Source organism: Pantoea sp. (genome assembly GCF_028283705.1).
GTDB lineage: Bacteria > Pseudomonadota > Gammaproteobacteria > Enterobacterales > Enterobacteriaceae > Pantoea.
Window position 1 is genome coordinate 1 of the sequence record NZ_JAPWKD010000014.1, and the last position, 57671, is coordinate 57671.

Consider the following 57671-nt stretch of genomic DNA (forward strand, 5'->3'; position numbering starts at 1 on the left):
TGGCAGCACATTCCGCCAGACTTGCATGCGGAAGATTTGCAGCGACGACATTCCGGCGGCCCGGGCGAGTTTCACGTAGTCTGTCGACAGAATGTCAATGACGGCGGTTCGGATCAGCCGGGCGACAATGGCGATGGCGAGAACCGATGCTGCAAGCGAGGGCAGCACCAGATGGGTAGGAAGGTCTGTATAAGAGCCCCGCAATCGCATATTTCGCATGCCGGAAGACGGTAGCCAATTAAGCTCCTTTGCAAAAATCCATATGAGGATGATGCCCATCCAGAACACAGGAGTTGCGGCAAGGACCTCTGTCACGAACATGGCTGCCTTGTCGTACAGACTGCCGGCTCGGAATCCTGCAATGGTCCCGATCGTTACTCCCACCACGAGCGTTACCAACAAACTTGATAGCGCCAGCCAGAGGGTGTTTTGGTAGGCAGGCAGCAAAATATTGATGGCCGGGACCTGCGTGGCGATCGAGAGGCCGAAGTCCCCATGTATCAAACGCAGTAGCCAGCCGCCATATTGCTGCAAAAACGGGAGATCCAGTCCCATCTTGGTACGAAGGGCTGCAATTTGCTCGGCGGTGGAATTTTGGCCAAGCAGTGTCCGGACAGGATCAGCGGGCGAGGCATAGACGATTATGAATACTACCAGGCTGACAGCCGCCAAAATTATTGAGGCGGCTATCACCCGGCGCAGGAGGAAAGCAAGCATCCTGGCAAACCCCTTGGCCTACTTGTTGGAAAGCCAGACCTTCTTGAGATCATACCAAGCCTGGGCGGGCGAAACGAAGTCCTTTACGTTCTTCCCAACGGCATAGTGGGTTCGCTCAAGGAACAGCGGCAGCTTCCCTACGTCGCTCACAATAATGTCGTTTGCCTCGCGCCAATGGGCCTTTTCATCGGCCGGGTCCGTGGCTGCAATGGCTTTCGAGACTTCGGCATCGAATTTCTCGCTGCTGTATCCGCCGGTATTGGCGCCACTATGGCTTTCGCCAACGATCGACAACCAGTATGGCGTCAGGAAGCCCCATTCCATTGAACTCAAGGCGACATCCGCATCCGGTGTGCGTTCGCGCGCGAGAAAGCTGTTCCAATCATAGGATCTTACCTTGAGATTGATGCCAACCTTTGCAGCGTCGCGCTGAACCCATTCGGCAACTGGCTCACCACCTGCATAGATGTCGATCGTCCCACTGACGCCGCCTTCCAGGCCGGCATCTTTCAAGAGTTGCCTGGACTTTTCCGGGTCATAGGAAAATTTGTTGAATTCCGGGTCGAAGGCGTCGCTTCCGGGCACAAGTATGCTGTAGCCTGGGTTGGCAGTGCCTTTGAGCAGTTCCTTTGCCAGTGCTTCTCGATTTATTGAGTAGGCGAGAGCCTGGCGAACGCGAATGTCCTTGAACGCAGCGTTGGCGAAATTGATGTTGTAATAGTAGATTGAGGGAATGCTGACGTTGGGTACATCGAAGCCCTCCGACTTCAATCGATCGACCGAGTCCCGTGGCGGCCAGGAGATCAGGTCTACTTCGCCCGTTTCCAGCGCCGCGACGCGGGCATTGTTGTCCGGGATCGGCCGGAAAATAACCCGGTCGAGATAGGGTGCCTCGCCCCAGTAGCCATCATAGCGTTCGATCTCGACCGACTGGCCGCGAATTCTTTCAACAAACTTGAAAGGGCCGGTTCCTGTGGGGTGATCAGCGACGCCATCATTGCCGTATTTGCGGATCGACTCAGGGCTTGCGATCAAGCCCGTGCCTCCTGATCCTTGCGCCAGCAGGCGCAGGAGAGGGCTGAACGGCTGCTTGAAAGAAAGGACCACGGTAAAGTCGTCCGGAGTGTCGATCTTGTCCAGATAACGGTAGGTGTTTTTCAGGTTTCCAGCCGTGATCTGATCGTAGTATTGGAATGATGGATCCCAAGCCCGCCGAATATTGAACTCCACGGCCTTCGCGTTGAAATCTGTACCGTCCTGAAATTTCACGCCGTGCCGCAACTTGAACGTATAGACTTTCCCGTCCGGGGAAATGCTCCAGGTTTCAGCCAGATCTGGAATGATCGGCGGAGACGGCACGTCATTTCCAGACTTCGAAAGATCTTCGGTAACGAGCGCGTCGAAGATATGGCGTGTTATTCGAAAAGTTTCCCAGCCACCCTCGCGACCAGGATCCAGCTGCGTGATCTCGGCGTTCTGCCCTATTACAAGAGTTCCGCCGGTTTTTTCGGAATTGGCAGCCGACGCAATGTGCGGCACCAATAGTAAGCTGCTCAGTGCCAAAGCCGATTTGATGCTACGCAGAAGTTGCATATTTTCCTCGTTCTGTGAAGAATGTCTTGTGCTGTCAGATTTTCGTTTGCGCGCACTCTTAAAGACCGGACATATTTGCTCCAGCCATAAATTTATAAAATCGATAGCTATTGTAGATAATTATTTTGAAATATCGGCTGGTGTCTTCTCGGGGCTAAGCTCCTTTGCCAACTGAACAGATTGTCTGCTCGGTCGGCATTCCGAATGTTGGGCGCTCCAGATATGCGGCTATTTTGCCAAAAGCGCTTCGTTTCCTCAATCGTGCCTGACACATCAGATTTGTTCCAAGACGACCGCCGAAAATAGAAGACTAATTGCATAGACAATATTGCATAAAGGCTGCATCGCCGTACCCTTTAGACATTGAAACTGAGGGTTTGAAATGCGTCGTGCAGCACTGCTTAAATCCATTGGAATTTCCGCAACCCTATTGACGACACTCATTGCATCAGCGGCGTTTTCGGAGGATGGCAAGCCGCTGACCGGCGGCACGCTGGTCTATCTGGAGCAGCAGGCACATACCAATCTTTATCCGCCGGCTGGCGGCTTTTATCCGAACGGCGGCGTGCTGAACCAGATTACCGACAAGCTGACCTACCAGAATCCGAAGACACTCGAGATCGAGCCGTGGATCGCCGAATCCTGGACGGTGAATGCCGATGCCACGGAATATACGTTCAAGATCCGAAAGGGCGCGACCTTCTCGGACGGGTCCCCGCTCGATGCCAACGCGATTGCCAGGAACTACGACACGTTCGGCCTGGGCAACAAGGAGCTCAAGCAGCCCGCCTCCGAGGTGCTGAACAACTACGAGCGTAGCGAAGTCGTCGATCCGCAGACCGTCAAGTTTCATTTCAAGAAATCATCGCCAGGTTTCCTGCAAGGTACGTCTGTCATCGGCTCCGGCCTGGTGTCGCTGAAGACGCTGGCGCTTCCTTTTGACCAGCTGGGCGATGCGACGAAGATCGTCGGCTCGGGTCCTTTCGTGGTCGACAGCGAGACAACGGGCAAGGAGCTCACGCTGAAGGCTCGCCCGGATTACAACTGGGGGCCGGCCAAATCCGCCCATCAGGGTCGCGCCTATCTTGACGGCATCAAATATATCATCACGGGCGAGGACAGCGTGCGCATTGGCGCGCTGCTCGCCGGCCAGGCCGATTTTATTCGCCAGCTGCAGGCCTATGACGAGAAGCAGGTGTCGGACCAGAGTTTCGCGATCTACGCGGCCCCGACGCGCGGGGTGAATGACAGCATTGCCTTCCGTCCGGACAATCCGCTTGTGGCGGATGTCAAGGTTCGCCAGGCGCTGCTGCATGCCACCAACAACAAGGAGATCGTCGAGGCGCTTTTCTCACCGAACTACCCTGTTGCAAAGACAGTGATCTCATCTGCGGCTTCGGCGTACGACGACCTTTCCGCCAAGCTTTCCTTCGATCCGGCGCTCGCCGCCCAGCTTCTTGACGAGGCCGGCTGGAAGGCTGGTGCGGGCGGTGTACGCGAGAAGGATGGAAAGCCCCTGTCACTGGCGGTCTATGAATCACTGCCACAACCGCAGAACAAGGCCGTCCTTCAGCTTGTGGCCCAGCAGTGGGCAAAGGTCGGCGTGAAGCTCCAGGTTCTGGCTGGAACCTCGGGAAATGCGGTCACCGACAATCTCGATCCTGCCAAGACGCCGTTGGTCGTTGCCGAGGTGGGCCGTGCCGATCCCGATGTCATCAAGAGCCAGTTCTATCCCAAAAACCGTGATGCATTGCTGCAGAAGGGTGGATTGAATGCCAAGGCGACTTTCACCGATGCCAAGCTGAACGGCATCCTGGAAGATGTCGCCTCGCAAACGAATAGCGCAAGCCGTCTACAGGCGGCGAAGGCCGCGCAGGAATACCTCCTCGACCAGGCTTATGTCATTCCAATCTTCGAGGAGCCGCAGGTCTTCGCGGGCGCGCCTTATGTAAAGGGCGTCGGCTTCGAGGCGGTCGGGCGGCCGTCCTTTTACGATACATGGCTTGCCGAACATTGATGAGCGAGCCCGCCCGGCACCTGGCCGGACGGGCGCTTTCAGAAAGCACGGTTGAAATGAAGACATATCTCGCATCGAGACTGGCACAGGCGCTCTTCGTCCTCTGGGCGGCCTTCACGGCGTCCTTCGTTCTCCTGCAGGCCATGCCGGGCGATGCGGTGCTGATCAAGTTTCAGAACCCCGATTATGGTCTCAGCCCCGAGCAGATTGCCGAAATCCGCTCTGCCTATGGCGCGGACGGGTCGATCCTCCAACAGTATTTCGACACCGCCGGCCGCTTCCTGACGGGGGACTTCGGCTATTCGCTTCAGGCCGGCGTCAGTGTCGCCAGCCAGCTGTCGGCCAATATTCCACCGACGCTGCTTCTGACCGCGCTCGGCTTTCTGGCAGCCACCATACTGGCCTTCGGCATAGCGGTGCTGGCCAACGTTCCGGGTTTGAGACGCATCCGGGGTGTTTTTGTCTCCGCGCCGTCGATGCTGATTTCCGTCCCCACTTTCTGGTTGGGTATCATGCTGATCCAGATCTTTTCGTTTCGGTTCCGCCTGGTGCCAGTTATCAATCCAGGTCCTTGGCAGGGCCTCATCCTGCCTATCCTGACAGTAGCGGTACCGATTTCGGCGCCCCTGGCGCAGATCCTGCTAAAGAACATCGACGAGGTAGTGACGCGGCCTTTCGTGGCTGTAGTGCGGTCCAAAGGCGCTTCGCAGGCCAGGGTTCTCTGGCGGCATGTCATCCGCAATGCCTCGTTGCCGGCACTGACGGTGGCCGGGCTGCTTTTCGGCGAACTGCTGACCAATGCCGTCATCACCGAGACTGTCTTTGGCCTGAATGGCGTCGGTCGACTGACCAAGCTGGCGGTCGACAATGAAGATGTGGCCGTCCTGCAGGCGATCGTGGTGCTGTCGGCTGCTGCATTTGTCATCATCAACCTTTTCGTCGACCTGCTTTACCCTGTTCTTGATCCCCGCCTGAGGGCAACACCGGGAGCCGGTCGATGAGCATTCTTGAAATCGCCGCGCAAGACCGGCAGGGGGAAGACACCGGAGCCGTGTCACAGCAGCCGGCCAAGGATATCGTGAAGGTATCCGCCAGCAGGCGTTGGACCTCGCGCTATCCGCCCGGCCTTATCCTGGCATCCATCATCCTGTTGATCGTGGTGTCGTGGGCGCTCGTTCCTTCCGTCTTCACCGCCTACGATCCGTTGCAGGGAACCCCAAGCGAGCACCTTCGTGCGCCAAGTCTTTCCCATCTGCTGGGAACGGATTCGCTTGGGCGCGACCTCTATGCCCGCATGGTCTACGGCGCGGTGCATTCGCTCTCCGGCGCGCTGGCTGCGGTCGCGATCGGCCTTGTCGTCGGCAGCGTCATCGGCATCCTGGCGGGCTCGATCGGCCGGTGGGTAGATGCCGCGCTGATGCGCTTCATCGATGTGCTGCTGTCCATCCCGGTGCTGCTGCTTTCGCTGAGTGTCATCATCCTGCTTGGCTTCGGAACGGTCCATGCGGCCATTGCCGTCGGCGTTACTTCCATCGCCAATTTCGCGCGTCTCGTGCGCTCCGAAGTGCTGAGCGTGCGCCGAAGCGAATATGTCGAGGCGGCTTTCGGCAGCGGCGGCACGTTTCGCAGCGTCGTCTGGCGCCATGTCCTGCCGAATTCCATGACGACGGTCATTCCCTTTGCCGCGCTCCAGACCGGATGGGCTATCCTGCAGCTTTCCACCCTTGGCTTCCTGGGCTACGGCGCACCGCCGCCCACGCCGGAATGGGGCCTGCTGATCGCCGAAGGCCGCAACTACATTGCCACCGCTTGGTGGCTGACAACGGCGCCAGGTATCCTGGTCGTGCTTGTGGTCGTGTCGATCAACCGGCTCAGCCAGTCGATGAGGAGGGTTCAGAGATGATACAGTCCATAGAAAGGCCACGTCCGGAGGCGCCGCTATCGGCAACCGTGCTCGATGTGAAGGGACTGCGGGTTGCCTATCTTGCGGCAAGCAGTTTCCGGATAGCTGTCGAGGGTGCGGATTTCCGGATCGGCACCGGCGAGGTGGTGGCGATCGTCGGTGAATCCGGCTCGGGAAAGAGCACCATCGCGCAGGCCATCATGGGACTTCTACCGACCAGTGGCATCGTCGAGGCCGGCAGCATCTTGGTCAATGGCCAGGACATCGTCCGTTGGCCGGACAGGCGTTTGCAGGCCATGCGCGGCGCGGTCGTCAGCCTCGTGCCGCAGGATCCCGGCAATTCGCTCAATCCGGTGAAGACGATCGGCAAGCAGGTGGCCGAGATACTGGCCATCCATCAGGGCGCGACGGGCCCCGTTGCCTACGCGCAAGCCATCTCCCTGCTGGAGCGCGTCGGCCTCGACCAGCCGAGGCTGAGGGCCCAGCAATATCCGCACGAACTATCGGGCGGCATGAAGCAACGCGCGCTGATTGCGATCGCCATAGCGCTTCGCCCGGCGCTGATCATTGCCGACGAGCCGACGAGTGCGCTCGATGTGACTGTCCAGCGGCATATTCTCGATCTTATCGATGACCTGCGCCGGGAGTTCGGTACTTCGGTCCTGCTGATCACCCATGATCTTGGCATTGCCGCGGATCGGGCAGACCGGATCATCGTCATGCGCCGCGGCGTCATAGAGGAACAGGGCAGGGCTGCCGATATACTGAAACACCCGGCCAATCCCTACACTAAGCAGTTGTTTGCCGATGCACCGTCGCTAGGGAGCCCGACGGCGCGCGCCCTGCCGTCTCCTGCCTTCGCGCCGGCGCGCGCCACCGACGCCATAATCCGAGTGGAAGGCCTTACCCAGAATTTTCGACTTGCTGGAAAGAATGCCGATTTCCGCGCTGTCGATGACGTCTCCTTCGATGTCGCTCGTGGAACGACCCACGCGCTCGTCGGTGAATCCGGCTCTGGCAAGACGACGACGATCCGCATCATCACCGGCTTTCAGAAGCCGACGGCAGGCAGGGTGGTGATCGATGCGCAGGACATATCGGAATTGCACGGCGAGGCTTTGCGGCAGTTCAGGAGGAAGATCCAGCTCGTCTATCAGAATCCGTTCGCATCGCTCGATCCGCGCCAGAGCGTGTTCGATATCATCGAAGAGCCGCTGCTGAATTTTGAGGCGGTACGGAAAGAGCAGCGGGCAGCGAAAGTTGCGGGCTTGATCCAACAGGTGGGGCTGCCAGCGGATGTTGCCCAACGGCGGCCGCATGCGCTTTCCGGTGGTCAGCGCCAGCGGGTGGCCATTGCCAGGGCACTAGTGCTCGATCCGGAAATCCTCGTCCTCGACGAAGCCGTTTCCGCATTGGACGTCACGATCCAGGCACAGATACTGTCGCTGCTCGACGTGCTGCAGCGCGATCTCGGCCTCACCTACCTTTTCGTGTCTCATGATCTTTCTGTCGTGCGGCAGATCGCGGACACGGTGTCGGTGCTCCATGGTGGAAAGCTCGTGGAGAGCGGGCCGGTTGAACAGGTCTTCGGCAGGCCGGCAAGTGCCTACACCCGCGAATTGATCGCCGCCATTCCAGGCAGGCGTCATCAGTTACCTGGCGTGCCGGGCGCAAACAGCGGAGCAGGATAAGAGCATGGGAAAGACATCTCCAACAAAACGGCTTGGGTTCTTCAGCCGGATACTCGACCAGACCGATGCGGCCAGCCGCTATCGCCTCGTCAGCCAGCAGATCATCCATGCGGAGGCCTTCGGTTTCGACAGCGCCTGGGTTGCCCAACATCATTTCGACGGCGACGAGGGCGGCCTGCCCGCGCCCCTGGTTTTCCTGGCGAGCCTTGCGTCGCAGACCTCGACCATCCGACTGGGCACCGGCGTTATAACCCTGCCGATGGAAAATCCGGTGCGGGTGGCGGAAGACACCGCAGTGCTCGATCTTCTCCTGAACGGCCGGCTGGAAATCGGCTTCGGCACCGGCGGCACGCCGAAGGCGTTCCTGCCGTTCGGTATCGAAAGCGGCGAGCGCGGTGAAATCTACGGCAGGCATCTGCAGACAGTGCGGGATGCCTGGGCCGGGCTGGAGCTGAAAGGCGACAACCGCATCTATCCGACGGCCCCCTATCTGCTGGATCGGGTCTGGCAGTCCACTTTTTCCGTCGCAGGTGGCGAGCGAGCCGGAAAGGCGGGTGACGGTTTGCTATTATCTCGCACCCAGCCGCGCCCGCCCGAAGCACCACATGCACGCCTGTGGGACCTGCAAAATCCGATCATCGACGCCTATTTCGCAGCGCTGCCGGCCGGCAGGACGCCGAGGATTCTCGGCTCCCGCACGCTCTTTGTAGCCGATGACCGCAAGGAGGCCCTGCGTTTTGCAGATCTTGGGCTGCGCCGGATCGCTGAACGTTTTGCGGCCAACGGATTCAAATTGGAAGGCAACAGCCTGGACGATCTGATAAGGGCCTTCGACGTCCATGTCGGCACGCCCGCGGATGTGATTGAAACACTGACCGCAGACACGTCGCTTGCCCGCGTGACGGATCTCGCGTTTCAGGTTCACTCGGTCGATCCGCCGCACGACCACATACTTCGCTCGCTTGAACTCACTGCCAAACTCGTGGCACCGGCGCTGGGCTGGGTGTCGCCAACTGCCATTCGCGATCAGCAGCGCGTGGCCGCTTCTATCTGACAGAATACAAGGAAGATCCCATGGCATCGACAACACCTGACATCATCGACCTGCTGGTCGGCGTGGCACCCGGCTCGCCCATCGATCTCATTCGGGCGGAGAGGCCCGAAACAAAGCTGAATGCCCAGAAAAGCTATCTTGCACTTTTCGAGCCGGCACATATCGGCGATATCGATTTGCAGGAGCGCCACGCCATTGCAGCCTTCGTCACCCTGCTTCACGCCTGCGAAAGAGCTGCGGATTTCTATCGCGAGAGGCTTTCCTCGAATGGCGCCAGCCCGTCGTTTCTAGCCGCTATCCGGGCGGAAAGTGAAAGAGGCCTGACCCGCGGGCCATACGGGAAATTTCCGCCCGGGCCGCTATCGGTCGAGAATACCGAGGGACCGATATTTGAGACCTCAGCCTTCAGCAGTTCCGTCCTCGGCCCCAAACTTGCAGCGGCGCTCAACCACACGCATCTTCTCGTTTTCCGGCCGCGTGATGCAAGCGCGGCGGCACTGCAAAAGCTGCTTGATGCCGGCTGGTCCAACGGAGCGATCGTAACACTGTCCCAGATCGTTGCCTTCCTGTCGTTCCAGATCCGCGTCGTCATCGGCTTGACGGCACTGGCGCAATCCGCTGGGCTTGAGAAGGGCGTGACCGCGCAAAAGGAGATTGTCGCATGAGCACCAAAGTAATCGAAGTCAGCGAAGATGATCGTCCCAATGTCTTCACGCAAAAGGAAATCGGCTGGACGCCTTGGTTGGAGCCTCTTGTCGAAAGCGAGTTGACCGAGCGTCACTGGGCAGGCCTTGTCGACGCCTCGCGATCGAAATCCACCTACTTCATGCTGCTTGCCCGAGATCCTGAAATTCTGGAAGCGCGTACCAAGACCGACAAGGATATTTTCTACAACACCGGCGGCGGCCTGCCGCGTGCCGAGCGCGAGTTGTCTGCGACAGCGGCCTCCCGGTACAATGGCTGCATCTTCTGCGCATCGGTCCACGCGCGCTTCGCTTCGCACCATTCGAAGCGCACGTCGGATTTGCAGACGCTGCTCGACGAGGGCGTGGAAGCCGATCTGGGGCACCGCTGGAATGCGGTTGTTGCCGCCTCTGTCGCCATCACGGCTACGCCGTCGGAGTTCGGTGGGGAGCAGATCGGGCGTCTGCGAGCGCAGGGCCTAGCCGATCTCGAAATTGCCGACCTCATTCATGGGGCAGCATTCTTCAACTGGGCCAATCGCCTGATGCTATCGCTGGGCGAGCCTACGCCGGCTGTCCAGTCTTGAGCAGCTAGAACGAAAGACGACTGTCATGTCCAACGAGGCACTTATCATCATCGACTTGCAGAACGACTATTTCCCGGGCGGCAAGCTGCCGCTGGTCGGGATCGAGGCGGCCACCGCCAATGCCGCGAAAGTAATTGCCGCTGCGCGGGCCTCTCGAATACCCGTTATTCATGTGCAGCACCACGCCGTGAAACCGGATGCGCCGTTCTTCGTGCCTGGGACACCGGGCGTGCAAATCCACGCCTCAGTCAAACCTGAGGAGGGCGAGTCAGTCGTGACCAAGAACTACACGAATTCGTTTCGCGCCACATCGCTCGGAAATCTGCTGGGTGACAAGGGGATCAGGGAGGTCACCATTGCGGGTGCGATGAGCCACATGTGCATCGACGCCGCAACAAGGGCGGCGGCGGATCTGGGCTTTTCGGTAACGGTTCTTCACGACGCCTGCGCAACTCGGGATCTGCATTTTGAAGACCGGGTCGTTGCCGCAGCCGACGTACACGCCGCCTATATGGCAGCACTCGCTGCTTCCTATGCGTCAGTGGTTTCGACGGACAGCTGGCTGGCGCGATAAACGCCCAAACCTGGAAATCGCGCAGGTGGGAAACTCACCCGAGACAGAACAAGAGGCCAAGCGTCAGCCCTGTCACGAGTTGGCGCGAATTATATCGGCACTCGGGCAAGAGATTGGAGATTTTTCAGCAGAGCCGTTTAAATCATATATTCGGGCTCGTTGATCGTCTGTTCCATGCTGATCCCGGGCAGGTCGGAGTTGGGCTTGCCGACGATCCGGGCCGGCACCCCTGCAACCGAGGTATGCGCCGCAACCTCCGACACCACGACGCTGCCGGCACCGACCTTGGCGCCTATTCCGACCTCAATATTGCCAAGGATTTTCGCCCCAGCACCGATCAGGGCGCCTCGGCGGATTTTAGGATGGCGATCGCCGATCTCCTTGCCGGTGCCACCCAGGGTCACATCCTGGAGAATGGAAACCTCATCTTCCACTACCGCCGTTTCGCCGATGACCAGGCCGCTTCCATGATCCAGCATTATACCTTTGCCCATCCGGGCTGCCGGATGGATGTCTATGCCCAGCACTTCGGAAATTCTGCTCTGGATGTGGCGTGCCATGTGAACCTTGTCATGGTTCCACAGCCAATGGCCGATCCGGTGTCCCTGTAAAGCCAGGAAGCCCTTGAAATAAAGAAACGGCGTCAAGATCTCGGCGTTGCTCGGATCCCGGTCTCTGATGGCCTGAAGGTCCAGCTTGGCCGAAAGCAGGATGTCCGGGTCGTTCCCGAATATGTCGCCGATGAGCGAGATGAGTTCCTCCTGGCCGATGTCGGAGTTGGCGAGCTTTTCCGCGATGCGGTGCCCAAGTGCCTCGGCAAAGCTGCGATGGTAGAGGATGGCAAGATTCATCGCGCGGGTGAGGCGGGAATCGTTCTCCACGGCAGCACGCGCTTCGCTGCAAAGCTTTTCCCACATCAGATCCGCGGTGGATCCTGCCCTATCCGCGCTGTATTCCGCGTCTTCCATGTTTCTCGGTTGAACCATTTCCATTGTCCCGGCAAGTCGCGCGTTTCAAACACCAAAGACATAGGGCGGAACGGAAAAATGGGAGAGAAATTATTCCAATTTCATGCCTCGCAGGACAAAATCCGTTCGGCAGCCAATTGACATCTGTCAGTTGGTCCGCACGGCGAAGGACACTGCCGATCTCAAGTGTGGCCGCGAACGGGCGGCTCGCGCCGCCCGTTGATCAGTGCCGGAGATCACCTCGGGTCCGGGACCGCAACGTATACCACAGTGTGACCGTCATAACGGGGAGCGAACCACCGTCCACTGCAGTCCTTGTAGGAAATTCCGCTAACGACATAATTCGTGCATTCCGGCGGGATGGTGGCGACTACGGTGCCGATCGCGATCGCCGTCGCCGTCGCAGCACCCCACGCAGCGGCCGGTCCCCAGTATCCTGGGTAATATGGTCCCGGAGGCGGTGGGGGACCCCAGCCATGCGGGCCTGGTGGCGGTCCGGGCGGACGGGGACCCGGACCCGGAGGATGCGGTCCCGGCCCCGGGGGATGTGGCCCAGGTCCAGGGCCAGGCGGATGCGGGTGACCGCCGCCATTTGGTGGGTGGTGACCGGAGGGATGCGGGGCCGGGCCGTGAGGCGGATGCATTCCGCCGCCAGCCGGATGATACTGAGGCTGGAAATGGGCAGGGCCGTTGAAACCCCCGCGATGGAAGCCGCCGCCACCGAAATTCATGCGAGGCACTCGGCCACCGAAGCCGCCACGGGCCTCGGCGATCTGCGGGACGACAAGCGCGATCCCCAGGAAAGCGCCGATGAAGATGCCGGGCTTTCTCATTTTTTTCTCTCCTCTCCTACAAATCCGATCTTCGCCGATCCTTCCGCCGGCTTATATTCGAACGTGTCCGCAGGAATATCGGCGTTCTCGGTCCAGTGCAGGACCGTGGTGATGCGAGGGCGCGTGTTTTCCTGTCGGTCCACGAGCGATATCTTCAGAGGCAGTGGGCTGCCCTCGGTCGCGATCCAGATTTCCGCGTCCTGATCGGGACCGCGAAATGCCCAATGGGCGGTCTGCTTGCCGTCTACCGCGGCATGGCCCACCAGAAAGCCTTCGCGGATGATGTTGATAGGGGCGTCCCTGGTCCCCCAGGCAAAAAGGTCGGCCAAGGGGAACTGAAGGTTATAGCGTTGCGCCGCCTTTTCGAGGGTTTCCTTGATTGTCGGTGGTGCGGGCACCTGTGCGTATGTCTTCTGGTCGGGAGAGGCGTAGATCAGTGTCTTGCCATCATATACGAGTTGACCGTGCACGACGTCGGTAATGAGATCGATACGCAGATGATCGGGCCGCTTGACCTCGTACGTAGCCTCGCCACCGATTTCAAGCTTCTGCTCGTCGTCGAGAACGACCTCACTCGTGGTATCTGCCTTGATTGTGAAGTTCTGAAGCGTCTGCAGATGGTCTCCCATCTTCTTGAGAGCCTCGATCGATGCAGGCTCAATGCGCGGTTCCTTCGGGGGTCTGTCCTTCGCCATAACGCCTCCCGTGACGAGCAGCATGACCGCTGTCGGGATTGCGAGGCGCGAGCCAAAACTTGCCTTCATCGGTTCCCTTCCTTTCATCCGCTTCGGTGCGGGACTATTTCAGCAAGGCAAGGAATGGGGTCTTACGGAAGTACGTTACGGTAAATTGGTACGTAAATTCGGCATTCCAAAGCGTGTTTCCGGGCAAACTGAGGGCCGTTTTGTACAGCATCCCCGCCATTTCATTGCGTCGGTCTGTGGATTGGGAACTGGAAGTTCACGCCAGCGAAGACCTGCCACCGCGGCGCTCCCGGACCGTCGTTCCAGACTGTATACTGGGGCTCTATGAAGGCGTTCATCGTTACGCCCTTGTCCAGCTGAAAGACCTTGCCTACGCCGAAGCCAACCGGGATATAGGACGCGCCGTTCTCCAGATTGAAGTTCCATGTCGCCGTGGAACGCAGATACCAGCCGTCCTTGAGATTGAGGTTGACGATCGGCTCGAAGGTCAGAAGGCGGACATCCTCACGGTCATGCTGTCCGGCGAAAGATGCCTGGTACGTGCCCAGTCCCGCAAGCAACCCCCAGTCCTGCGGCGCGACAACGATCCCTGCGCCACCCACCTGCCATTTCCCGTTGCCCAGAGTTTCGTCTGTCGCGGTCGGTGCGACGATCAGTGGCCCCGCCCCGAAGGTGACGTCGCCGTGTTTGGGAAGGACGAAGATGTCCATGATCGTCAGGTCGCCAAGTCCCGTAACATAACCGTGTGGTACCTCCGGCGAAGTAGCGACCGGAAGCGTAAACCGGAAGAGCTGGGGCAAGCCGGACATGTCCGAGGGTACGAGGCCACGAAGCAGAAACTGGTTGGCGTGCGGGCGACCGGGCACGTCGATGAAGCTCGGGACGTAGTAGTCCTGAAGATTGATGGTGATCTTCGGCGTCAGCGGGTTGTTGGCATCGTTGACGTCCTGATGTTCCTGCGCAGCGGCGGTCGCCGCCGATCCGAGCACTGCGGCCCCGAAAGCTAAAATCTTCCATCCGTTCATGCGGCGTCCCCCGGTTTTCCCGATGGCGACGTCAGGACTGTCTGGTCCTTCGACAGGATAGCCGTCGCCGTTCGATGCGTTCAGTTCTGGAACGCATAGACCTTCTTCCAGTCGGCTTTCATATCGACGACCAGCCAGTTACGGCGCTCGGCCTCGTCGAGAGCTTTATCCAGCTTGCCGAAAGCCGATTGACGATCATAGGCATATTCCCTGTCGGCATCGGTGTGATGTACCAGCATTGCAAAGCCCGGTCCCTTGGTGGCCGTCACCCAACGAAGCATTTCGTAGTCGCCGTCGGAGTTCCCCGCGACGAAGATCGGTTTGCGGCCAATGAACTTGTTGATGCCCGACGGCTTGCCGGGGCCGTCGTCAATGAAATCGATCTTCGGCAGGCGCTTCAGCACCGGCACGTCGCCGACGATGGAATATTCGGTAGCAATCGTACTGCCGATCACCTGTTCAGGCGGAATGCCATAGGCTTTCTCGGTTATCGGCCGCATGAACTCGACGCCGCCGCCCGAGACGATGTACGTCTTGAAGCCGTTGGCGCGTAGGTAGTCGAGCAGCTCGCGCATTGGCAGGAAGGTCATCTCGTCATAGGGCCTGCCTGTCTTTGGATGTCTGGCAGTCGTAAACCAGTCGGCAACAATCTTTGCAAACTGGTCGGTGGTCATCCCGGCGTGTGTTGCCATGCCAAGGTCGATGATACCCTTTTCTCCGCTCTTGGCGACGCCTTTCATGTCTCCGGCTAGTATCGACTTGAAAGGCTCCTTCTCCTTCCATTCCGGATGCTGGGGCGCGAGCGTTTTTACCCGGTCAAGCATGAAGCCAAGCTGGAAGTAATAGGGCTGCTCCGACCAGAGTGTGCCGTCATTGTCGAAGACGGCAATGCGCGCTTCCGGGGCGACGTAGCCTTCGCCGCCTTCCGTGGTCGTCGATTTGACGAAATCCATGATCCGGCTCTTTGCAGCGGTGTCGTTCCACGATGGCAGAACTTCCTGGGCAATACCCCCGGCCCGTCCGGTGGCTTCGGCTATAACGTGACCAGCTTCGATCCCTATATGTTTGAGCGTATCGAAGTATTACACGGTCCCGCGTCCGTCCTTTATGGGCAGGGATCGCCGGGCGGCGTGGTGAATATGGTCAGCAAGTTACCGCAGAAAAATCAGCTGAATGAGGCAGGCGTACAAACGGGCAGTTATGGTCGTGCTCAGGGCTTTGTTGATGTTGGTGGCGCGCTGAATAATGACCAGACTGTGCTCTACCGCATCGCAGCAGACGGCTTTAATACCAGCAGTCAGACTGATTTTGTTAAGGAACGCCGCTTTTCCATCGCGCCCAGCCTCGCCTGGCAAATAAACAACGACACGCATTTAACGCTGTACGGTAATTATCAGACCGACCCGGATGCCGGATATTACAATTCTGTCCCCATTAATGGGGACATCAAGGTGCCACGCAGCCTGAACCCTGGCGATCCCAGCTTCGACAGCTTCCGCAAGACGCAAGGCGCGATTGGTGAAGAGTTAACTCACCGATTTAATGATGTCTGGTCAGTGAAACAAAGCTATCGCTTCCTGCGTAACAGCCAGAAATTACAGTATGTCGGGAATGACGGATTTAATGCTGATGGGAAAACCCTGAATCGCACCGCCTATCTCAACTATGGCGATGTTGACGCGCATACGCTCGATAATCAGGCACTGGCAACATTCGCCACCGGTGCGGTGTCTCACAAGGCAACGTTTGGCGTAGATTATCAGCACATCCGCTTCAGCCACTGGTTTTACAGCGCAGCCGCACCGTCGCTGAGCATCAGTAACCCGCAATATGGGCAGACGATCCCTACCCCCAATTTCATGTACGCCACCTCCACAGAGACGACGCTGGAGCAGCTCGGTGCTTACGGACAGGACCAGATTGATGTCGGTAACTGGTCGTTTTTATTAGGCATGAGGGAAGACTGGACCAACAACAGTACGCATTCCTTTAAAACGCAGGAGACACAATATCAGTCGGCCCGTGCGTTCACCTGGCGTACCGGTGCGGTTTATCAGTTTGCTAACGGAATCGCCCCCTACCTCAGCTACTCACAGTCCTTCCAGCCGCAGGTGGGAACGGATTATGAAGGTAAGGCGTTTACACCATCGAAAGGCGAACAATATGAGGCTGGCGTCAAGTTCCAGCCGAAGCACAGCAACAGCTTCATTACGCTTTCTTTGTTCCAGATAAATAAAACCGATGTCCAGACCAGCGATCCCGAACACTCAGGTTTTAGCGTATTGACCGGTGAAGTCAGATCCCGGGGAGTAGAAGCCGAGGCACACGCCAGCCTGACAGACCACTTACAGTTAATCGGTAGCTATACCTACACCGACATCACCAATACAAACAGCAACACCGCACAAGGTAAAGCCCCGGTGGGGATTCCACATAATACCGGCTCGCTGTGGGCGGATTACACCCAGTATTCCGGAGCACTGGCGGGCTGGCAGTTCGGGGCGGGTGTACGTTATATCGGTGGTTCTTACGGTGATACTAACAACACCTTCAAAACCTCCTCTGCAACCTTAGTGGACACCGCACTACGTTATGATTTGGGCCAGCTCAGTTCTTCGCTGGAAGGGTGGATGGCGTCACTGAACGCCAGCAATCTGTTTGACCGACACTATATTGCCAGCTGTACCGGTCAGTCTTATTGCTACTGGGGTGCGGGCCGCATGGTCCTGGCGGGTATCAAATACCAATGGTAAGTTCCGAATGCGCATTAGTCAGCCGACGTAATTTTCTGCGGCTGTCTGCCTTGCTCGGGCTGCAATTCACGCTGGCACAGGGAAGTGCTGCTGAGGTGCCGCCCTGCGGGAAGCGAATTGTCGTTCTCGACTGGATGCTGACAGAATCCCTGTTGCTGCTAGGGATCACCCCTGTTGCGGTAGCCAATCCCGATGGATTCCGACAGACTTTTCACGCCGTGACATTACCTGCGGCGGTGGCAGACGTTGGGTTGATTTATCAACCCAATCTGGAGCTGCTGACATTGTTACGCCCGGAACTGATCATTATCACACCTGCTCATGGCGTCATCGCTCCGCTGTTGCAGCGCATCGCGCCCATTCTTAACGTGGGTGAAGCCGATTCCTATGGACGATACTCCTTTGATCAAGCCAGTGCGGCATTGATGACTCTGGGTCATTTTTTCAACCGGGTGGCCATTGCACAGGCGGTGATTTTCAGGGCGCAGCACCTGTTCGAAACCGCCCGCAAACGCCTTGCGATGCTGCCGGGGGCGGCACAGCGAAAAGTGTTCATTGTACAGTTTATTGATGAAGCCTTCGTCCGCCTGGCGGGTGCCGGAAGTCTGTACGGTGATTTGCTTGCCAGGCTTGGGGTGACTAACGCCTGCCATGCCCCCACCGCCGTCTCTGGTTTCGCCACCACCGGCTATGGTGCGCTTTACGCTGAACCTGAAGCTTTGTTGATCGCCTTTTCGCCGATGCCCATCACCGTCAGGCTGATGTTGCAAAATAACCCGGTATGGCAGGCGCTGCCTTTTCGCCAGCCCGGCCACCATCTTTTTATTCCACCCGCACCGGCCAATGGCGGCGTGATGTCGGCAATAGCGTTCACTGACGCACTGGCCAGCGCCATTACCTCAGCGGCCAGCAGCCATGCCGGACCACCATGATCCTGGGTAAATTCATGAAGCGCCCTGTCGCTGTTTTCATCATCTTTATGATCTGCGCGCTGGCCGCTGCGCTTTTCTGGCTCAGAGTGTCCCACTATCTGCCGTTATCGTTATGGTACGCCGCCCTTGTAACCCCCAGGCCCGATAGCATCGGGGGGCTTATTTTTCTTTATAACGATCTGCCACGCCTGGCAATGGCCGGTATCTGCGGGGCCGGGCTGGCTTTTTCCGGCGTGGTCAGCCAGCAGATGTTGCGTAATCCGCTCGCGGAACCCATGACGCTGGGTATCGCCTCAGGGTCTTATCTGGTTCTATCGTTGGTGACGGTATTCTTCCCGGTCCTCTTCATCGCCGGAAGAGAATGGGTTGCTTTTGCCGGGGGCGGGCTGGCGCTGTGTTTTGTCATGCTGATTGCTTTGCGTCAGCGCACCTCGGGGGTCTCCCTGATTCTGGCGGGAATGATACTGAACCTGTGTTGCAGCGCGGTCGGGGTCATACTGGCGATTCTGTACTTCCGGCAATTAAGTTTTATGGCGCTATGGGGTGGTGGCTCTCTGGCACAGTATGACTGGCGCAGTACCACGCAACTCTTCCTGCACCTGCTGCCTTGTATTGGGTTTTGTCTGCTGTTTGCCCGGCCAATGGGCATCTATGGAACCGGAGACGTTCAGGCAAAGAACCTGGGCATTTCTGTGCCATGGCTGCTGGCGGCGACGATGGGTTCGGTGTTGCTGATCACTGCGCTGATTGTCAGCGCTGTGGGCATCATCGGTTTTGTCGGTCTCGGCGCACCGCATCTTGCGCGTCTTGCCGGTGCCCGTCGATTACGGGATCGCCTGTTGTGGGCATCAGTGCTTGGCATGGTCCTTCTGTGGCTGGCCGATGAGCTGGCACGTCGCCTGTCCGGACTGTGGGGGCTGATGATCCCGGTAGGTGCGGTCACGACTTTACTTGGCGCGCCAGTGATACTGGGTTATCTGTCACGCGCTAAAACGTCTGTGATACCGCGTGAAACCCGTGTGCTCCCCACTATGACGCTGCCCGCAGAGAAAAAAAGGTCCCCCCTGGCGCTGCTGACTTCTAATCTGGTATGCCTGCTGGTGCTGAGCCTGGTCTTCCTGGTGCTGGGGAAAGGGTTACATGGCTGGCAACTTGAATTTCCCTGGCATTCCGCCCCACGGGTCTCGCTGCGCCTGATACAGCTCACCGCCGCCATTTCCGTCGGGGTATTGCTGGCGATTGCCGGTGGCATCATCCAGAACCTATCAGGAAACACGATGGCCAGCCCGGACCTGCTGGGGATCACCGCCGGTGGCGCGCTGGGGATCATTGCCACCCTTTTTCTCTCGCCAGCCAATACGGGCAATATCGTGATTGGCTGTGCCCTGGGTTGCGGCGCGGTGTTACTGCTGCTGTTGCTGCTCGGCCGCCGATCCCACTATGCCCCGGAGACGCTGCTGCTGGCAGGTGTATCACTGACGCTTATCCTGCAAGCGGTATCTACCGTGGTGATGGCGAGTGGTGACCTGCGCGTTATGCAGTTGTTTAGTCTGTTAATCGGTTCCACTTATAGCGTCAGACCGCATCAGGCTGAAATTGTGCTCCTCTCGGCTATCGCTCTGGTTGCCATCCTGCCGCTGATTCAACGCTGGCTGGTGATATTGCCGTTGGGCACTCAGGTTGCTTACGGGCTGGGCATCAACATTCGCTTTGCACGCCTGGTGTTATGGCTGCTCAGTGCGTCAGCCACTGCCATGGCGACGATGATCGTCGGGCCTTTATCCTTTATCGGTCTGGTTGCGCCGCATATGGCCAGAATGCAGGGAGCGGATAAACCGCTCCCCTTTCTTCTCACCTCCGCCTCTTTTGGCGCGTTGCTGATGCTGGCTGCCGACTGGATTGGTCGATGGATGCTGTTTCCCAGGGAAATTGCTACCGGGGCAATTGCATCCCTGACTGGAGGGATCTATCTGGTGATTATTATGCTGCGGGGCCGCAGAGCAGCCTGACCTTATTTTTTCGCACCGTAGATCTTCCGATAGACCGAGGGTGTCAGACCGGTCACCTTGATAAAGGCTCTGCGCATCACATCACTGCTGCTGTAGCCACACAAGGAAGCGATGGATTTCATCGGGTTCTCGGCACAAAGAAGCTCCTGGGCGCGGGCAATCCTCGCCCCCTCCAGCCATTCTGCGGTTCCCTGGCCCATCTCCTGATTAAACAGGCGATTCACATGGCGGGGACTCAGATTGAGGTGCTGCGCCAGATGCGCCGCATTTTTGACTTCATCAAGATGGGTCAACGCCCAGCGCTGTAAATCCTGTAACGCAGAACGGCCAGCGAGGGAAGTCTGCTGTTTACGGATAAAATGGCCCTGGCCTGCGGGTCGGCGAAAAAACATCACCAGGTTGGCCGCTACATCCTGCGCGACTTCCCGCCCGACATCTTCCTCGACAAAACGCAGCGCCAGATCCATGCCCGATGTCACGCCTGCCGCGGTACGCACCGGGCCGTCGGCGATATAGAGGGCATCGGCATCAACCCGGGTCGCGGGATAACGCAATGACAGCTCTTTCGCCACCGACCAGTGCGTGGTGACCTGCCGTGCATCCAGCAAACCGGTTTGCGCCAGCAACAGCGCACCAGTGCAAACCGAGCCATACCGGTGACTCTGACGACACAGCTGGGTTATGTCGGCAATCTGTCCATCATCCAATACGTGATCGTGAATATCGGGCGCTCCCGCCACCAGAAAGGTTAATCCCGCTGGCGTTGCAAACGTTGCCAGCGCGCAATCCGTTGCAATCCTGACGCCGGAAGAAGACTGAACGCTCCCCCCGGCCAGTGACATGACGCTGGTTTTATACACTTCACGGCGCAGGATACGATTGGCTTCTGCAAAAACATCCAGCGGCCCGGCAACATCGAGCAATTGCACGCCTGGCACTGCCAGGATCACGACGTGATGCAGCATCCTCTTTCCTCATGACGGTTTATGTCTGTATGTCCGATATTGCCCAACTAATACTATTATAGACACTCCATTTCTCTTTTAGAATGAGCGACAGACATTCAACCGGAGAAATAACATGAGCTTCACTCTTCAGGGGGTCCGCATCCCCGATACGCAAATGACCCGTGATACCACCACCTTTATTCGTGACACAGAATCGGACCTGCTGTTTAACCACTCCAGCCGGGTTTTTTACTGGGCAGCACTGGCGGGCAGGCAGCGGGATATCAAAGTCGACCATGAATTGCTGTATGTGGGGTGTATGTTCCATGACATCGGACTGACTCATGAACATTGCAGCTGCGATAAGCGTTTTGAAGTCGATGGGGCCAATGCGGCACGTGAATTTATGCAAAGTTATGGTGTGAAACAGGAAGATATCGACAAAGTCTGGACCGCCATCGCTCTGCATACCACCCCCGGCATTCCTGAGTTTATGGCACCAGAAATAGCCCTTGTTACCGCAGGTGTGGAAATGGATGTGCTGGGAATGGGCTACGAAACCTTTAGCGATGCTGATCGGGAAGCGGTGGTTATGCAGCATCCTCGCACGCCTGATTTTAAGGAGGATATTATCCAGGCGTTCTACGATGGCATTAAACACAAACCCGCAACCACCTTTGGTAACGTCAAGGCAGATGTGCTGAAAGACAAGGACGCGCGATTTACACCGATGAATTTCTGCCATGTCATTCGTCAGTCGCGCTGGCGGAGCTGAGCGTCCCCGAGCATCGCTGCTGTAAGTTTGGGCAAATGAACATTGCCTGTCTCATGTTCAGCCGGTAAATTTGATAACCATACAAAATGAAAGGACTTGTGCATTAAAACGGAGGTTATCAATGAACCGGTTTATGCTGGCGAATAGCCAGCAATGTATAGGATGCCGTGCCTGTGAAGTCGCCTGCGTGATGGCGCATAACGATGAGCAACACGTGTTAAGCCCCGAGCAGTTTCATCCGCGCATTACGGTGATTAAACATCAGCAGCAGCGCAATGCCATCACCTGTCATCACTGTGAAGATGCACCCTGCGCCCGCAGTTGCCCGATGGGTGCCATCAGCCGCATTGGTGATTCGGTGCAAGTTGATCAGCAAAGGTGCATTGGCTGTAAATCCTGTGCCATTGCCTGCCCTTTCGGCACCATGCAGGTACTGGTCAATCCGCTGGGGGCAGGACAGGTGAAAGCCACCGCGCACAAATGCGATCTCTGCCTTGAGCGCCCGGACGGCCCGGCCTGTGCGCAAAATTGCCCGGCAGATGCACTGCGCCTGGTGAATGACGCGACGTTGACAAACCTGGTGCAGGCGCGCCGCCTGCATACTGCCAGCCAGGAAGCGCAGCCATGGCATAAAGTCGCAGCGGCAATGCCGATGCCTGACGATCATAAAGTGCAGCAAATGCGTAAAACCCCACCGCGTGGCGAACCGGATAAATTGCCACTGGCCGCACGAAAAACGGGCTTTGATGAAATCTATCTGCCCTTTCGTGCCGATCAGGCGCTGCGCGAAGCACAACGCTGCCTGACCTGCGGCGAGCACAGCATCTGTGAATGGACCTGCCCGCTGCATAACCATATCCCGCAATGGGTAACGCAGGTGAAAGAAGGCAACATTGCCGCCGCCGTGGAGCTTTCTCATCAGACCAACTGCCTGCCGGAGATCACTGGCCGTGTTTGCCCACAGGATCGGCTATGTGAAGGTGCCTGCACGGTACGCGACGAATATGGTGCGGTAACCATTGGCAATATTGAGCGTTATATTTCTGATCAGGCACTGGCACAGGGCTGGCGGCCCGATCTCAGCGCAGTGCAGCCGGTGAAGAAACGCATTGCCATTATCGGTGCCGGGCCTGCCGGGCTGGCCTGCGCCGATGTGCTGGCACGTAATGGCGTCAGCGCGACGGTTTACGATCGCCACCCGGAAATCGGCGGTCTGCTCACCTTTGGTATTCCCTCCTTCAAGCTGGATAAATCGCTGCTGGCGCGACGTCGTGAGATCTTCAGTGCAATGGGCATCCGTTTTGAGCTGAACTGCGAAATTGGCAAAGATATCGCGCTCGATAAAGTGCTTAACGACTATGACGCGGTATTTCTTGGTGTCGGGACTTATCGCTCGATGAAGGCCGACCTACCCAACGAGGATGCGCCCGGTGTCTGTGAAGCGTTGCCCTTTCTGATTGGCAATACCCGACAGCTGATGGGCCTGCCGGAGAGTACAGAGCAACCGTTTATCAATACCGCAGGCCTGAATATCGTGGTACTTGGCGGTGGCGATACTGCGATGGACTGTGTGCGCACGGCGTTGCGCCACGGTGCTAACAAAGTCACCTGCGCTTATCGGCGTGATGAGGCCAACATGCCCGGTTCACGTAAAGAGGTGAAAAACGCGCGCGACGAGGGCGCAGCGTTTGAATTTAATGTGCAGCCAGTGCAACTGGAACTGGGCGACAGCGGCAAGGTGTGTGGCATTCGTCTGTTGCGTACACAACCCGGCGAACCGGATGCAACGGGACGCCGTCGGCCGGTGCCGATTGAAGGCAGTGAGTTTGTGATGCCTGCCGATATTGTGATTATGGCATTTGGTTTCAATCCGCATGCCATGCCGTGGCTGGCAGACCAGAACGTGCGCCTGGACAGCCGGGGGCGTATCGCCGCCAGCGTCAACAGCGCGTATCGATATCAGACTACCAATCCGAAGATCTTCGCCGGGGGGGATGCGGTGCGTGGGGCCGATCTGGTGGTGACGGCAATGGCGGAAGGCCGCCATGCGGCACGAGGTATGATGGACTGGCTGGGAATCAAAGCTGTACAGGCAAAAGGGGTTAACGGCTGTGGGAGAGTCATTTTCTGATGAGCTATCCAGCCTGGTTGACTTGATTAAGATGGGGCTGCATAAAAAGCGGAAAGTTAACAAAGTGCCATCTGACTATCCGGTCAGACCTGCTTTTCCAGTAAACGGAAAAACTCGGCAATCTTCTCTTCATCGCGTTTGTAATAGGTCCATGGGCCGATGCGGCGGGAGGTGACCAGTTGCGCACGTTGCAGGGCTGCAAGATAGAGTGACACCGTGGACTGCGACAATCCCACCTTCTCCTGAATGATGCTGACACACACGCCAACCTCATCGGCATCCGCATAGGGCTGATCAAAATGCTTTTTGGGTTCTTTGAGCCACTGCAGGATTTCCATCCGAACCGGATTGCTCAGCGCTTTTAGCACATCATTTAATTTTATTTCAGACATTACCCGGTACCCGTTCTCTTATCACGTCGATATATCACGATATTACAATATCCCGATGGGGGATGCACCATCCCTGCTCATTTATAACCCGCATCATCAGGTTCCTTTGTGTGGCCTAAGAAAACTTCTGTATAAATTCCTGTCTTAATGCCTGAGACATCATCAACCCCTGGCCTATAAACACAGTGAACAATCTCAATGCTTCCTGCTTCGTTATATGCTGACGCCTCAAAGCTTCTTCCAGAATCCCACCATGTCTTGCAACCTTCACTTCTCTTTCTGCACAAATTCTTACCACAGCACCATCAGCTGAAAGGCAAGTTGCGTCATTAAGCTTTGAATAAATTATGCATAAGATATCTGCCGTTTTTAGTGCATTTTTCCTGGCTTTTATCTCTGCCATTTCTATGTAGCTTTCTTCTGTCAGATTATTTGTATAATGGTATGCCAGTCTTTTTTGTTGCAAACAGAGAGCAACATCTATGTCAAATCGCCTTTTCAACTCCTCACAAACGTAGGGATCAATCCATACACCGCCGGTGAATAGCTTCCATATAATCTCTAAGCAGTCGGCCTCATAAAAATCCGATAAAACATTTGTATCAACCACACATCGGTCACAATTAAATGGCATCCTGAGCCTCCAGCTCTCCGTACCACTCTTCTAATAAAGAAGCTAACGACTTCCTGTCAAGTTCTAACAGGTCCGCTATAAATCCTTCAGAAGCAGTGCCGTTAAACCATGCCTTCTGAGATAACTCAAGTATCCTTTTATCATAACTTAATGGTTCGATTATTGGCTCAGGTTCGCTAATTCTCCAATTCCGCAGAGTTGCGTAACCCCATAACTTTCCTGAATTATCCTTAGTGATCAGCTTAGTTGATTCTAACCTGGAAATTATTGATGCAGCTGACACCCGGAAAACTTTTTTTAATCTCATTATGGTTTCAGCATAAGCTTTACCACCGCCGGCATTATTAAACTGTCTTCTGATGGCATCTTTTGGCATTAAAAAACATGCTGCAAAATGGTTGGCAATTTTTTCTTCAGGCGAAGTATTACGACCGCTGGTTTTGTATTTTTTTGAGGGACCATCATATTCGTTACGATGGAAAATGATATGCGCATATTCATGACATATACTAAATATCTGTCGTTCTACCGGGATTGAATGATGGTTATTGACAAAAATCGCCGGGCCGTATTTCTCAGAAAAAAGAGAAAAGCCTGACAGCAAGTCTCCCTCTTCTGCGCTCAGGGAAAAAGGAATAACTCTAATATCAGCTGATTCCAGAACAGATACGATATCACCGACACAAGTTGCATTGCCAATCCCTAAACGATTCCTTTCGCTATATGCCTTATCTTCTACTTCCTGAAGAGTTGACTCAGTGGCTTCAAATATTGGCATAGAACTGGGGTATTCATTGACTTTATTTTTATCAGCCGCCTGCTCTATATCATTTATATTCTTTAGTTTTTCGATTAACCTGTTTTTTAGCTCTGGTTTTAATAAATCAGGGTCATCCGCACGTAAGGCAATACGATAAGAATCAGAACCCGATTCATAAAAATAATCGAGAGGCTTATCAAACAACTTAGTTAAAGTTATCAATTGAGCAACATCAGGCAAAGCCTGAGATTGCTCGAATCGGGCATAAGTTTGGCGCACTAATCCTAACGCGTCCGCTACCTGTACCTGAGTCATCTTCGCGCTTTCTCTTGCCTCTACCAGTCTACCGGCAATGATAGATTTGATATCCATATGTTACCCTTTATTAACTTACTGAACGAAAAATTCAGCATTGGTGTTAGTTTTTGCTAACACTGATTATGTTCGCAATCCTTCACTAAAGATACGCAATATCACCTATTAAAATAATATCAATCGATAGGTTAAAACTTACAAAAACCCGCCGTAACGGCGGGCAAGAATAAGACAGTGTTATCACAGCAGATCACTCGTACTGCGGATAGTCGGTATAACCCTTCGCTGTACCACCGTACATGGTGGCTGCATCGACAGCGTTCAGCGGCCAGCCATTGGCTAAACGCGCCGGTAAATCAGGGTTAGCAATGAAGGGGCGACCAAAACCAAAGATATCACCCCAACCAGCGTTAAGGATGCGTTCCGCGCGTTCTTTGGTATAACGCCCCGCATACATGATGGTGCCACCAAAGATATCGCGGACTTGCTGGTAAAACGCGACTGGCAACTCCGGTGCGTTATTCCAGTCGGCTTCAGCGAGAGAAAGGTAAGCGATGCCAACTTCCTGCAGGATTTTAACTGCTTCAGTATAGGTTTCGTGCGGGTTGTCCTCGACCAGCCCCAGATAGACACGCTCTTCTTTTGTGTCGTTGAACAGCGGCGAAAAACGCACACCCACGCGATCTTTCCCGGCGACATCGGCAACCGCCTGCACCACTTCACGCAGAAAACGCAGACGATTTTGCAAAGAGCCACCATATTCGTCTTCACGCTGATTACTGTGGATGGACATAAACTGATTCACCAGATAACCGTTAGCACAATGAATCTCGACGCCGTCAAAACCGGCATCCAGTGCATTCTGCGCAGCTTTGGCGTACATCTTCACAATGTCCTTCACTTCGCTGGTTTCAAGCGCGCGCGGCACAGAGGCCGGTGCCAGCGTGCCAGTACCCGGACCTGTCTCAATAAAGACTTTAACGTTATCACCCGCAGGGATGGCGGAGGGAGCCACGGGCGCGGCTTCCCCTGGCTGCAATGACGTATGCGAAACCCGGCCTACATGCCACAGCTGGGCAAAAATGATGCCACCACGGTCATGAACCGCGCGGGTGACTTTGCGCCAGCCTGCAACCTGCTCAGCACTGTGGATCCCCGGAGTCCATGCATAACCCTGTCCACGCGGCTCTATCTGCGTTCCCTCAGTGACCATATAACCCGCACTGCTGCGCTGGCTGTAGTATTCCGCCATTAATTCATTGGGAATATTTCCCGGCTGTGAACTACGTGAGCGGGTCAGAGGCGGCAATGCAATGCGGTTTTTCAGGGTGAACGGACCCAGATGGGTGGTGGTGAAGAGAGCGTTGTTATCCATCATGATACCTATATATCTATATTATTAAATATGAATGAGTGATTAAAATCCGAGCAGATCGAATGACATATCAGGGGGATTATCCGCTGCTCCAGAGCAGTTATGTGTCTGGTGTGAAAAGCATGCTAATCGTCATATTGAGATTTATCAATATCTAAATTTACAAAGAGCAAGCATAAATCGTCTTACTCTCTGTTTTTAGGTCGTTTTTTATTTTCCACTGAATGGGGGGCGTCCCCCATTCCCACTAAAGGCCCACTTCTTACTGAGTAACTCGTCCTTTCAACGATGTGATAATCATCGGCTGCACCGGTGCTGTCCAGCTTCCCGACGTTTGCGGCTTACAGTGCTTCAGCCTTCCAAAGGTAATCGTTTTTCCTTCGAGTACAGGCAGCATCTCAATTAAACGATTATCCAGCCAGATTGCCAGATAAGATTGCCGGGGAGTTTTGAGCAAAGTATACGAAAGTGTCTGTGAGCCTGAGTCTAAAGCTGAGAGGATTTTGTTATCCAGATGCAATGACAAAGTCGTCATTGCATCTTTCATTTTGTAGTGCAGGTTCGTTAATCCTTTACTCTCATCGATGAAAACAGAGTCAGCTTCTACTGAATTCGATACATCTTTAACATGAACGCCCGTGCGGTCACGCGACAATACGAAACTGGCGTATACCGTTTCGATCTGTGATGAATCCAGCATCGCGCCCCGGTCGGTATTCGCATTGATCATCTGCTGCAACCGGTTCAGATTGTCACGACGCTGTTGACTACTCTGCGGTTTGACTTCCGCTACCACCTGCTGACGTGAAACTTTCTGCACCCGGTCAGGATCTGGCGCACCGAATAATATATCGAGAAAACCACGGGAATCATGTTTGCCATTTGTTAATGGGTCAAACGTTGTATTCCAGCAATTTCCAGGCATCAGCCCCATCATATAGAGGAACTTCTCGGTCAATACGATATAGAGATCGCCAATACCCTCAGAATAAGCAGCACCAATATCAGAATGCGCCCCAGGCAAATGGATAATATTAAGTCGTTGAGGAAATCCTGCCTGCAACTCTGTGGTACTGAGCTGTTCGGAATCAGGAACAACTTCCACCGTAGGGGTAAAGAGCAGATTACGCTCTTCATCTGTCGCCACAAAATGGACAAGATAATCGAGCGAAACCGGGATACTCAAGTCCAGACGATTTCTTTGGCCCGTGGCAACCGTGTCATAAAAAATGGCATAGAAATGCGGTGATACCGCTGACTGCGGTAATTTATTGTGCCACTCCTTCGTCACCTGATTCATAAACTGGCGTGCTGTCGCAGCCCCACGGCTAAAGCCAGTCACAAAAATGCGTACGACAGCGTGGGGATCGTCCGTTTTCCACTTTTCAGCCTGCCTGAAAAAGTCTTCTGCTGCCTGGTTTGCGACATGTATTCCACTATTGCCAGTGGCGGCATCACGCCGACTAATTTCTTTACCCTGCATCCCTGCCCCAGGATAATAGATGGCGTTGACAGTACGAGCGATTCTCGCCACCAGTGTTTCTCGCTCATCCAGGGGAATTCTCTGGCGATCATTCATAGTTCCATCAAAGGCAACTTTGTAGAGATAGACCGTTTCCCCTGGTTCTGCTGCCGTCAGTAATGGTGCATTCCTCGCGAATGCAGAGGCCTTCTGTATTTCTTTGCGATCCAACGGGCGCACAGCAATAGGTCTGCTACCTGAAAAAAAGCTACTGCAACTTGCTATGCTAAACATAGCGATGATGCTAATAATAACCGGGCGTAAACATTTCATATTCTTCCTTGATGCGTTTGAAAAATAATCAGATATATCCCTCTTTATATCTCCCGACATTAAAATTACAATTCAATTCATTAATTGAACGAGGTATTTATAAAGTTATTTTCTATTCTGCCACTCTGATAAATTATTTGTCTGCCTTAAGTTAAATTCCTGTCACCTTCACTCCATTCAGTTAACATTTCATCAACCAACATCTGACCGATTTTTATCCAGAGAAGCGCCCGGACATTGCTCGAGTGGACAGGAGAAAATGACAGCCAGACTCAGGAAGTCTTATGATATCGAGCCTAAAGCGTCTTTTCGCATAAATTGGTAATTTAGATTAATAAATAACCCCGATGTATGTAATTCAATCTGATAAAGTTCGATACCTCATCATTTCTCGCGCATATTCTCTTCAGGTTAGTCCCGTTACTGATAACTATTCTTATCAATGCTGAGTGATATAAGAATTTTATATATTCAATACATTTCAATCATGGTAAAAATTTCAGCCCGCTTTTTCTAAGCGTTATCATAATAAGAAATGGATACTATGAAAAAACTCACCACATCACTATGTCTCACCACAGCCACGTTGCTGGTCGTAGCCAATTCAGCGCACGCTGAAATAACCATCCTTGAAAAGAACAAGGACAGCAATGCGCTGTTAGCGCCGCTGAGTCTGCAATTTGGCGGCAGTATTCGCCCTGAATTCATTTTTAATAATGGTCCGGAGCCGGGTTATTATAAAAATGGGCATGACGGTGGCACCCGTTTCCGCTTTAGTGGCGATTACGCACTCAGCCAGCATACGTCGGTCATTGCCATGTATGAAGTGGGCGTCGATCTGGCCAAAGCTGCCGGATGGGATAGCCACTATCCTGAAGGTAAACAGCGTGATACGCAGAGGAAACTGTACGCGGGCATCAAAGATGACCGTTACGGTACCCTGACCTACGGCCACCAGTACGGCATTTATTACGAAGTTGTGGGTATGAAAAGTGACGTCTGGGATAACGACGGTCACGCGGGTGGCACCGGTATTGGTATCAACGGCAACTACGACGGCGCAAACAGAGCCAAGAATAGCATCAAGTATAAAAATACTTTTGGTGACCTGACGGTTTATGCCAATTACCTGTTACCAGAAGATAACCTGAATGCCGGGGATGGCCTTTTCTATCGTCGTAATAGCGGCCAGGGTTTAGGCTTCGATTATAATCTGACTAAATCGCTGACCCTGAGTGCGGCTTACAGCATCACGAATGCCACCATGCGTGATAATGATTATAATGAGAAGAAATACCATCAGCAGCTGTCGGGTACTGCGCTGACGTGGCAGCCAGGCAACTGGTATATTGTGGGAACCGCAAGTTACTACAAAGACTTTGTGCCGAGCACGCGTTATTCAACCGTCGATCACTATTTTGCCGGTAGTGGATATGGTCTGGAAAGTTTCGTCGGTTACACCTTCAATATCGATGCCCCGTGGTTTAAATCGGTACAGCCTTATATTGCTGCCGACTCACTGCGCCTCAAAGGTGATGAAGAGTATCATGCTAACCACACCTATTTAGGTGTGGGCAGTAACTTCGGCCATGGCTTATCCTTGTACGTAGAACGCACCATTGCCAGCACTTCAGATAATGAAGCAGACGCAACCTGGATTACGTTATTCTACGACTTCTGATAACGGTTCTGTCGTTAACTAATAATAATGGAGCATCATCGCGATGCTCCATTTTTTTCTCAGGCCAGCACGGAGCGGGCAACTTCCAGCACCTTCGCCGCGGTAAAACCAAACTCTTTGAACAGCAGTTCTGCCGGAGCCGACTCACCAAAGGTAGTCATGCCGACGATAGCGCCGTTCAGGCCGGTGTACTTGAACCAGTAATCTGCGATACCGGCTTCAATTGCCACGCGCGCAGCCACTGCTTTCGGCAGCACGGATTCGCGGTAGGCCGCATCCTGCTTGTCGAACGCATCGGTAGACGGCATGGAAACCACGCGTACTTTGCGGCCTTCGGTGGCCAGCTGGTCGTAAGCGGCTACTGCCAGTTCCACTTCTGAACCGGTGGCGATCAGGATCAGTTCCGGCTGACCGGCACAGTCCTTCAGCACATAACCGCCGCGCGCCACGTTCGCCAGCTGTTCAGCCGTACGATCCTGCTGCGCCAGGTTCTGGCGGGAGAAAATCAGCGCGCTCGGGCCATCCTGACGCTCGATAGCGTATTTCCACGCCACCGCAGATTCCACCTGGTCACACGGACGCCACAGGCTCATGTTCGGGGTGGTACGCAGGCTCGCCATCTGCTCAACCGGCTGATGCGTCGGACCGTCTTCGCCCAGACCGATGGAGTCGTGGGTGTAGACCATCACCTGACGGATCTTCATCAGCGCCGCCATACGCGCGGCATTACGCGCATATTCCACGAACATCAGGAAGGTGGCGGTGTACGGCAGGAAGCCACCGTGCAGCGCGATACCGTTGGCGATGGCGGTCATACCGAATTCACGCACGCCGTAATGGATGTAGTTACCGGCCGGGTCTTCGTTGATCGGCTTAGAGCCGGACCACATGGTCAGGTTGCTTGGTGCCAGGTCAGCCGAACCGCCGAGGTATTCCGGCAGGATTTTACCGAAGGCTTCGATGGCATTCTGCGACGCTTTACGGCTGGCGATTTTCGCCGGATTCGCCTGCAGCTGCTCAATGAATTTCTGTGACTCTTCTGCCCAGTTGGCCGGCAGCTCGTTGTTCATACGACGTTTGAATTCAGCCGCCAGCTCCGGGTGCGCCGCCGCGTAGGCCGCGAATTTCGCATCCCATGCCGCTTCTTTCGCCTGACCGGCTTCTTTCGCATCCCACTGCGCGTAGATGTCTGACGGGATTTCAAACGGTGCGTAGTCCCAGCCCAGCTGTTTGCGGGTCAGCGCCACTTCCGCGTCGCCCAGCGGGGCGCCGTGGGAATCATGGGTACCGGCTTTGTTCGGGGAACCGAAACCGATAATGGTTTTGCACATCAGCAGAGAAGGCTTGTCGCTGACCGCTTTAGCTTCTTCCACCGCTTTTTTGATGGCGTCAGCGTCGTGACCGTCCACGCCGCGCACCACGTGCCAGCCGTAGGCTTCAAAGCGTTTTGCGGTGTCGTCGGTGAACCAGCCATCCACGTGACCGTCGATAGAGATGCCGTTGTCATCATAGAAGGCAACCAGTTTGCCGAGTTTCAGCGTACCGGCGATGGAGCAGACCTCGTGCGAGATACCTTCCATCATGCAGCCGTCGCCCATGAACACGTATGTGTTGTGGTCCACGATGTCGTGGCCCGGACGGTTGAACTGCGCCGCCAGGGTGCGTTCAGCGATAGCGAAACCGACGGCATTGGCGATGCCCTGGCCCAGCGGGCCGGTGGTGGTTTCAACACCAACGGTGTAGCCGTATTCCGGGTGACCTGGAGTTTTGGAATGCAGCTGACGGAAGTTCTGCAGCTCGCTCATTGGCAGATCGTAACCGCTGAGGTGCAGCAGGCTGTAAATCAGCATTGAGCCGTGGCCGTTAGACAGTACAAAGCGGTCACGTGCGGCCCACTGCGGGTTCGTCGGGTTATGGTTCAGAAAATCACGCCACAGAACTTCGGCGATATCTGCCATACCCATCGGGGCACCCGGGTGTCCCGATTTGGCTTTCTGTACTGCATCCATACTTAACGCGCGAATGGCATTGGCCCGTTCCCGGCGTGATGACATAGGATTCTCCAGTGGTAAAGTTACTTCGCCTGACAGACCTGTTCGTAATAACCGATCTTTTCGACTTTCGCCGTCGAGCCTCCCCCTTCAAACTCAGAAGCCAGCCAGGCGTTGACGATGTTCTTTGCCAGTTCCGGTCCAATGACACGCGAGCCCATCGTCATAATCTGTGCATTGTTACTTTTACGCGCACGCTCCGCAGAGAAGGTGTCATGGCACTGCGCCGCGCGCACGCCTGCGACCTTATTTGCCACTATCGCCACACCGATGCCGGTGCCGCACAGCAGAATGCCGCGATCGTGCTCACCCTGCTGGATAGCCGTTGCCAGCGCAAACGCCACATCCGGGTACATCGGACGATCATTCTGCGCATCATTGCTGTAGTCCTGTACATCGTATTGCTTCTCTTCCAGATAGCGTTTAATCAGGTTTTTCAGATCGATGGCCGCATCATCGGCACCAATGGCAATGGTTTTCATACATCTTCTCCAGCAGGTTATGCGCTCAGGCCTGTGATCTTCGCAGGCGATCTACTCTTCTCATACAGCCTGCCACAATATCGTTCATATGTTCAATATTAGTTCTTTTGTTTTTGTCGGGAATGTTGAGTACATTGCGACAACGAAGCCCTTTCAGCTGTGAATCCAGCCGGAATAAGGCCTGAAGTCCGAAATATTGATCAATTTCCTAACATATGAGCCGCCTCACATTTTTCGGAAATGGCGCTTGAGAGCCGCTCATTTATACGTGTAATGTTCATTTGTTCGCTACAGACACTAAAGCACAAGAAGACCCCTGAAGGACTCGAACATGTGTAATCAGCCCTGTATTTCGCCGTTCACTTGCAGCCACTACGCCGTATGCGTCTGGCCAACACCGCTTATCAAGATCAACCACGCACGTCATGGAGGTGCGTTATGAGAAAGCCAAATCTGGCGGCGGTGGAGCAATCCGCTATCCGCAAAATATCCTGGCGACTGGTCCCCTTCGTCGCCCTGATGTTCTTTATTAACTTCCTCGATCGCACCGCGATCTCCTTTGCTGGCCCAAATGGAATGACCCAGGACCTGGGCATCACCGCACTGCAATTTGGTCTCGCTTCCGGGGTGTTCTTTATCGGCTACATCTTGCTGGAAGTGCCAAGCAACCTGGCACTGCATCGTTTCGGCGCACGTCGCTGGCTGGCACGTATCATGATCAGCTGGGGGATCGTGTCATTGCTGTTCACCTGGGTGAGTAGCGTGCAAGGCCTGTATACCCTGCGCCTGCTGCTGGGGATTGCCGAAGCGGGCTTCTTCCCGGGGGCGATTCTGTATCTCAGCATGTGGGTACCCGCCCGCCATCGCAGCAAAATCCTGTCGCTGTTTTATCTGGCACAACCGCTCACCGTGGTATTTGGCGCACCGCTGGCCGCAGGGCTGATTGAGCAGCACGGCCTGTTCGGCCTCGATGGCTGGCGCGTGATGTTTATGGGCGTGTCGATCCCGGCGATCCTGATCGGTATTGCAGCCCTGTTCTGGCTGGTGGATGCCCCACGTCAGGCCAAATGGCTAAACGAGGAAGAAAAGAACTGGCTCACCAGCGAGCTGGAAAAAGAGCATCAGACGAAACAGTACCAGGCACATCACAGCGTGCGTTCGGTGATGGGTAATGGCCGCGTCTGGATGCTGTGCCTGATTTACTTCGGCTTTATTTATGGTCTGTACGCGCTGGCGTTCTTCCTGCCTACCATCATCTCGGGCTTCCAGCAGCAGTTCGGCACCACCTTTAACGTGATGCAGAAAGGGTTGATCACTGGCGTGCCATATCTGATCGCCGCTGTCGTGATGTTCTTCTGGTCAAAAGATGCCACCCGACGCGGCTGCAAAACCTGGCACATCGCCATTCCCGCGCTTGCGGGTGGCGTCAGCGTTCCGATGGCGCTGTATATGGATTCACCGCTGGCCACCATTCTGGTCATTGCGATTACGGCCAGCTCGATTTTTGCTGCCTTACCGAATTTCTGGACCTTACCGACTCAGTTCCTGACTGGTGCTTCTGCCGCCGCGGCTATCGCCCTGATCAATACCCTGGGTAATGTCGCCGGTTTTTCAGCGGGCTATATCACCGGCGCGTTGCATGACGCCACCAGCAGCTATGCCCTACCGATGTTTGTGGTGGGTGGATTCATGCTGCTGTCCGCCATTTTGATGCTGCTGCTCAATCGCCGCCGCTCGCAACCCCTGCATCAGCCAACTTCTCTCGCACAGGAGCAATAATAATGACGTACCTGTTTAACCAACCTTCAGCTTTTGCCGCTGAACTGATTGAAGGATTTGTCGCTGCTAACGCCGACAAAGTTCGTCAGGTACCCGGCGGTGTGGTGCGCAGCACACGCAGCCAGCCGGATACCGTCGCCGTTGTGGTGGGGGGTGGCTCCGGCCACTATCCAGCCTTCGCCGGTCTGGTTGGGCAGGGTCTGGCACACGGTGCCGCGATGGGAAATCTGTTCGCCTCCCCTTCCGCGCAGCAAATCTATAACGTGGCGCGCGCCGCTCACAATGGCGCGGGCGTGTTGCTGATGTTCGGCAACTATGCCGGTGATGTACTGCATTTCGGCCAGGCCTGTGAACGCCTGCGCGCCGAGGGCATTGCCTGCGAAGTGCTGGCGGTGACCGATGATATCTCCAGCGCCAGCGTCAGCGAGCGCGAGAAACGTCGCGGCGTGGCCGGTGATCTCACGGTATTTAAAGCAGCCTGCGCGGCAGCTGAAGCCGGTTATGACCTCGCAGCGGTGCTGAAACTGGCGCAACACGCTAACGAACGTACCCGCTCCTTTGGCGTGGCGTTTTCCGGCTGTAGCCTGCCAGGGGCAACGCATCCGCTGTTTGAAGTGGAAAAAGGACGCATGGCGCTGGGTATGGGTATCCACGGTGAACCCGGCATCAAAGAAGACGATGTTCCACGCGCCGATGTGCTGGCAGAGATCTTTGTCGATCGGTTGCTGGGTGAACTGCCGCCAGACATCGGAAGCCCAGCTGGACAACGTGTTGCGGTGATCCTCAACGGCCTCGGCTCAGTCAAATATGAAGAACTGTTTGTGGTGTATCGCCGCGTCGCGCAACTGCTGGCAGAAGCGCAGTTGCAGGTGGTGGAACCGGATGTCGGCGAGTTTGTCACCAGCTTCAATATGGCCGGTGCCTCCCTCACCCTGATGTGGCTGGATGATGAGCTGGAAACCTTCTGGCGCGCTCCAGCCAATACCCCTGCCTACCGCAAAGGCAGCGTGATCGCCGCCGAACCACTGAGCGCCGCCGAATGTGTGGAAAACGCCGAAGACCCCCTGCCCGAGGCCAGTGCGGAATCACAGGAAAGTGCGCAGCGCGTGCTGCACATGCTGGAGGCAATCGCCGCCATGTTGCAACGCAATGCGCAGCAGCTGGGCGATATTGATGCGGTTGCAGGTGATGGCGACCACGGCATCGGGATGGAACGTGGTTCCCTCGGTGCGGTGGCAAAAGCCCGAGATGTCGCGGCACGCGGGGCCGGTGCAGGCAGCCTGCTGTGTCGTGCTGCGGATGCCTGGGCAGATAAAGCGGGTGGAACCTCCGGGGCATTGTGGGGCGTAGCGCTGACGGCGCTCGGTACTGCGCTTGGCGATCAGCAGGCACCTGATGCACAGCGTGTAGCCAACGGGGTATTGCACGCCAAAGAAGGCATTATGCATTTTGGCAAAGCCCGCCCGGGTGACAAAACCATGGTGGATGTACTGGTGCCGTTCAGCGATAACCTCAATGCCGCCGTCGCCAAAGGCAAGACGCTGACGGATGCCTGGCTGGAGGCGGCCCAGGTTGCCGATCAGGCAGCGCAGGCCACCGCACAGCTGTTACCCAAAATGGGCCGCGCACGTCCGCTTGCTGAAAAGAGCCTGGGTACACCGGATGCCGGCGCGATTTCGCTGGCGATGGTGGTCAATATCGTGGGTGGCCTGCTGAAAGAACCGGCCACGACGACCGAGCAGGGAGCCTGAAGCATGGCGCAACCGACACTCTGGCTCGGCGTCAGCCTGAAAATGTACTTTGGCTATCAGCAGACACTGGCGTGGTGCCGGGATGTCGCCGGGCTGGCACAGCGCCATCCGGCGATCCAGAGCGGTGAGATCGGGTTGTTTGTATTACCTGCTTACCCGGCCATCCCGGCGGTCGCGGAGATCTTTGCCGATACGCCGGTGCGCTTCGGCGGTCAGGATGTCTGCCAGGCCGAAAACGGTGCCTGGACCGGCGAAGTGAGCGCCAGCATGTTGCAGGAGCTGCGCTGCTCACTGGCGGAAATCGGCCACGCTGAACGTCGTCGGCATTTTCATGAAGATAAAACCCAAATCGCCGCCAAGGTGGCGATGTCGTTACGTCATGGCCTGACGCCGGTGCTGTGCATTGGCGAAGAGCATGAGGGTAGCCCCGATCAGGCCATTGCACTCTGCGCACAACAGCTGGCAGAAGCGCTGGCAGAAGCGGAACAACAGGGCCTGCGCGGCAGCCTGTTGTTTGCTTACGAACCCCAGTGGGCGATTGGTGCACCGCAACCCGCACCTGACCACTACATCCGGGCGGTGTGCGCTGGCCTGCGCCAGTTACCCACTCCACCCGGTATTACCTTACAGGTGATTTACGGCGGCAGCGCCGGGCCGGGGCTGATCCAGCGTCTGGGAGGCAGCGTCGATGGGCTGTTCCTCGGCCGTTTCGCCCATGACCCGAACGCGCTGACGCAGATTGTTGATGAAGCCAATGTGCTTTTAAAGGAGATCCGTTAATGAGCCGTATCGGACTCAGTACCTATGCGTTTTTCTGGCGCATGTCAGCAAAAGTCCCTCACCCGCTGACGCTCAGCCAGATGCTTGAGCAGACTGCGGAGCTGGATGTTTCAGTGTTCCAGATTTGCGATTACCCGGCGATTGAAAGCTGGTCAGACGAACAGTTGCAGACGCTGCGTCAACAGGCCGATGCGCTGGGCATTACCCTGGAACTGGGTACCCGTGGGCTGGGTACCGCGCACCTGCGCCGCTACCTGCATATGGCCGCGATTCTCGATGCCCGTGTGGTGCGTTCCATGTTCTACACCGCCGATCATCGCCCCTCTCTGGAAGAGGCCAGCGAACTGATCGCTGCCGTGCTACCGGACTTTGCCCGCCAGCAGGTGCGGCTGTGCCTCGAAACCTATGAGCAGGTCAACAGCGCCGCCATGATGTCGGTAATCAACAAATTCCTCTCGCCGTGGCTGGGAGTGTGTCTCGATCCCGCCAACTGCGTAGCCGGGCTGGAACTCCCTGAGCAGGTGATTGCCAATACCGCCGCGCGCGTTGGCAACCTTCATATCAAAGATTTTGCCTTTACCCGTCGTGATGGCTGGGTCGGATTTACCTTTGCCGGTTGCCCGATGGGGGAAGGACTGCTCGATTATGACCGCATGATCGCCAGCGTGCGCCCGGCGGAAAAAGGTATCAATCAGATCGTCGAACACTGGCTGCCCTGGCAGGACGACGCCAGCCTGACCTGCGAGCGCGAAGCCGAATGGACGCGCCGCACCGTGGAATTCTTACGTAGTAAACAAGATCAGGAGTAATAACCATGAGCAATACACTGAAAACTATCACCGTGATTGGCGCAGGCGGCAAAATGGGCATGCGTATTTCTGCCAATTTCCAGAAAAGCGATTATCAGGTGTTTTATTGCGAAAATTCGCCGAAAGCCCAGGAGCAGGTCACTGCCCAGGGACGTGAGCTGTCGGATGCGGCATCCGTGGTGCCGCTCAGTGACGTGGTGATTCTGGCAGTGCCGGATATCGTACTGGGCAAAGTCTCTGAAGGCGTGGTGCCGCAAATGAAGAAAGGCGCCGTGCTGCTGACCCTCGATCCGGCCGCAGCCTATGCCAACCTGATTGCTCATCGTGATGGCATCGAATATGCCGTGGCGCACCCCTGCCACCCTTCAGTGTTTCTGGCGCGTTATACCAAAGAAGAACATGCCGATGCCTTTGGTGGCGTGGCCGCCGTACAGCACGTTGCAGCGTCCTATGAAACCGGCAGCGATGAACAGAAAGCGGAGCTGAGTAAAGTCATCAGCGTGATGTACGGCCCGGTTGAGCAGGTCCACTGGGTGACCGTGACCCAGCTGGCCTATCTTGAACCGACGCTGGTGGAAACCGTCGCCTGCATGGTCGGTGCCTTTATGAAAGAAGCGCTGGACGAAACCGTCAAACACAGCGGCGTACCGGAGGAAGCGGCGAAAGCGATGTTGTATGGTCATATTCAGATCGCGCTGGCGGTGGCGTTCCGTGCCACCAACCCCTTCTCCGATGCCTGCATGATCGCCATGGAATATGGCCGTGAGAAGATCGTCAAACCAGACTGGAAACAAATCTTTGACCAGAAAGAACTGGATATCGTTATCGCCCGCATGCTGAAAATTGACGCAATCCGCCGTTAACCGTGATGATGATTACGGCTTGCGATGCCGCTGTCTGGCAAAGCGAGCCGTATCAGTGATATAACTCCTCCCTATTGCATATCGACTCACCCAGACATCTCGCTGCCAGGCAGGTTAACCAATGAATAAAAACACGCTATCTCAGGATGCCGAGCTGCTGACGGAAATTGCCGTTGCCTATTATCAGGATGAAATTACCCAGGAAGAGATTGCGCGTAAGTTTGGTATTTCACGTATTAAAGTTGGCCGCCTGCTGAAGCGGGCGCGCGAAGAAGGCATCGTTGAGATCAACGTGCGCTACCACCCGGTGTTCAGTACCCGTCTGGAGCAACAACTGCTGGAGCGTTTTCCGCAGTTACAACGGGCGCTGATTGCGCTGGATCTCCAGGATGCGGAAGAACAACGCCGCCAGGTCGCCGCACTGGTTTCCTCCCATCTGGCACAATCGCTGAAAGACAACACCGTGGTCGCTGTCGGCCAGGGAAGCAACGTAGCGGCGGTCGCCGATCACCCCGGCCAGGTACCGATGCGTAATTGCCACTTCATTTGCGGTATCGGCGGGACGCACCGCCCCGGCGATGCCATCAATGCTGACCATATCAGCCGTCGTCTGGCGAAGAAGTTTGGTGGTACCAGTGAATCCCTGTATGCCCCAGCCTATGTGGAAAACCGCGCGTTAAAAGAAGCGTTTATGCAGAACGGTACCATCAAAGAAACGCTGGATCGCGCGCGCAAAGCCGATATCGCCCTGGTGGGCATCGGTGATATGAACGAAAACAGCTATATGGTGAAACTGGGCTGGTTTACCCCGCATGAAATTATCGACGCCAGCGTGAACCAGGGCGTAACCGGAGACATCGCCGGGTATGATTTTTTTAATGCCCAGGGGCAGCATGTCGATACCGTGATGAACGATCGCGTAATTGGACTGAGCATTGATGAATTGCGGAAAATCCCCTGCGTGATTGCCGTTGCCTCGGAGAACACCAAAGCGATGGCGATTCTCGGTGCGCTGCGTACCGGTGCGATTGATATCATTGCCACCACGGCACAAAACATTCGTACTATCCTCAGCCTGTCGAAACAGTGACCTCCTGGGGCGGTTAAACCATGCCCCTCTTTGCCTTCCTGCCTGGTTCGGTCTGTCGCCTGTTATGTCGGGGGCATGTCACTGGTGGGCTTTATTACCACCTTCTTTACCCCGGAAACCCGTGGCCGCGACCTCTCGTTGATCGAAGATGCTAAATAGCGTTATGAAGGCAGGGGCTGCCGCCCTGCCAATACCCGATGAAACGCTGGTAATCAGAACGTTTTATGTTCAGACATTTTTTAATCCTTCAGAAGTGGAACGGTTTTCCGTTGACGAGGTTGAAGCAGGGCTCTTTATCCGGAACCAAATGGCATACATGGCAGGCAGGAATATCAGCGTAATAATGGTCCCACCCAATGTCCCGCCTATCAGGGTGTAGGCAAGGGTTCCCCAGAACACCGAATGTGTTAACGGGATAAAGGCCAGAATGGCCGCCATCGCCGTGAGCAGTACTGGCCTGGACCGCTGTACTGTTGCCTCAATTACCGCATGGAAGGGTTCAAGCCCTTCCTGCTCGTTATGATGAATCTGCCCGATAAGAATCAGCGTGTTACGCATCAGGATCCCTGACAGGGCAATCAAACCAACCAGCGCATTGATGCCAAAGGGTTGGTTGAAGATCAGCAGGGTTGGCACTACGCCTACCAGTCCCAAAGGTGCGGTCATAAACACCATCACCATTGCCGACATCGAACGGACCTGAAGGATAATGATCAGCAGTGTCATGGCTATCATGATAGGGAATAAAGGAGCCATCGCTTTGGTGGCTTTCCCTGACTCCTCAATAGAGCCAGCCTGTTCAATATGATATCCATCAGGAAGCGTTGTGATGATGGGCTGCAGCTGCTTCATAATCGCAGTGGAAACATCCGGTGGCTGAAGGGATTCGGCAATATCACCCCGCACGGTAATGGTTGGCGTACGGTCACGACGACGCAGCACCGGGTCTTCCATGCGGACTTCAACCTCGCCAACCTGCGATAACGGAACACGCTGCCCTGCAGAGCCGATAAGAGTGAAGCCCGCTATTTTCGCAGGATCAAGCCGGATATCGCCGGCAGCGCGGCCCATGACCTGTACCGAACGGATATCTTCACGCACTGCGGTGACCGGAACGCCCGAAAGCAGGAACTGAAGCTGCTGGGCCACTGCATTTGATGTCAGCCCCATCGCCTGCAGGCGGTCTTGGTTCAGGGTGAAATGCAATGTCGGCACCCGAGAGCCCCAGTCCGTGTTGACCGTTCTCATCAGGGGGCTTGCTTGCATCAACGTTTTCACCTTGTCCGCAATGTCACGTAATACCATCGGATCCGGCCCCATCACACGGAAGGCAACCGGATAGGGTGAGTAGGGGCCAAACACCAGTTGAGTCACGCGAACTCGCGCCTCCGGGGCCAGGCCGTTAGCCGCAGCCTTGCGAAGACGAAACTTGAGCGCCTCACGGGTTTCCTGGCTGTCCGTCAGGACAACAATTTTCGCAAAAGAGGGATCGGGCAGTTCTGGAGCCATGGCGAGATAAAAACGTGGTGAACCTTGCCCGATATAAGAGGTCACGATTTTTGCTTCTTTCTGGCGTTTCAGCCAGTCCTCAATCTTCGTCACGGCAGCGCTGGTTTGTTCAATGGAAGTGCCATAAGGCATCTGCACTTCCACGAGAACTTCAGGCCGGTCAGACGTTGGGAAAAACTGTTTTTTCACCAGAGCCATGCCGAGAATGGCGACGGTAAATACCGCGACGACAGAACCCGCGACGAGCCATTTTCGTGCGATTACCTGTGTCAGTAACTGACGAAACCGGTTGTAGCGTCGGGTGTTGTAGATAGCTGCATGCTCCCCTGCAACCGTTTTGATGTCTGGCAGCATTTTCACCCCAAGGTAAGGGGTAAACACCACCGCCACCACCCAGGAAGCAATCAATGCGATACCCACAATCCAGAACATATTGCTGGTGTATTCACCAGCCGTGGATTGCGCAAAGCCATTGGGCATAAAGCCAACGGCCGTGACCAGCGTACCTGCCAGCATTGGCGCAGCGGTGTGGCTCCAGGCATAAGCTGAGGCTTTGATACGGTCATAGCCCTCCTCCATTTTCACCACCATCATTTCAATGGCAATGATGGCATCATCCACCAGTAAACCGAGCGCCAGGATGAGCGAGCCCAGGGTAATACGGTCGAAGTTTTTACCTGAAGCCTCCATAACCACAAAGACAACAGCCAGCGTCAGTGGCACAGCAGCCGCAACCACCACGCCCACACGCCAGCCCATACTGAGAAAGCAGACCACCATCACTACAAGCAGCGCCACAAAAAACTTGATCATGAACTCGTTGACGGCTGAGCTGATGTTAACTGACTGATCAGTGACTTTCGAGAATGTCATGCCGAGTGGCATGTCCGCATTGATTCTGGCGGCTTCCTTGTCCAGCGCTTTACCCAGATCCAGACCGTTCCAGCCCTCACGCATCACGATACCCAGCAGAAGTGCAGGTTCACCCTGGTTACGCACCATAAAGGTCGCCGGATCTTCTTAACCGCGCTCTACTGTCGCCACATCAGCCAGCTTCAGAGTCCTTCCCTGCGCCACAACCGGTGTTTCACGAATTTTCTCAAGCTTGTCGAACGCCCCATCCAGACGGATAAAAACCTGCGGCCCACTGGTGTCTATCGAACCGCCAGGCGTCAGCACGTTCTGGTTGTTCAGGGCAGCAAAGATGTCCTGTGGAGAGATACCCAGTGTTGCCAGACGGTCATGGGAAAATGAGACAAATATCCGCTCGGCCTGCTCGCCAATAATATTGATCTTTTTCACCCCGGGAACATGTAATAAGCGCTGGCGTAATAACTCGGCATCGCGTACCAATAGCCGCTGCGGCTCTCCTTTTGCCTTCAGTGCAAAGAGCGCAAAAGTGACATCAGAGAACTCATCGTTAACCATCGGGCCAATCACCCCTGCTGGCAGGTTTTTAGCCTCATCGCCAAGTTTTTTGCGGGCCTGATAAAACTCTTCCTGGACTTCTGAGGGAGGGGTACTGTCCAGCAACGAAAGCATGGTAAAAGCCAGGCCGGGGCGCGTGTAGGTCTCTGTGCGGTCATACCATTTAAGCTCCTGGAGACGTTTTTCCAGTGGTTCGGCCACCTGGTCCTGCATTTCCTGAGCCGTTGCTCCCGGCCAGGCAGAGATGATTGTCATCTGCTTGACCGTAAAGGGTGGGTCTTCTGCGCGTCCGAGTCCAAGGAACGAGAGAATACCGGCAACGGTGATCAGCAGGATAAGAAACAGCGTAATTGAACGCTCACGTACGGCGAGCGCGGAAAGATTGAAACGCCCGCGATTCATGGCCGACTCCCAGCGACACTGACATCGCTCTGCTTAGCCAGCCGAACTGTCTCACCGTCATGGAGCAAATGAGCGCCCATAGCCACGACCTGTTCGCCGGGCTTAACGCTGCCGGTCACGCTTGCTACATCATCCCCGAGGCTAATCACCTGCACGGGCCGCCATGTCACTCTGGCGGGGTTGCCTGAAATGCTCCAGACCCCCGGTCCTTTACCCGCGTCAAAAACGGCTGCTAAAGGCACCTGCAGTAACGGCTGAGATGCTCTGCTCTCCGCAATATGGATGGTGACAGTGGACCCCAGAGGTGCGCCAGAAAGTGGGCCTCCTAGCACATACCTTGCCTCGAAAGTGCGCGTCAACGGGTCGGCTGCATCAGAGAGCAACCGCAGTTTCGCTGAAACAGGTTGTTCATCGCTGCCGTACAATGAGGCCAGCGCCGCGCTTCCAACAACCGGACGCAGCGTCTCAGGTAGCTGGACGACCGCTTCGCGTTGCCCTGCTCTGGCCAGCCTGATAACCGGCTGCCCGGCACTGACGACCTGACCCGGTTCGGCCAGCGTATCCATCACTACCCCGTCGGCATCGGCCACCAGGACCGCGTAGCTCATGGCGTTTTGCGCCACATTCGCCTGCGCCAGGGCGGCACTGAGGTCAGCCCTGGCCGTATCTGCTGCGGCCTTTATCTGATCGTATGCGGATGCCGATACAGCACCAGCGGTAACCAGACCGCGATAACGAGATTCATCATCCGCTGTCTGTCGAGCTCGCGCTTTTGCTGCGGCGACGGCCTGTTGCTGCGCCTGAGCCTGCAGGCTCAGATCAGCAGGATCCAGACGCATTAATGGCTGGCCACGTTTCACGGTCTGACCGGTATCAACGAGACGTTCCAGGATTTTGCCTTGTACTCTGAAACCAAGGTCGCTCTGAATTCGCGCAACCACCACACCCGTGAAGGCGCGGGAAAAGTCGGTTGCGTTGATCGCTGCTGCAGACCTGACCAGAGGTGGCAGGCTGCGTGGATCACTGCTATCGGAAGCGTCACCACAGGCCACAAGTGCCAACGGTAACAGGCAAATAGCGAAGGTGACAGGTTTAAGGCCGAGCATGGGTTCCCTTAATTCATAAACAGGACAGGAACCCTATATTCAAACTAGTGACCATTATTGTCAATAGTCACAATGTCAGGGTGACAAACTTCTCAGAATCAGTGATGACAGTAGCGCAGCCGCTGCCGGGGCAGTTTCCAGATTATATTGCAGCTGGACCGGGCTGATATAAGGTCGCATGACCATAAAGATCGCATCCGCAGCCTCGTCCAGTGGCGTTTTTCTTTCGAATTCACCTGCCTGGCGCCCTTCAATAATGATCTTCTCAATGAGCTGTCGCAGGCGCTGCTCATGAGCTTCTGCTGAAGGCCATTTGTCGCGCGCAGCAACCGCAGCGATGTCATACAACTTACGGTCACGAAAAAACAAATCGCTGCCGGATTCTGACAATGCCCTGAATAAGCGTCTTATTTTCTCAGCTGCGGTCGGCGCATCCGCAATCGCGGCGTTGACAATTTCCATAATCATCGCCAGCCGGTTAGAGCAGATCACCTCACCGATCGCCTGCTTGGAGTCAAAAAACTTATAGATATAAGCCTTTGAAAAACCTATTGCTTTAGCAAGGTCGGAGACAGTGGTTTTTTCGTACCCAAAATGGCCGAAATGCTCAGTGGCCGCGTCAACAACCTGATCACGGACGCTGTGGTCGGAAGGTCCCCTTGAAGGGTTTTCGTTCATCTGTTTAGTCATTTTTCCAGCTTAGCTCAATGCTACCCGATTGACAACGAGTGACCATTTGGTAATGTAGTCACAATTCAAATTCGACTCAAGGGTTATCATGATTCCCCTAAATACGCTTGCACTGATTGTGGGCACTTGCTTCCTGGCGGGCTGTACCGTCGGACCGGACTATCATCGCCCTGAGGTGGCACTTGCGGAGCGTTATCAGGCTCAACCGGCCTTACTGCAGCGCAGTGCATCCGAACCTGTCAGTTTCGCAATCTGGTGGGAGAGCTTCGGCGATCCCCTGTTAAGTCAGTATGTTTCAGACGCGCTCGTGCAAAATCTCGACCTCGCCCAGGCTTCCGCCAGGATGGCGCAGTCACGGGCTGGGCTGGGAGCCGCAACGGCGGCACTACTTCCCTCGGGAAATATCAGCGGACAAGCGGCCCGCGCCTTTCAGTCGGTTGAAACACCGTTGGGTCAGGTCCTCAACTCGACGCCGGATTATAATCGCTACGGCAACGCTTATGAAACCGATCTCAATGCTGGCTGGGAGATAGACCTGTTTGGTGGCCTGAGGCGCGGCCGCCAGGCTGCCCTGGCCGATTATCAGGCTTCTGAGGCCGGTGTCGCTGCGACACGTCTTGCTGTCGCAGCACAGACAGCGGATATCTATATCACCTTGCGTGGATTGCAGACCCGTCTGGATATTGCGAATAAACAGGTCATCACACAACAGCAACTGCTGGAAAAAATTCAGCTGCTGCACAGTAAAGGGCTGGCTCCTCAATATCAGGTCAGACAGACAGAAGGCGCACTGGCACAGGTACAGGCAACGATACCTGTGCTGAAAAATGGGCTCGATGCCGCCATGAATGCGTTGGACATTATGCTCGGTACCCCGCCCGGAAGCCACCGGGCGCAGCTCTCTTCGCCGGGTGTCATTCCGCAGACACCAGAAATCACCGCAATGGGCACGCCTGCTGATCTGCTTCGCCGCAGACCCGATATTATTGTGGCCGAGCGTCATCTGGCTGCATCAAGCGCCCGTATCGGCGTGGCTATCAGCGAGTATTACCCAAAGTTTTCACTTAACGCGCTGCTTGGTAGCGCAACGGCAGTGTCAGGCGACAATCTTTTCACTGCCGCCGCCAGCCAGTCGGCAGGTGTGCTGGGGTTACGCTGGCGGCTCTTTGACTTTGGCCGTATTAACGCGCAGATAGATCAGGCAAAAGGCCAGGAAGCAGAAGCACTCGCCGCTTATCGTCTGTCAGTATTACGTGCAACCGAAGACGTTGAAAACGCGTTCTCCGCACTGGTCAATCGCCGGACGCAGGCATTTATACTGACGGGCGGTGAGACCGCCCTGTCCAGCGCCCGGCAGTCTACTTTCATCGCTTTTCAACAAGGAACGGCCAGCCTGATTGACGTGCTGCACAACGATGAAACGCTTCTGCAGGCTTCCGATGCAAGGGCGCAGGCGCAGACAGAGTCTGCTCGTGCAGCAGTCGCCGCATTCAGGGCGCTTGGCGGCGGCTGGCAATCTTCATCATCTGGCGAAATGACAAATAAGCCGGGGTAAATGGGCTCGCTGGCTTTATTAAACAGAGCAAAAATTGTTTATTCAAAAGCGCGCAAACCTACTGACAAGGAAGTTTCTATGCTGGATTCAGGATAGAAAAGTTGAAATTCCAGCTATGGGGCTACTCACGATACCCGCATCCGCTAATGAACTTCTTTCTGGCCAAACGTATAATTTATTTTGACACTGTCGAACCGTTTCTGCTTTGAGGATTCCGATATGACCACCTTTCATCAACTTACCGCCACCAGTCTGAGCGGCCAGCTTATCTCTATGGCCGACTACGCGGGTAAGGTGGTTCTGGTCGTGAATACCGCCAGCCATTGTGGTTTCACGCCACAATACGGCGGCCTTGAAGCGCTCTACAGGAAATACGCCGCCCGGGGCTTGGTGGTGCTTGGTTTCCCCTGCAACCAGTTCGGTAAACAGGAACCCGGTGACGCCGACGAAATCGCGCAGACCTGCCACATTAACTACGGTGTGAGCTTCCCGATGTTCGGGAAAGTCGAGGTCAACGGAACCGCAGCGCACCCGGTGTTTCGTTATCTGAAAAACGAATTGCCCGGCGTGCTGGGTGGGCGGATCAAGTGGAACTTCACTAAGTTCCTGATCGGACGCGACGGCAAACCGCTTAAGCGTTTTGCGCCGATCACCACCCCGGAGAAAATGGAAGCCGCAATCCTTGCTGCACTTGAAATTTAAGTGTTGCAGGTTAAGAGGGTATCTTCTCCATACGTCAGTCAGCTTCGTGCCATTTGCAGACATCACTGTTTTAATTAGAAAATAACAGGTCATAATATGTGGGCCTCATTGACTGCGTTCCATCAATTCAAGCGTCTGACCATCAGGGCTTTGTAAATATATTACTCGGGTTCCCTGCATTGGTCCTGACAACACTGTCTGAGGTTTACCGGGCGTCTTCCAGCCGTAGTCCGATACTTTGCCCAAGAGCATATCAAGATCCTCAACTATAAAAGCAAGGTGAGCGTAGCCTGGGATATAAGGCGCTGAAGGTTCTTCTGGCTGCTCAATGTTATTGTATTGTAGTAATTCAATTTGAATATCAGCCAGTTCAAGCAAAGCCATTCGTACATCAGCTCCCCTTGCACCTGTTACCTCATCGATTATAGGTCCAGACATTTTTCCTTCACGTAATAATTTACCTCCAAGAATCTGAGTCCAGAATAATAATGAGTCTTCAATATTTTTAACTGAAAAACCAACGTGATTAACACTTAATATCATGCGATGACCTGCTGAGTTTTCAAAGTTCATCATCCAACTATATAAAAAGCCTGCTTTATTTCTACACGATAAATGCGCGACCGTTTTACAAGCCTGCATCTTTTATCGATAAATTGCGAATGTCCGCTTTTCGCTCCCAGCGGCCCCTGACTCAGTTAGCTTGCCCGATTTGTTCCAGGGCTGACGTTACCAAATCTAAGAATCAGTCTGTGACTAGCTCACCGAACATACCAGTGTGGCATGATCCCACCACGCGTTGTTATTAACTCTGGTTGCCAGTACTTTAAAATGCTCTTCCTTTATCTCATCAGTTAAAGCCTGGAGCGGTTTTAGCGTACGCCAGGGTTGACCATCTTTCATTATATGATATCTGACTGGATCATAAGCGGTAGCATCCTGAGAATAACCGGGGGTTCCGCACATGGAACTAATCACCAATCGACCCTTGGGTTTAAGCAATCTCCTCACTTCTTTGAAAAAGAGGGCTCGGGCATCGTCAATAAGGCAATGCAAACAACTGCCATCAAAAATCAACTCAAACATTGAGTCCTTGCATTGATGGATATGACAAACATCACTGACAAGAAATTGTGCTGATAGCCCTTCTTTCTGAAACCGGCTTTCTGCCCATCTGATAGCCGTTTCAGACAAATCCACACCCCATACAGAATATCCTCGCTCAGCAAGAGATTGCGCTGCCATCGCACCGTTACCACACCCCATTTCAAGTACCGCCGCTCCTGACCGAGGTAAGTACTGATGTAAGCTGAGCCAATGAAAAATTTTTTCTTGCTGTTTTTTTGCCCTGAGATAGCCATTGCCAGCCCAGGCGACAGCTCCGTTTGCTAGCAACTGCCTGTATTGTTTTTCATAGGGGTTCACAGTGAGTACTCCTTTTCAGCAACAATATCGTGCACTTTATACGCCATTTATCGAGCAAATGAAGTTTATAGCCGAAAAATGGTTGTAATGGGCACGTAACATCGTCCGCTCCTCGCTCATAGTTGCCGTTGAGGCATCAGGGACAGCCTCGTGCCAGCAGCAGACCTTGAAAAGTTACGGCCAGGTCAACCCCGCATACCAAACTGACCTGATCCAACCTTGCAAAAAAATGGTCGTCTGAATTTCGGTTGTGCCGTTTTTACTGAATGCTTAGATTCATTTGCGACTTGATTAAGAGGACGTATATATGAACTTTGCAGAACTCCACAACCAACATAATCCACTACTTATCGCGAACGTATGGGATGCCGTCAGTGCTGTCGCAGCGCAAAAAGCAGGTTATCAGGCGCTGGGAACGTCCAGCGCAGCAATAGCTGCCACATTAGGATATGAAGACGGTCAGAGCATGCCGTTTGATGAATTACTTTATGTGGTTACCCGCATTCGGGCGGTCAGTAACCTGCCATTGAGCGTTGATATGGAAGCAGGATATGGTGATTCAGCTGAGGAGATAACAGCCAATCTCAAACGCCTTGCTCAGATAGGCGTATCCGGCGTAAACCTTGAAGACAGCAGAGTCATTAATCACGTTCGTCAGCTTGATGATGCCTCTGAATTCTCCTGTACGCTAAAATCGGTATGCGATGCGCTCAAAAGTGAGGGTTATAGCCTGTTTATGAACGTCCGTACTGACACATACCTGCTTGCGCATGAAAGAGCGTTACAGGAGACGTTACTACGCGGGCAGCTATATAAAGCTGCAGGTGCTGACGGCCTTTTTGTTCCCTGCCTGACGTCCGAAATAGACATTGGCGTCATTGCTGAATCCATTGATCTGCATCTGAATGTTATGTGTATGCCAGATCTTCCGTCGTTCGGCAGGCTGAAACTGGCAGGGGTAAACCGCATTTCTATGGGTAATTTTGTTCATTCGGCCCTTCGGTCAAAGCTGACTGATTTGATGTCTGCGATCCGCTCGCATCAGACGTTTGAAGGACTTTTTGTCGATGAAAGTTGTAAATAATGATCTGTGTGATGTCTGGTATCAGGCATTACTCGAACGCGCTCCTGAATATACGGGTGTGTTTTTTGTTGGCGTCAAAACGACAGGCGTATTTTGCATCTCGGTATGCCGGGCGCGAAAGCCCAAACGTGAAAACGTTGAATTTTATAAAGATGCTAAATCTGCCCTGGCGGCTGGCTTTCGTCCCTGTAAAGTCTGTCGGCCAGCTGAAAATGCGCACAGCGCGCCGTTATTTGTCGAACAGGCGCTCGCGCTTGTCAGGCGCGATATCAAATCCCGCATAACCGACGCGGACCTTCGCAAACATGGGATCAGCCCGGAGCGGGTGCGACGCTGGTTCCTGCAACATCACGGCATCACTTTTCAGGCCTTTCAGCGAATGCAGCGGGTAAATATCGCCCTTCAGGAGCTGAAAAGTGGGCGTGCGGCAACGGATGTCGCTCTGGATAGTGGCTACGAATCCTTAAGCGGGTTTGGTTACACCTACAAGCGGCTCACTGGCGCAGCTCCGACTCAGACCACGCAGGTCATTCTCATTCACCGGTTTACGACTACGCTGGGCCCTATGTTCGTCTGCGCCACAGATCAGGGAGTCTGCCTGCTGGAGTTTACCGATCGCCGGTTGTTAGAAACTGAGTTTCGCGACATCCAGCGTTTACTGAACGCCAAAATTGTCACCGGAGAAAACAGTCATACACGGCAGACAGTTAAAGAAATCAGCGAATATTTTGCCGGAACGCGCCGGCAGTTTGATCTCATACTCGATACCCCCGGCAGTGATTTTCAACGATCTGTCTGGCAGGAGCTGCGTGCTGTTCCTTATGGACAGACCTCCTGCTATCAGGATATTTCGCTGCGCCTTAATAAACCCGATGCTGTACACGCAGTTGCCGCAGCTAATGCAGCAAACCGAATGGCGATTGTCATTCCATGCCACAGAATTATTGGTAAAGATGGCGGCATCACCGGGTATGGTGGTGGTATTTCACGCAAAGAGTGGCTTATCGAGCATGAAAGGGATAACCGTTAAATGAGTCGGTGCGTAAGACTGGCTGCTCATAACGGGCATTACATTCCTGGAGCTGTCCGCTTCGTGCCAAAATGCAGGATGACTTTTGACGCAAAATAAGGGCCCTTATGAGGTTTTTTCATTGACTGTCATAATAAAGTTCACGGTTATTTCTCCCTGGTTTTCGTAGAAATGCGGAACATCAGTTCTGGCTGTAGCGGAGAATCCTGCCTTCAACTGAAACAGGCTCTCTTTCACGCCCAGCGTTAGCGTCCCTGACTGAACATGCAGTAACTCCAGCGTTCCCGAGGAATGCCCCGGTGATTCAAACTTTTCGCCGGGCTGCATTTCCCACAGCCAGAGCTCGGTCATATCGGGCCCACCTGAGCCAGCAAGAAGCCTGGCGCTCCCACCTTTGTCCCCTTTCCAGAGTTCAGGGATCTCCGTATCAGCAATAATATGGACGTCAGGCTGAGTGCTCACATCAACAAAATCTGCCACTGAAACCCCCATTGCAGCCGCAAGGCGGCATAACAGTGCAATACTGGGGTTGGCTTTACACCCTTCAATCTCTACCAGCATGCCCTTACTGACATTTGCGCGTCGGGATAGCTCATCGAGAGACATTTTTTTTTGTTTTCGGTACTGCTTAATCCGGAGCGATACAGCTTCGTTTACTATGCTGACATCTGCACCGGCATCGGTCACTAAATTGACTTTTTTGGTCATTGGTCGATATTATGAAATAAAATGGTCGTTACAGGATTATCCCGTGTTCACAGTCTCTGCGTCAATTGCCCCTGAAGTCTACGGTATTGCTCCCGGTTTTCGGGCGCTCAGCATCTCTGTGCAGGCTGCGCCTGTAGTGAGCCCGCAGGTTGGGGAAACAGCGCTGAAAGCCGCCTGTGAAGCAGTGCTGGCAGGTGTCCCCGATTGGGCAGAATCCCATCTGGCCGCATGGGCAGATGTATTCCAGATGTTTGGTGCTAAACCAAAACGCACTCCCTGTTCTGCTGATGCGCTGCGTAAACGTGTGCTTCGCGATGGTGCCATGCCAGCTCTCGACCCGGTTGTTGATCTTTATAATGCCGTCAGCCTGCGGTATGCCGTCCCGGTGGGTGGCGAAAATATCTCAGCGTATAAGGGGGCACCCCGCCTGATTGTGGCAGAAGGCACTGAACCTTTTGATACCGTAAAAGAAGGGGAGCCGGCAGTGGAATTTCCTTCTCCTGGCGAAGTCGTCTGGTGTGATGATGTTGGTATAACCTGCCGTCGATGGAACTGGCGACAGGGGATCAGAACCCGCTTAAGCGTGGAAGCTGAACACATGTGGTTTGTTCTGGAAAGTCTGCCTCAGATGCCACTGGAGCAACTTCATGAAGCCGGGAAAATGCTTACCGACGGCCTTGAAGAAATGATGCCAGGTCTGCAGTTTGAAGTAGTCCTCATCTGCGAGTAACGCTTTTACTTTTATTCAGGAGAAGGAGTGGGGGGAATGGGATGAGAGTGAGGTGGTTTTATGAGCTCATAACAAAAGTTACCAATGAGTATATTTAAGCACGAAACATGTCCCAGCATTTCCGCCACACCTTAAAAATCAACTGATTTTAAAGAATAAAAATAAAAACCCATCATCGATACATCCATAAATTCAGCCAATATACGCATTCATTTAAACCTTCCTTTTGAGTAGAAAATCGTCTTTTTTTGTGATTCCTCTGGCAGATTTACACCGTCATACTGGCAGGATGTTACCCGTAGCTTGCACAATAGAATAAATACTCCATATTGAATATATATTCAGAGGTCGTATGCAACAGGTACATAAACTGACTATCAGAGAGAAGATTTGTTTTGGTCTTGGGGATTCCTCGGCCAACATCTTCCTGGGCATGACCATGATGTTCCTGCCCTACTTTTATACCGATGTCCTCGGTATCTCAGCCGGAGCAATGGGGCTGCTGTTTGTGGTGGCGAGACTGGTTGATGCCGTATACGACCCGATTATTGGCAGCGTTGCGGACCGCACCCCAACGCGCCACGGCCATTACCGCCCCTGGCTTTTATGGCTGGCGATACCTTATGGCCTTTCCTGTCTGCTGGTGTTTATCGCCCCCGATTTCTCGCCCAGCGGCAAGCTGATCTATGCCTATGCTACGTATCTTTTCCTGATCCTGATGTATGCCTCAACCGTCGTGCCTTATGTGGCATTGCTGGCCTCGCTGACTTCCGATCCACAGGAACGTCTCAGTGCCAATGCCTGGCGCTTCCCGCTGGCAAAAATGTCATTTCTCATCTGCTCGCTGACCGTGCCGCTTTTCGTGGCCTGGTACGGCAAGGAAAATGAGTCTGAGGCCTACAGGGTGGCCATGAGCATGATTGCCCTGCTGGCGACCCTGTTTATGTTGAGCTGCTTTTTTGGTACCAAAGAACGCGTCACTCCGATCAGACAGGCCAACACCACCTCATTTATGAAACAGGCGAAAGCGGCCCTCAGCGCCCGCCCGGTGGTGATTTTCTACATTTTCAAAATCACCAGCTCGATTGCCTTTGTGATCAAAGGCAGTGTCACCATCTATTTCGTCAAATATTTTCTCAACCGGGGTGACAGTTTTGTCTCGGGTTTGCTCTCCGCCACCGCCATCGCAGGCATCATCGCGCCGATGATTGCGTTGCAGCTTATCAAGCGCAAAAAACTGTCAGCACTGGGCTCACTGAAATTTGCCCAGATGGGCGGCGGCCTGGCCGCGCTGGCACTGTTCTTTGTCAGCCCGGATCAGCTATGGCTCGCCGTCGGCTTACTGGTCGTGTCAGTCCTGTTTGCTGAAATGGGATCGATCATGGCCTGGGCGCTGCCTTCCGATTGTGCTGACTATTGCGAACGCAAAACCGGCATCAAAATGTCCGGATTTATCGCCGCCGGGACGCTGTTTTCGATGAAAGTGGGACTGGCGCTGGCGGGTGGTCTCGTCGGTCTGGTGCTCAGCCTGAGCGGTTATCACGCCGGTGCGGCAGTGGCGCCGCAGACCATGAGCGCCATTATTTTCCTCATTGCCGGAGTGCCCGCAATTTTCCACGGCATCAGCCTGCTGCTGATTATGTTCTTTTCCCTTGAGGACAAAAGTGCCGCGTCAAGAACGCTTCCATCCGCACAACCTTCCGTTGCTCATCAGATTAAGGAACCCTGATATGTTAGTTTCGCCATACACGCTGAATGTTCCGCAGTGGGGACGCGCTGAATTTATTTTTCAGGCCAATGCCGATGCCCGTCACTTCACCGATACCTGGGTTACGGCCATCTTTCGTCACCAGCAGGAAGAGAAAACGGTACGGGGATTTTATGACGATGACGGGCGTTTCCTGATTCGCTTTATGCCTGAGCACGAAGGCCGCTGGACTTTCACCACCACCAGTAACCATCCTGCATTGCATGACCAGCAGGGCGAAGTGATTTGCATCGCGGCCGGCGAGGATGGTACCGGGCCGGTGAGATCCGCTGCGACCTGGCATTTCAGTTATGCCAGCGGGCAGCCCTATTATCCCTTCGGCACCACAGCGTATGTCTGGAACTATCAGTCGGAAGAGGTACAGGAGCAGACGCTGGCGTCACTTGCACACTCGCCATTCAATAAAATCAGAATGTGTATTTTCCCGAAACATTACACCTATAACTTCCGTGAACCGGAACGTTTTCCTTTTCCCGGCGACATCACATCCGGCTTCGATTTCACCCGCTTTGACTGCCAGTTTTTCCGTCAGCTGGAGAATCAGATCGATGCCCTGAAGGCCCGCGGCGTTGAGGCTGATCTGATTATCTTTCACCCGTACGACCGCTGGGGCTTCTCGGAAATGGCTGGGGAAGTGGATAAACGCTATGTCAGTTATCTGGTGGCGCGTCTGGCGAGCTTCAGTAATGTCTGGTGGTCACTGGCCAATGAATTCGACCTGCTGCTGAAAAAGCCGATGTCGTTCTGGGACAGTGTTTTTCAGCAAATCACAGCAGAAGACCCGTATCAGCATCTGATCTCGATCCATAACTGGCACAACCCTCCCCTGCACTACACCAGTAATGCACATTGGTATGATCAGACACAGCCATGGGTCAGCCATGCCAGCATCCAGCATCACGATTTGTGGTTTGTACCCGGCTGGCGCGAAGACTTTGGTAAACCAGTGGTGATTGATGAATGTCGCTATGAGGGGGATGTCGATCTGGGATGGGGCAATATCACCGCCCACAAAATGCTGGACCTCACCTGGCAGGGTGTCTGCCGGGGTGGCTATGTCACCCATGGCGAAAGCTACCTCAGCGACGACGACATTATCTGGTGGTCACATGGCGGGAAACTGAAAGGAGAAAGCAGCCCGCGCATCGGCTATCTGCGGCAACTGCTGGAAGAAGGTGAGCCAAAACGCCTGTCGCCCTGGTTGAGAAAAACCGATTCACACTGGGATGCTGCCATCGGCCATATGGGTGATGATTACTGGCTGATATGGTTTGGTGAGAGCCAGCCGGGTTTCAAGTTACTGACGATGCTGCCGCAAGGTAAGGAATATCACGTGGATATCATCGACGCATGGCAGATGGAAACCCGGCGGCTGCCGCAGACCTGGCGCTCAGGCGATCGCCTGCCCTTGCCGGGTAAGCCAGGCCTGGCCTTGCGTATCATCGCTGCCGGTTAATCACTCACCAGCAGGCGCGCTGTCTGGAAATCGGTTATCAGCACATTCAGATAACCGCCCTTCAGCGCACCCTGAATGGCGGCCAGTTTTTTCCGCCCGCCCGCCAGTCCCACCACCTGCGGGCAGCGTTTAAGCTGCTCCAGACGCATACCGATCGCCGGATCCTCGGATTCCTCCAGCACCGCTTGCCCCTGCGCATTGTAATAATGCAGGCAGATATCACCAACCGCTCCCTGCCCGGCAAGGCGTGTCAGCATATTTTTGTCATAGTAGTTGCCGGAGTAACGTAACAGCTGCGACGGCTCCATATCGCCAATCCCCACCAGCGCCAGCGTAACTTCATCGAATTTTTCCAGCACTTCGCGCACATCTTTGTTCGCGGCGAGTGCGATACGGCTATTAACAGAGCCTTCTATTGACTGCGCCGGTAGCAGCCACGCCTTACACCCGAGCATATCCGCGAGACTCTGCGTCAGAATCGTGGCCTGAACATTACCGTTAACACCCACGCCACCGAGCAGCTGAATCACCCCCGCCGCTTCTGTCGTCAGCGTATGTAGCTCGCTCACCATGGCTTTGATGGTACTGCTCCAGGAGGAAATCCCCACCCACTCCCCCGGACGCAGGCGTGTTTCAAGATAATGCGCGGCGGCGGTACCTATGGCCTGACGAATAAAGGCATCCTCGTCATCTTCTGTGGCATCCACCACAATGGCCTGCTGCAACCCATAACGGCGCTCAATGCCACGTTCCAGCTCAGAAAAGATATTGGGTGGCTGCATCACACTGATTTTCACGATGCCATCTTTAATGCTGCGATTGAGTGCCCGTGACACAAAGGATTGTGAGAGATTAAGGGCGCGCGCAATATCGGTCTGCTTCATCCCTTCGCCGTAATACAAGGTGGCAATCTTCACCACCAGCCTGAGATCATTTTGTTTCAACATTCGTTTTCCCGCATGGTCGTCGTTACCCCCGCTACTCTCCGCCGGACACCTGAATATTTAATCATCCTGAGAAATAAATGTGATTCGAATCCCATTTCCGTGCGGCATACATAGCTGGCAGAACAGAAAACCATCACAATTATGAATATTAAATCGAACATGAATATATATTCAATGACGGTTAAATGCAACGTCATCTGACGTCTGAGTACGTCCGGTGATTTATTGTTACCCCACAGAATAAATATTCAATAAAGAATTTGTATTCAGGAGTGTGTCATGAATCCGTTCGCATTTGAGGTCAGCGACCTGCAAAAAAAAGCACGTGCGATACGCCGTCGGATCATTGAGCTGAACGCCAATAGCCCGGCTGGCGGCCATACGGGTGCTGATCTGTCGCAGGTCGAAATCCTGACCGCACTTTACTTTCGTGTCCTGAACTGTGCCCCTGACCGGCTCGATGACCCGACACGTGACATCTATATCCAGTCGAAAGGTCATGCCGTTGGCGGTTACTACTGCGTACTGGCTGAAGCCGGGTTTATCCCGCCAGAATGGTTACCCACATACCAGCATGCCGACTCTCACCTGCCCGGCCATCCGGTGCGCCATAAAACGCCTGGCATTGAGCTGAATACCGGCGCTCTCGGACATGGTTTACCGGTGGCGGTTGGTATC

At 54.8% G+C, this 57671-nt stretch carries 49 protein-coding genes and 2 pseudogenes (1 of these 51 running past the window's edge); 30 read left to right on the forward strand and 21 right to left on the reverse strand.

What is annotated here, in order from left to right; all coding sequences use genetic code 11:
• Both PW844_RS11575 and PW844_RS11580 read right to left on the reverse strand, forming a co-directional pair.
• Positions 1-717: ABC transporter permease (locus PW844_RS11575; protein WP_299451709.1), on the reverse strand; the 717-nt coding region annotated here is incomplete at its 3' end.
• 18 nt (positions 718-735) lie between these two features.
• A complete protein-coding gene (locus PW844_RS11580; RefSeq protein ID WP_299451711.1) occupies positions 736-2310 on the reverse strand; it encodes an ABC transporter substrate-binding protein in 1575 nt (524 codons plus the stop codon).
• A 382-nt stretch (positions 2311-2692) separates the two neighbouring features.
• Between PW844_RS11580 and PW844_RS11585 the strand changes: the two genes are divergently transcribed.
• The 8 genes from PW844_RS11585 to PW844_RS11620 are packed head-to-tail and all read left to right on the forward strand — an operon-like array spanning position 2693 to position 10819.
• Positions 2693-4327 (forward strand): TIGR04028 family ABC transporter substrate-binding protein, encoded by a 1635-nt coding sequence (locus tag PW844_RS11585; protein ID WP_299451712.1) that lies wholly within the window; start codon positions 2693-2695, stop codon positions 4325-4327.
• Positions 4328-4383: 56 nt separating this feature from the next.
• Complete coding sequence (locus tag PW844_RS11590; protein ID WP_299452028.1) at positions 4384-5328, forward strand: ABC transporter permease; 945 nt, start codon at positions 4384-4386, stop codon at positions 5326-5328.
• Positions 5325-6230 carry an ABC transporter permease gene (locus PW844_RS11595; RefSeq protein ID WP_299451714.1) on the forward strand — a complete coding sequence of 302 codons (906 nt, stop codon included), beginning with the start codon at positions 5325-5327 and terminating at the stop codon, positions 6228-6230. Before PW844_RS11590 ends, PW844_RS11595 begins: the two co-directional genes overlap by 4 nt.
• Complete coding sequence (locus tag PW844_RS11600; RefSeq protein WP_299451715.1) at positions 6227-7921, forward strand: ABC transporter ATP-binding protein; 1695 nt, start codon at positions 6227-6229, stop codon at positions 7919-7921. Before PW844_RS11595 ends, PW844_RS11600 begins: the two co-directional genes overlap by 4 nt.
• A gap of 4 nt (positions 7922-7925) precedes the next feature.
• Complete coding sequence (locus tag PW844_RS11605) at positions 7926-8975, forward strand: putative FMN-dependent luciferase-like monooxygenase (RefSeq protein ID WP_299451717.1); 1050 nt, start codon at positions 7926-7928, stop codon at positions 8973-8975.
• A gap of 20 nt (positions 8976-8995) precedes the next feature.
• Positions 8996-9640: a CMD domain protein gene (locus PW844_RS11610; RefSeq protein WP_299451719.1), complete on the forward strand. Its 645-nt coding sequence runs from the start codon at positions 8996-8998 to the stop codon at positions 9638-9640.
• Positions 9637-10245, forward strand: coding sequence for an alkylhydroperoxidase domain protein (locus PW844_RS11615; RefSeq protein WP_299451721.1), 609 nt, complete (start codon positions 9637-9639; stop codon positions 10243-10245). Before PW844_RS11610 ends, PW844_RS11615 begins: the two co-directional genes overlap by 4 nt.
• Before the next feature lie 25 nt (positions 10246-10270).
• A complete protein-coding gene (locus tag PW844_RS11620) occupies positions 10271-10819 on the forward strand; it encodes a cysteine hydrolase family protein (protein ID WP_299451722.1) in 549 nt (182 codons plus the stop codon).
• A 137-nt stretch (positions 10820-10956) separates the two neighbouring features.
• On the opposite strand, the gene cysE is transcribed toward PW844_RS11620, so the two are convergent.
• On the reverse strand, positions 10957-11787 hold the full coding sequence (cysE, locus tag PW844_RS11625; RefSeq protein ID WP_299451723.1) for a serine O-acetyltransferase: 831 nt from the start codon (positions 11785-11787) through the stop codon (positions 10957-10959).
• Between the two features lie 487 nt (positions 11788-12274).
• Between cysE and PW844_RS11630 the strand changes: the two genes are divergently transcribed.
• Entirely contained in the window at positions 12275-12481 is a 207-nt protein-coding gene (locus PW844_RS11630; protein ID WP_299451725.1) for a hypothetical protein, read from the forward strand.
• 135 nt (positions 12482-12616) lie between these two features.
• On the opposite strand, the gene PW844_RS11635 is transcribed toward PW844_RS11630, so the two are convergent.
• The 3 genes from PW844_RS11635 to PW844_RS11645 form a co-directional block, all read right to left on the reverse strand.
• A complete protein-coding gene (locus PW844_RS11635; RefSeq protein ID WP_299451727.1) occupies positions 12617-13384 on the reverse strand; it encodes a DUF2092 domain-containing protein in 768 nt (255 codons plus the stop codon).
• 161 nt (positions 13385-13545) lie between these two features.
• Entirely contained in the window at positions 13546-14349 is an 804-nt protein-coding gene (locus PW844_RS11640; protein WP_299451728.1) for a hypothetical protein, read from the reverse strand.
• A gap of 80 nt (positions 14350-14429) precedes the next feature.
• Positions 14430-15302 carry an HAD family hydrolase gene (locus PW844_RS11645; protein WP_299451729.1) on the reverse strand — a complete coding sequence of 291 codons (873 nt, stop codon included), beginning with the start codon at positions 15300-15302 and terminating at the stop codon, positions 14430-14432.
• 45 nt (positions 15303-15347) lie between these two features.
• Between PW844_RS11645 and PW844_RS11650 the strand changes: the two genes are divergently transcribed.
• From PW844_RS11650 to fhuB, 3 genes are read left to right on the forward strand one after another with little or no spacing between them, the layout of a single operon-like run.
• Positions 15348-17102 carry a TonB-dependent siderophore receptor gene (locus tag PW844_RS11650; protein WP_299452029.1) on the forward strand — a complete coding sequence of 585 codons (1755 nt, stop codon included), beginning with the start codon at positions 15348-15350 and terminating at the stop codon, positions 17100-17102.
• A complete protein-coding gene (locus tag PW844_RS11655) occupies positions 17096-18034 on the forward strand; it encodes an ABC transporter substrate-binding protein (RefSeq protein WP_299451730.1) in 939 nt (312 codons plus the stop codon). Before PW844_RS11650 ends, PW844_RS11655 begins: the two co-directional genes overlap by 7 nt.
• Positions 18035-18048: 14 nt before the next feature.
• Positions 18049-20043, forward strand: coding sequence for a Fe(3+)-hydroxamate ABC transporter permease FhuB (fhuB, locus tag PW844_RS11660; protein ID WP_299451732.1), 1995 nt, complete (start codon positions 18049-18051; stop codon positions 20041-20043).
• Between the two features lie 2 nt (positions 20044-20045).
• Here fhuB and PW844_RS11665 read toward each other — a convergent pair whose 3' ends face one another.
• Positions 20046-21008 carry a GlxA family transcriptional regulator gene (locus tag PW844_RS11665; RefSeq protein WP_299451734.1) on the reverse strand — a complete coding sequence of 321 codons (963 nt, stop codon included), beginning with the start codon at positions 21006-21008 and terminating at the stop codon, positions 20046-20048.
• A 115-nt stretch (positions 21009-21123) separates the two neighbouring features.
• Here PW844_RS11665 and PW844_RS11670 point away from each other — a divergent pair, with 115 nt between their 5' ends.
• On the forward strand, positions 21124-21765 hold the full coding sequence (locus PW844_RS11670; protein ID WP_299451736.1) for an HD domain-containing protein: 642 nt from the start codon (positions 21124-21126) through the stop codon (positions 21763-21765).
• Between the two features lie 121 nt (positions 21766-21886).
• Complete coding sequence (aegA, locus tag PW844_RS11675; RefSeq protein ID WP_299451738.1) at positions 21887-23896, forward strand: formate-dependent uric acid utilization protein AegA; 2010 nt, start codon at positions 21887-21889, stop codon at positions 23894-23896.
• Positions 23897-23979: 83 nt separating this feature from the next.
• On the opposite strand, the gene PW844_RS11680 is transcribed toward aegA, so the two are convergent.
• The 5 genes from PW844_RS11680 to PW844_RS11700 form a co-directional block, all read right to left on the reverse strand.
• Complete coding sequence (locus tag PW844_RS11680; RefSeq protein ID WP_084879675.1) at positions 23980-24288, reverse strand: helix-turn-helix transcriptional regulator; 309 nt, start codon at positions 24286-24288, stop codon at positions 23980-23982.
• 115 nt (positions 24289-24403) lie between these two features.
• Positions 24404-24922 (reverse strand): hypothetical protein, encoded by a 519-nt coding sequence (locus tag PW844_RS11685; protein ID WP_299451742.1) that lies wholly within the window; start codon positions 24920-24922, stop codon positions 24404-24406.
• On the reverse strand, positions 24912-26054 hold the full coding sequence (locus PW844_RS11690) for an XRE family transcriptional regulator (RefSeq protein ID WP_299451744.1): 1143 nt from the start codon (positions 26052-26054) through the stop codon (positions 24912-24914). The genes PW844_RS11685 and PW844_RS11690 overlap by 11 nt, the downstream gene beginning before the upstream one ends.
• 193 nt (positions 26055-26247) lie before the next feature.
• A complete protein-coding gene (locus PW844_RS11695) occupies positions 26248-27372 on the reverse strand; it encodes an alkene reductase (protein WP_299452031.1) in 1125 nt (374 codons plus the stop codon).
• A gap of 262 nt (positions 27373-27634) precedes the next feature.
• Positions 27635-29167, reverse strand: a complete 1533-nt coding sequence (locus tag PW844_RS11700; protein WP_299451745.1) for a DUF2235 domain-containing protein — start codon at positions 29165-29167, stop codon at positions 27635-27637.
• Positions 29168-29711: 544 nt separating this feature from the next.
• Between PW844_RS11700 and PW844_RS11705 the strand changes: the two genes are divergently transcribed.
• Positions 29712-30848, forward strand: coding sequence for a porin (locus PW844_RS11705; protein ID WP_299451746.1), 1137 nt, complete (start codon positions 29712-29714; stop codon positions 30846-30848).
• A gap of 59 nt (positions 30849-30907) precedes the next feature.
• Here PW844_RS11705 and tkt read toward each other — a convergent pair whose 3' ends face one another.
• Both tkt and rpiB read right to left on the reverse strand, forming a co-directional pair.
• Positions 30908-32902 carry a transketolase gene (tkt, locus tag PW844_RS11710; RefSeq protein WP_299451747.1) on the reverse strand — a complete coding sequence of 665 codons (1995 nt, stop codon included), beginning with the start codon at positions 32900-32902 and terminating at the stop codon, positions 30908-30910.
• Between the two features lie 20 nt (positions 32903-32922).
• Positions 32923-33381, reverse strand: coding sequence for a ribose 5-phosphate isomerase B (gene rpiB, locus PW844_RS11715; RefSeq protein WP_021186464.1), 459 nt, complete (start codon positions 33379-33381; stop codon positions 32923-32925).
• 438 nt (positions 33382-33819) lie between these two features.
• On the opposite strand from rpiB, the gene PW844_RS11720 reads away from it, so the two are divergent.
• From PW844_RS11720 to PW844_RS11745, 6 genes are all read left to right on the forward strand, one after another.
• The gene (locus PW844_RS11720; RefSeq protein ID WP_299451750.1) at positions 33820-35160 is read left to right on the forward strand and encodes an MFS transporter; all 1341 of its coding nucleotides are present in this window, start codon (positions 33820-33822) and stop codon (positions 35158-35160) included.
• A 2-nt stretch (positions 35161-35162) separates the two neighbouring features.
• Positions 35163-36911 carry a dihydroxyacetone kinase family protein gene (locus tag PW844_RS11725; protein ID WP_299451751.1) on the forward strand — a complete coding sequence of 583 codons (1749 nt, stop codon included), beginning with the start codon at positions 35163-35165 and terminating at the stop codon, positions 36909-36911.
• Between the two features lie 3 nt (positions 36912-36914).
• Complete coding sequence (locus PW844_RS11730) at positions 36915-37691, forward strand: triose-phosphate isomerase family protein (protein ID WP_299451752.1); 777 nt, start codon at positions 36915-36917, stop codon at positions 37689-37691.
• Positions 37691-38500 (forward strand): TIM barrel protein, encoded by an 810-nt coding sequence (locus tag PW844_RS11735; RefSeq protein ID WP_299451754.1) that lies wholly within the window; start codon positions 37691-37693, stop codon positions 38498-38500. The genes PW844_RS11730 and PW844_RS11735 overlap by 1 nt, the downstream gene beginning before the upstream one ends.
• A gap of 5 nt (positions 38501-38505) precedes the next feature.
• Positions 38506-39363 (forward strand): phosphogluconate dehydrogenase C-terminal domain-containing protein, encoded by an 858-nt coding sequence (locus PW844_RS11740; protein ID WP_084879667.1) that lies wholly within the window; start codon positions 38506-38508, stop codon positions 39361-39363.
• Between the two features lie 121 nt (positions 39364-39484).
• Positions 39485-40453, forward strand: coding sequence for a sugar-binding transcriptional regulator (locus PW844_RS11745; RefSeq protein WP_299451757.1), 969 nt, complete (start codon positions 39485-39487; stop codon positions 40451-40453).
• 228 nt (positions 40454-40681) lie between these two features.
• Here PW844_RS11745 and PW844_RS11750 read toward each other — a convergent pair.
• The 3 genes and pseudogenes from PW844_RS11750 to PW844_RS11760 all read right to left on the reverse strand — a co-directional run bounded on the left by PW844_RS11750 (position 40682) and on the right by PW844_RS11760 (position 45588).
• A pseudogene (locus PW844_RS11750) lies at positions 40682-43792 on the reverse strand (efflux RND transporter permease subunit).
• Positions 43789-44898, reverse strand: a complete 1110-nt coding sequence (locus PW844_RS11755) for an efflux RND transporter periplasmic adaptor subunit (protein WP_299451759.1) — start codon at positions 44896-44898, stop codon at positions 43789-43791. The pseudogene PW844_RS11750 and the gene PW844_RS11755 overlap by 4 nt, the downstream one beginning before the upstream one ends.
• 75 nt (positions 44899-44973) lie before the next feature.
• The gene (locus tag PW844_RS11760; RefSeq protein ID WP_299451761.1) at positions 44974-45588 is read right to left on the reverse strand and encodes a TetR/AcrR family transcriptional regulator; all 615 of its coding nucleotides are present in this window, start codon (positions 45586-45588) and stop codon (positions 44974-44976) included.
• A gap of 88 nt (positions 45589-45676) precedes the next feature.
• Here PW844_RS11760 and PW844_RS11765 point away from each other — a divergent pair, with 88 nt between their 5' ends.
• The 3 genes and pseudogenes from PW844_RS11765 (at position 45677) to PW844_RS11775 (ending at position 47845) form a co-directional block, all read left to right on the forward strand.
• The gene (locus tag PW844_RS11765; RefSeq protein ID WP_299451763.1) at positions 45677-47143 is read left to right on the forward strand and encodes an efflux transporter outer membrane subunit; all 1467 of its coding nucleotides are present in this window, start codon (positions 45677-45679) and stop codon (positions 47141-47143) included.
• A 97-nt stretch (positions 47144-47240) separates the two neighbouring features.
• Positions 47241-47312 (forward strand): annotated as a pseudogene (locus PW844_RS11770) (transcriptional regulator); the annotation flags it as partial.
• Positions 47313-47362: 50 nt separating this feature from the next.
• A complete protein-coding gene (locus PW844_RS11775) occupies positions 47363-47845 on the forward strand; it encodes a glutathione peroxidase (RefSeq protein WP_299451764.1) in 483 nt (160 codons plus the stop codon).
• A gap of 105 nt (positions 47846-47950) precedes the next feature.
• Here the strand turns inward: PW844_RS11775 and PW844_RS11780 are convergent, their stop codons facing one another.
• Positions 47951-48388: a VOC family protein gene (locus tag PW844_RS11780; protein ID WP_299451766.1), complete on the reverse strand. Its 438-nt coding sequence runs from the start codon at positions 48386-48388 to the stop codon at positions 47951-47953.
• Positions 48389-48601: 213 nt separating this feature from the next.
• Positions 48602-49270 carry a methyltransferase domain-containing protein gene (locus PW844_RS11785; RefSeq protein ID WP_299451768.1) on the reverse strand — a complete coding sequence of 223 codons (669 nt, stop codon included), beginning with the start codon at positions 49268-49270 and terminating at the stop codon, positions 48602-48604.
• A gap of 307 nt (positions 49271-49577) precedes the next feature.
• Here PW844_RS11785 and PW844_RS11790 point away from each other — a divergent pair, with 307 nt between their 5' ends.
• Together PW844_RS11790 and PW844_RS11795 are read left to right on the forward strand one after the other, a co-directional pair.
• Positions 49578-50354 carry an isocitrate lyase/phosphoenolpyruvate mutase family protein gene (locus PW844_RS11790; RefSeq protein WP_299451770.1) on the forward strand — a complete coding sequence of 259 codons (777 nt, stop codon included), beginning with the start codon at positions 49578-49580 and terminating at the stop codon, positions 50352-50354.
• Entirely contained in the window at positions 50338-51384 is a 1047-nt protein-coding gene (locus PW844_RS11795) for a bifunctional transcriptional activator/DNA repair enzyme AdaA (protein WP_299451772.1), read from the forward strand. The genes PW844_RS11790 and PW844_RS11795 overlap by 17 nt, the downstream gene beginning before the upstream one ends.
• Before the next feature lie 105 nt (positions 51385-51489).
• Here the strand turns inward: PW844_RS11795 and PW844_RS11800 are convergent, their stop codons facing one another.
• Positions 51490-52092, reverse strand: a complete 603-nt coding sequence (locus PW844_RS11800; RefSeq protein WP_299451773.1) for an XRE family transcriptional regulator — start codon at positions 52090-52092, stop codon at positions 51490-51492.
• 43 nt (positions 52093-52135) lie between these two features.
• Here PW844_RS11800 and PW844_RS11805 point away from each other — a divergent pair, with 43 nt between their 5' ends.
• From PW844_RS11805 to PW844_RS11815, 3 genes are all read left to right on the forward strand, one after another.
• A complete protein-coding gene (locus tag PW844_RS11805; protein WP_299452032.1) occupies positions 52136-52822 on the forward strand; it encodes a B3/4 domain-containing protein in 687 nt (228 codons plus the stop codon).
• A 352-nt stretch (positions 52823-53174) separates the two neighbouring features.
• Positions 53175-54551 carry a glycoside-pentoside-hexuronide (GPH):cation symporter gene (locus PW844_RS11810; protein WP_299451775.1) on the forward strand — a complete coding sequence of 459 codons (1377 nt, stop codon included), beginning with the start codon at positions 53175-53177 and terminating at the stop codon, positions 54549-54551.
• A 1-nt stretch (position 54552) separates the two neighbouring features.
• A complete protein-coding gene (locus PW844_RS11815) occupies positions 54553-56046 on the forward strand; it encodes a DUF5060 domain-containing protein (RefSeq protein ID WP_299451777.1) in 1494 nt (497 codons plus the stop codon).
• Here the strand turns inward: PW844_RS11815 and PW844_RS11820 are convergent.
• Positions 56043-56993 carry a sugar-binding transcriptional regulator gene (locus PW844_RS11820; RefSeq protein ID WP_299451779.1) on the reverse strand — a complete coding sequence of 317 codons (951 nt, stop codon included), beginning with the start codon at positions 56991-56993 and terminating at the stop codon, positions 56043-56045. The two genes, PW844_RS11815 and PW844_RS11820, sit on opposite strands and share 4 nt — an antisense overlap.
• 279 nt (positions 56994-57272) lie before the next feature.
• On the opposite strand from PW844_RS11820, the gene PW844_RS11825 reads away from it, so the two are divergent.
• On the forward strand, positions 57273-57671 hold the beginning of the coding sequence (locus PW844_RS11825; RefSeq protein ID WP_299451781.1) for a transketolase. The gene runs 432 nt beyond the window's last position; only the first 399 of its 831 coding nucleotides appear in the window; the start codon lies at positions 57273-57275; the stop codon falls past the right edge of the window.

Coding starts and splice junctions, on each gene's coding strand:
- PW844_RS11615 (WP_299451721.1), top strand. CDS start 9,637: ATGAGCACCAAAGTAATCGAAGTCAGCGAAGATGATCGTCCCAATGTC.
- PW844_RS11640 (WP_299451728.1), bottom strand. CDS start 14,349: ATGAACGGATGGAAGATTTTAGCTTTCGGGGCCGCAGTGCTCGGATCG.
- PW844_RS11740 (WP_084879667.1), top strand. CDS start 38,506: ATGAGCAATACACTGAAAACTATCACCGTGATTGGCGCAGGCGGCAAA.
- PW844_RS11790 (WP_299451770.1), top strand. CDS start 49,578: ATGAACTTTGCAGAACTCCACAACCAACATAATCCACTACTTATCGCG.
- PW844_RS11580 (WP_299451711.1), bottom strand. CDS start 2,310: ATGCAACTTCTGCGTAGCATCAAATCGGCTTTGGCACTGAGCAGCTTA.
- PW844_RS11760 (WP_299451761.1), bottom strand. CDS start 45,588: ATGACTAAACAGATGAACGAAAACCCTTCAAGGGGACCTTCCGACCAC.
- PW844_RS11685 (WP_299451742.1), bottom strand. CDS start 24,922: ATGCCATTTAATTGTGACCGATGTGTGGTTGATACAAATGTTTTATCG.
- PW844_RS11795 (WP_299451772.1), top strand. CDS start 50,338: ATGAAAGTTGTAAATAATGATCTGTGTGATGTCTGGTATCAGGCATTA.
- PW844_RS11800 (WP_299451773.1), bottom strand. CDS start 52,092: ATGACCAAAAAAGTCAATTTAGTGACCGATGCCGGTGCAGATGTCAGC.
- PW844_RS11670 (WP_299451736.1), top strand. CDS start 21,124: ATGAGCTTCACTCTTCAGGGGGTCCGCATCCCCGATACGCAAATGACC.
- PW844_RS11810 (WP_299451775.1), top strand. CDS start 53,175: ATGCAACAGGTACATAAACTGACTATCAGAGAGAAGATTTGTTTTGGT.
- PW844_RS11655 (WP_299451730.1), top strand. CDS start 17,096: ATGGTAAGTTCCGAATGCGCATTAGTCAGCCGACGTAATTTTCTGCGG.
- rpiB (WP_021186464.1), bottom strand. CDS start 33,381: ATGAAAACCATTGCCATTGGTGCCGATGATGCGGCCATCGATCTGAAA.
- PW844_RS11735 (WP_299451754.1), top strand. CDS start 37,691: ATGAGCCGTATCGGACTCAGTACCTATGCGTTTTTCTGGCGCATGTCA.
- PW844_RS11635 (WP_299451727.1), bottom strand. CDS start 13,384: ATGAAGGCAAGTTTTGGCTCGCGCCTCGCAATCCCGACAGCGGTCATG.
- PW844_RS11695 (WP_299452031.1), bottom strand. CDS start 27,372: ATGGATAACAACGCTCTCTTCACCACCACCCATCTGGGTCCGTTCACC.
- aegA (WP_299451738.1), top strand. CDS start 21,887: ATGAACCGGTTTATGCTGGCGAATAGCCAGCAATGTATAGGATGCCGT.
- cysE (WP_299451723.1), bottom strand. CDS start 11,787: ATGGAAGACGCGGAATACAGCGCGGATAGGGCAGGATCCACCGCGGAT.
- PW844_RS11680 (WP_084879675.1), bottom strand. CDS start 24,288: ATGTCTGAAATAAAATTAAATGATGTGCTAAAAGCGCTGAGCAATCCG.
- PW844_RS11610 (WP_299451719.1), top strand. CDS start 8,996: ATGGCATCGACAACACCTGACATCATCGACCTGCTGGTCGGCGTGGCA.
- PW844_RS11645 (WP_299451729.1), bottom strand. CDS start 15,302: ATGGATTTCGTCAAATCGACGACCACGGAAGGCGGCGAAGGCTACGTC.
- PW844_RS11690 (WP_299451744.1), bottom strand. CDS start 26,054: ATGGATATCAAATCTATCATTGCCGGTAGACTGGTAGAGGCAAGAGAA.
- PW844_RS11815 (WP_299451777.1), top strand. CDS start 54,553: ATGTTAGTTTCGCCATACACGCTGAATGTTCCGCAGTGGGGACGCGCT.
- PW844_RS11755 (WP_299451759.1), bottom strand. CDS start 44,898: ATGCTCGGCCTTAAACCTGTCACCTTCGCTATTTGCCTGTTACCGTTG.
- PW844_RS11700 (WP_299451745.1), bottom strand. CDS start 29,167: ATGAAATGTTTACGCCCGGTTATTATTAGCATCATCGCTATGTTTAGC.
- PW844_RS11720 (WP_299451750.1), top strand. CDS start 33,820: ATGAGAAAGCCAAATCTGGCGGCGGTGGAGCAATCCGCTATCCGCAAA.
- PW844_RS11590 (WP_299452028.1), top strand. CDS start 4,384: ATGAAGACATATCTCGCATCGAGACTGGCACAGGCGCTCTTCGTCCTC.
- PW844_RS11600 (WP_299451715.1), top strand. CDS start 6,227: ATGATACAGTCCATAGAAAGGCCACGTCCGGAGGCGCCGCTATCGGCA.
- PW844_RS11705 (WP_299451746.1), top strand. CDS start 29,712: ATGAAAAAACTCACCACATCACTATGTCTCACCACAGCCACGTTGCTG.
- PW844_RS11585 (WP_299451712.1), top strand. CDS start 2,693: ATGCGTCGTGCAGCACTGCTTAAATCCATTGGAATTTCCGCAACCCTA.
- PW844_RS11775 (WP_299451764.1), top strand. CDS start 47,363: ATGACCACCTTTCATCAACTTACCGCCACCAGTCTGAGCGGCCAGCTT.
- tkt (WP_299451747.1), bottom strand. CDS start 32,902: ATGTCATCACGCCGGGAACGGGCCAATGCCATTCGCGCGTTAAGTATG.
- PW844_RS11745 (WP_299451757.1), top strand. CDS start 39,485: ATGAATAAAAACACGCTATCTCAGGATGCCGAGCTGCTGACGGAAATT.
- PW844_RS11595 (WP_299451714.1), top strand. CDS start 5,325: ATGAGCATTCTTGAAATCGCCGCGCAAGACCGGCAGGGGGAAGACACC.
- PW844_RS11725 (WP_299451751.1), top strand. CDS start 35,163: ATGACGTACCTGTTTAACCAACCTTCAGCTTTTGCCGCTGAACTGATT.
- PW844_RS11765 (WP_299451763.1), top strand. CDS start 45,677: ATGATTCCCCTAAATACGCTTGCACTGATTGTGGGCACTTGCTTCCTG.
- PW844_RS11605 (WP_299451717.1), top strand. CDS start 7,926: ATGGGAAAGACATCTCCAACAAAACGGCTTGGGTTCTTCAGCCGGATA.
- fhuB (WP_299451732.1), top strand. CDS start 18,049: ATGAAGCGCCCTGTCGCTGTTTTCATCATCTTTATGATCTGCGCGCTG.
- PW844_RS11780 (WP_299451766.1), bottom strand. CDS start 48,388: ATGATATTAAGTGTTAATCACGTTGGTTTTTCAGTTAAAAATATTGAA.
- PW844_RS11730 (WP_299451752.1), top strand. CDS start 36,915: ATGGCGCAACCGACACTCTGGCTCGGCGTCAGCCTGAAAATGTACTTT.
- PW844_RS11820 (WP_299451779.1), bottom strand. CDS start 56,993: ATGTTGAAACAAAATGATCTCAGGCTGGTGGTGAAGATTGCCACCTTG.
- PW844_RS11665 (WP_299451734.1), bottom strand. CDS start 21,008: ATGCTGCATCACGTCGTGATCCTGGCAGTGCCAGGCGTGCAATTGCTC.
- PW844_RS11620 (WP_299451722.1), top strand. CDS start 10,271: ATGTCCAACGAGGCACTTATCATCATCGACTTGCAGAACGACTATTTC.